Genomic DNA, 57,671 nt, shown 5'->3' on the forward strand with positions numbered 1-57,671 from the left:
GTTGGAGTCGCGGCTCGTACATCAGCACAGAGATCAGCTATGGTCGTGTCAATTTCGTGGCCAATCCCGGTGAGCACAGGAAGGCGGGAGGCATAAATTGCCCTGGCGACGATTTCTTCATTAAAGGCCCAGAGGTCCTCCAGAGAGCCGCCCCCCCGGCAGAGCACAATCATGTCGCAAGGGATTTTCCTGTTAATTACAGATAGTGCACGGGCGATCTCCCCGGCAGCCTTATCACCCTGCACAGCTACAGGATACACTTGAATATGTGCGCTGGTTTTGCGTTGTTTGCAGATTTTAAGAAAATCCTGGATGGCGGCACCGGTAGGGGAGGTAACGACAACGATCTTTTGTGGAAAATCGGGAAGAAGCTTTTTGGAACTCACATCAAATAGCCCTTCCTCAGAGAGTTTTTTCTTCAGTGCTGCAAACTGCATCTGCAATACACCAAGACCGTGATGGTCGATGGTGTCGACAATAAGCTGGTACTCTCCCCTTGGCTCGTACACAGAGATTCTACCCCGGCAAATAACCTGCTGGCCATCACGCAATTTTTCGGCAAGGTATCTCTGCTGCCCTTTAAACATAACCGCACGGATCTGTGCATTTTCATCTTTTAAGGTGAAATAATGGTGACCTGAGAAGGGTGTACGTAGGTTGGAGATTTCTCCGCCAACAGCAATAAATCGGTATTGCCCTTCAAGCATCAGCTTGATTTCAGTTGTAATCTGTGTGACGGTGCGTACTGTAGCGTGAGGTTCAATTTGCATAATATAATGGCTAATTGGGTTATAAGTATAAAGGCTGCTATGTTTACGCATAGACAGTGAATGCAGTATATATTATAATCGCCCTGCCGAAACAATCTTATATCCATATTTGTTGTACAATCATTGGAGACGTATAATGTCTGGTCCGAGCGCTTATGAAAAGAAATATGTAGACCCTAAAGATCAAAGTCAGGTTGAGGGACTGCTTGAACATTTCAATCTTCCTCCGAAAGTGATCCGTTTCCTGCGGGAAAACAAACGTCAGATACAGATCGCCCTTGCTGTAACTCTAATCGCAATTGTTACAGTGTCACTTTATGGGTCTTACAAGGAGAAGCGTGTTGAAAAAGCTGCATCTGCTCTTACGCTTGCCGAGAAAGAAACAGGCGATGCTCAAATCGCAGCATTTGAGAAAGTTGCGTCCGAGTTCGATGATACCGCATCCGGTGTATGGGCCAAGGTCGAATTGGCTCATCTTGAGATGAGAGAAAAAAATTATGATTCTGCCGCCCAGAAATATAGTGATGTCAGCAAAGGGTTGAAAGCAGATAGTCCACTGTATCCGCTTACCTTGGTTGGACTTGCTGAAGCTTACGAGGCTCAGCAGAAATATGACGAGTCCTATGCCGCTTTTGAATCACTCAAAACTGTTAACGGCTATGAGCTGACAGCCTATGCGGGAATGGCACGTATACATGAGACTCGAGGAGAGTTCGACCAGGCTATGGGCATCTATGGCCAATATCTTGCCGTGATAGGCGAGGAACCAGGTCTCGATGCTCAAAGAGCGTATGTAGATGAAAAAATTGCAAGAATCAAGGCACAGCAGTGAGAATTGTTCGCACAACCAAAGAGCTTCAGCAGCAGGCAAACCAATGGCGAAGTAATGGTTTAACGATTGGTTTGGTTCCAACCATGGGCTTTTTCCACGAAGGTCATCTGTCGCTCATGCGTGAGGCGCGAAGAAAGTGTGACCGTGTCATTACTACGCTCTTTGTCAACCCCATGCAGTTTGGTCCGAATGAAGATCTTGACTCATATCCTAGAAGCTTTGAGCGGGATCAGCAAATGGCTGAAGGTGAGGGTGTCGATCTGCTCTTTTGCCCTGATCCGAGCGAAATGTATGGTGAGCAATTCCAGACAAAGATCAGCCTGGACAAGGTTTCGCAAGGACTATGCGGCGCAGATCGTCCAGGGCACTTTGATGGTGTCGCAACAGTTGTCACCAAGCTATTTAATTTGGCCAAGCCGCACAAAGCAGTATTTGGACAGAAAGATTTTCAACAACTTGCCTTGATTCGACAACTGGTAGCTGATTTAAATTTTGATATAGAAATCATTGGTCATCCTATCGTTCGTGAAGAGGATGGCCTGGCAATGAGTTCGAGAAACAAGTATCTGGACGCCAATGAGCGCAAGATCGCTGTGTGTCTGTCCCAGGCGATCGGTCAAGCGAAGAAGATGCTTGCCGATGCAGGTGGAAGTCTGCCGGCTCAGGAAATCATCACTATGGCAGAAAGCATGATAGAGCAACATCCGGAGTGTTCTGTCGAGTATGTCAGCATTGTGCATCAGAGCACCCTGCGTCCGATGGAAATCGCCGATGGTGAAAGCGTTCTCGCTATGGCCATGAAGGTCAATAATAAAGTTCGTCTGATCGATAACTCACCTCTTTGTTGAGCTACTTGATTACGACTACAAGCAAAAGATTGCACTAAAGCATTAAGGAGTACATTATGCCAGGTTTTGAAATATTTGGTGAAGAAGAGAAGAAAGAGATCCTTGAAGTTCTCGATACCGGTGTTCTGTTTCGTTATGAGTTCCCGGAACAGCGTAAAGGTATATACAAGGTAAAGCAGTTTGAGGAAAACTTTGCCAGCTACTGCGGCACCAGCCATGCCCAGGCGGTTACATCCGGCTCCACCGCGCTGAAAGTAGCCCTTACCGCTCTTGGCGTCGGGCCTGGAGATGAGGTTATCACCCAGGGTTTTACCTTTGTAGCAACCTGGGAAGCGATTTTTGAAGTAGGTGCTGTACCGGTATTTACTGAGGTTGACGAGACCATGAATATGGATCCGGAAGACCTGAAAAATAAAATTACCGATAAAACCGCATGTATCATTCCAGTCCATATGCTTGGCGCTCAGGCAAATGTGGAGGAAATCGTCAAGATTGCAGCGGAGCATAATATACCTGTACTTGAAGACACTGCTCAAGCCACTGGCGGACATATTGGCGGCAAGTATCTCGGTACTTTCGGCAGCTGCGGTACCTTCTCATTCGACTCTGTTAAGACCATGACCACCGGTGAAGGTGGAATGATCATTACTGGTGATGAAGAACTTTGGCGTACCATGTCTGAGTACCACGATCATGGCCATGACCACATTCCCAACCCTGGTGCACGTGGCGGTGAGGGACGTCGTTTCATTGGTTTCAATTACCGTATGATGGAAATCCAGGGTGCAATCGGCATTGCTCAGTTGGCAAAATTGCCTTACATGATCGAAGCTCAGAAAAAGACCAAGTCCCGGTTGCTTGAAACAATCGCTGAAATTCCAGGGTCAGGCGTTAGAAAGCTCATGGATCCTGAAGGTGATACAGCAACGTTCTGCTGTTTTACTCTGCAGGATCGTGAACAGTGTTCCAGAGTGAATGAGGTTCTCCGTGCTGAAGGCTTTGGTGCAATCAACTTCGCAGAGAATACCTGGCATTTCTACCCGGCATGGGAACACATTCTGGCAGGTTCCACCCCGATAAAGTCTGGTTGGCCTTTTGCTGAGCCAGGCGGTAAGCGCAGGGTTGTCTATGATCCAACAGCATTGCCGAAATCTGCTGAACTCATTGGCAGAACCCTCGTATATCCGGTTCCTGTCAAGATGCCCGAAGACAGACTCGATGCAATGTGTAATGCGCTGAGAAAAGCGAAAAACGCCTGATGTAACATAGTATATTGATGCAACGAAAAAGGCCTGGTACTCGAAATTGAGTATCAGGCCTTTTTTATTGGATGTGGATCCGGGAACTACTTGTAAAACTTATGCGATCCGAACTGGTCAACATAGGTGTATTGTTTTGCCCAGTAGGGGGTGATGGTATCCAGGTGGTAATGTGTGGCACCATTGGTGATGTCGGCCGTTTGCAGGGCAACATATACAGATTGTAAGCACTGCATGAAAGCCTTGGTGTCGTTAGGTACGTAGGATGCCTTCTGGAATGTCCAGCTAAACTGGTATGGCTGAGTTACCACTGCTTTGATCGGCATGTTTTGCTCTTTGGCCCGGTTCAAGGTTACATGAACTATTGCGACCTGCCCAACCTGTGGCTCTGAGCGAGCTTCATGATAGACGTTAAGGGTCAGCCATAGTAGGCCTTCAAGAATAGACACTTTGTTCCTCCAAATAATTGGTATAGATAATCGTTACCAGATAGTGAAGAATACTATTTCCAGTTATCTTTCTATGTGTTGTAACAATTTGTAATGACTTGGTTTGCTGTTGCGTATGTATTTAAACTACTTCACAAAGGAAAAGCTAATGGTGGCAAGTGATAAGTCTAATATACAGGAATACGGGGCAAGGTCAATAAAATAATCATTTTTTGAATAGAATTTCTTTCAAGAATTTCTGAGGATAACAGTGGCTTGAATTGCTTGTTGCGTGTTACGGCGGATGGTAAGGCAAAGTTCAGATTGCAGTTGTAAAATGATACACCAATTTCAGTGTCAATGCATGGTGTTGATAGGCGGACAGTACTGGATCATGGCGAATTGTGCAGCAATTGGCGTGATCCTTTGAGGCCTAACGGACGTCACATTGCTCTTTACCAGAGAGAAAAGCAATATTGAACGGAGGGTTCAGTGAAATCATATTTTAAGGAGTTGACCTTTAACGTGCCATCGAGGAGAGGTCTTATCAATATTACGCCTGAGGTTGAAGCGTGTTTGGCTGAAAGTGGCATTACCGAAGGTCTGCTGCTTTGCAATGCTATGCACATTACAGCGTCAGTCTTCATTAATGATGATGAGAGTGGACTGCATCATGATTATGAGGTCTGGCTTGAGAAACTTGCACCTCATGCACCTGTTGAACAATATCGACATAATGGCTACGAGGATAATGCCGACGCGCATATGAAGAGACAGATAATGGGTCGCGAGGTTGTGGTAGCTGTTACGGGTGGCAAATTACATTTCGGCACTTGGGAGCAGATATTCTACGGGGAATTTGATGGTAGAAGACCAAAGAGGGTGCTGGTAAAAATAATCGGAGAGTAAGTAACGAGTAGTAAAGGTTCTTCACCCGCCTGTGATCAGGCGGGTGAAGTGGCTGGACTGCCAGCGCTTGCACCGGCGAAAATAGGCATAATGATGTCTTGCGCTGCTTTGGTGCTATGGAAAACATCATTGAACACGGACTGAGTGCCATTGTGGCTGAGTTCTACCAGTTCCCAGCATTCGGGGCTGTCGACAATAGCCTGCATGAGACCCAGGTGCTGGGTGTGACCAGCTTTGTATGCTTCAATATGACCGAGCACAGGGCAACCGAGAAGGGCTATATCACCGACCAGATCCAGAACTTTATGCCTGATAAATTCGTTATCGAAGCGAAGTCCATCTTCGTTGAGGATGGATTTGCGATTCCAGTGAATAGCAATAACGTTATCCAGGGTGCCTCCAAGGGCAAGGCCATTGGCCCAAAGCTCTTCGACCTGTTCGACGTAGCCAAAAGTGCGTGCCCTGACGATTTCTTTGTCAAATCTATCCTTCGTCAGATCAATTGAAAATTTCTGGGTCTGGATAAATTCGTCATCAAACTGAATTTCGCCGGTAATCTTCAGGCCGTTAAACGGGCTGATGGTTAATTTTTTGTCGCCATCTGTATAATGAATAGGGCTGGTTATGCGGAGTATTTTACGAAGACTGCCCTGTCGCTGTTTACCACTGTTTTTGATTATGGCAAAAAATGGTTCCGCGCTGCCATCCATGATAGGTACTTCGCCAGCATCAATTTCGATATCAGCATTATCAATACCGTATCCGTGCAGGGCTGCCATCAAGTGCTCTGTGGTAGAGATGGTGTGGTTCTCTTCGCCAATTGTTGTTGCAAGCCGAGTATCGACTATTTTATCCATGTGTGCTCTGATGGGCTTGCCTGGCGCAAGATCGGAGCGGAAAAAGCGAATACCGTTGTCAGCAGGCGCTGGCTTGATGGTGAGGTTGACAGTCCTTCCGGTATGAAGGCCAACACCACAGCAGCTAACGGTTTTTTTGAGTGTATATTGATATGGATCTAGTGACAACGACATAAAAAATTCCTTAACGATAAATATATTTAAAATCCTTTCATGCAATTCCATGCAAATAAGATGCCAGGCGGTTGATTGGACACTTCTTGTGTGGAGGACTTAAATAAACGACAGAATAGTAGGGATATAGCTGCAAGTGTTAAATATTGTTGAAGAGTGTGTTGTTTATGTATTTTGTGGTGTAAAAGACAACACGTGGCGAAAATAACACTCACTGTGTGTTTTAGTTCTCAATTTTTATAGCGATAAATTCGAATGAAGACGTTACAGATGCACGGCAAAATATGAGGTGAACAGAATTGAAAATATGCAGATATCTCGATGCAGGCTGAACCATTTTGTTTCGCCATAACCGCACATGGGTTCATGGCCCGGCAGGAGAGTACACATCTTGTTGACATGGGGTGAGCGGAGGAGGGTCCGTTCGAGTGTCTTTCAACTGATTTTCATCCTTTACTCAAGGGTAATGAGAGCCTGGTAGCTATATAATCATAAAAACCACCTGATGGCTGTGCAGAAATTTTCAGGCAGTAGAGTGGTAGTCCAGGTGCAAGATTTTCCATCTTTACCAGATCCTTGTGCGTCGTGATGATTCCTTGTGCACCACTGGACAGCGCTTTTTGAGAGATCTTTGCAATGAGTTCGCTATTGTACTCTGTGTGGTCTTTCAGGGCAGTGTGACCTGACAGGCAAATGTCGCTGTTAGTAAGGAGTTGAATGAATCTTTCCGGGTTGGCAATTCCGCTCAAGGCGTAGAGAGGGCTGACTGAGGCGTAATCTGATACATTCAAGACGTTGTTATTCTGGTCATATACGCCATCAACGCTGTTTTGTGTAGTGAATACCGGGGTGTTCGGGAATTCGGCTGTGAGCTTGTGCTTGAATGCCAAAGAATTCTCACGGTTTGCATCTGTTACACCTGTGAGCAGGAAGATATCAGCCCGCTGGAGAGCGGATTTTGGTTCCCTGAGATCACCTGCCGGAAAAACCCGGTTATTGCCAGCCAAGGTGGTTGCGTTAAACAGTACGATGTCAAGATCTCGGTGGACTGCCATGTGCTGAAACCCGTCATCTAATATGAGAACATCGCACTTAAGGTGATCCTGAGCGTATTGCGCTGGGATAGAGCGTTTTTTTCCTGTAACAACCCTCAGACCCGGCACCGATTGAGCGAGCATGAATGGCTCGTCACCGGCTTCTTCGGCGGGCAATAAGATATTGGTACCGTCTGATACGACATTGATGTCTTTATTCGCTTTCCCTCCATACCCTCTACTGATAACTCCAACTGTAAAGCCACTTTTCTGCAGAAAGCGCGATAACATTTGAACAGTTGGTGTTTTGCCGCTGCCACCCATTGTGAGGTTGCCCACAGAAATGACCGGGATGGAAAGTCTGGAAGTTTTCAAAACGTTTTTGCTATACAAGAGAGAGCGAATCTTCATTGCCATCCCGTAAAGCGGGCTGAACGGAATACCAAGAAAGTAAAAAAGCTGAAGAGGCTTCATGTTTAATGCGATGGGGATAAAGTGGTTAAAAAAAATAGGCAAAAAGACTTTTTTTGTTTATTTATTTGCAAATGAAGAATAAATAAGTCTCTACATTCATACGCAGTACTCGCTTTATTTGCAAATTTCTTTTGCGATCCGAGTTAATTGCACCAGGTGCAGTATTGTCAATAACTGAACGAGGGAGGAGAAAGGCATGAAAAAGGTATTTGTAGCTGCAACAGCTATTTGTGTAGCATTATCGGCACCGTTAATGGTGTCTGCCAATGACACCATTAAATTCGGTGTTGCAGGTGCACACAGTGGTGATCTGGCATCTTACGGTTTGCCGTCAGTCAATGCGGCGAAACTGGTCATCGACAAGGTTAATGCCAACGGCGGTATTAACGGCAAGCAAATTGAACTGCTGGTCGAAGATGACGTATGTAAGCCAGAGGTAGCGACCAACACAGCAACCAAGCTTGTTTCTGACGGTGTTGATGTTGTTCTTGGTCATATCTGCTCTGGTGCTACCAAGGCAGCTCTGCCGATTTACAAAGATGCAGGCGTTCTCGTTATGTCTCCATCTGCCACCAATCCTGCTCTCACCCAGAGCGGCGACTATCCGAACTTTGCCCGTACCATCGCCCCTGATGATGCTCAGGCCCAGGTTGATGTCGAGTTTGCTCTGAATACTCTTGGTTACACCAAGATTGCAATCGTTCATGATAAAGGCGATTACGGTAAAGGATTTGCTGAATTTGCCAAGAAATTCCTCGAAGAATCAGGAAAAGCAGAAGTTGTGCTTTTTGAAGGCGTTACCCCCGGCGCAGTTGATTATTCTGCCGTTGTTCAGAAGGTCAAGCGCTCCGGTGCAGAGGCTGTAATGTTTGGTGGTTACCATCCGGAAGCTTCCAAGATTATCAGCATGATGCGTAAAAAGCGTCTCAAGGCCGACTTCATCTCTGATGACGGCGTTAAGGACAACACCTTCATTAAGGTAGCTGGTAAGAATTCTGAGGGTGCGTATGCTTCCGGTCCTAAGGACACCACCTCCAACCCACTGTCCATTCAGGCTGTTAAAGAGCACAAAGAAGCCTTCGGTTCAGATCCCGGCGCATTCTTTGAGAATGCATACTCAGCAACTCTGGCTATGCTGAATGCTATCGAAAAGGCTGGTTCCACCGATCTTGATGCTCTCAAGAAAGCACTGCAGACTGAGAAAGTTGATACTCCGGTTGGTAGCATCTATTTCGATGAGAAAGGTGACGCAATTGGTGTCGGCTTCTCCGTTTACCAGGTACAAAATGGCGAATTTGTAGAATTATAATAGCTGTTTTTTCGTACACTTAAATATCACCTGAAACAGGTTGCGCTCAGTGTTGGCGGCCTGCTTCAGGTTCTTTTTTTTGTGGTATCTTATGGATTATTTTATAGAGCTACTTTTTAGCGGTCTTTCCCGGGGGGCAATCTATGCCCTTATCGCACTGGGATATACGATGGTTTACGGTATTATCGGTCTGATCAATTTCGCCCATGGTGAAATTTACATGATTGGAGCTTTTACCTCATTTATCGTTGCAACCGTTCTTTCCATTTACGGCTTTCCTCTTTTGGCCATAGTTGCACTCGCTGGTGTCGCAGCAGCTATCTGGGCGGCATCATATGGGTTAACTATCGAAAAAATTGCCTATAAGCCTCTCCGGCATGCCCCGAGACTTTCTCCGCTTATCAGCGCGATCGGTATGTCGATCTTTCTGCAGAACTACGTTTTGCTCGCACAGACCTCTGACTTTCTGCCGTTTCCGGAATTGATTCCTGAATTCGCCTTTATGGAGCCGGTTGCCCATATTGTTGGCTCATCCGATCTTGTCATCCTTGTTACAACTGCGGTGGCCATGTTGATTCTCACCTACGTCATCAAGTTTACCCGACTTGGCAAGGCAATGAGAGCGACTGCGCAGGACAGGACCATGGCAATGCTGGTTGGAATCAATGTGAACAATATTATTTCCGCCACCTTTATCATCGGTTCAGCTCTTGCTGCCATAGGCGGGTTGTTGATTGCATCCCACATCGGACAGATCAATTTCTATATTGGATTTCTGGCTGGAATCAAGGCCTTTACCGCTGCAGTTCTTGGTGGAATCGGCTCTATTCCTGGAGCAGTGCTTGGAAGTCTCATTCTTGGGCTGACTGAGAGTTTTGCTACCGGTTACGTATCGAGTGATTATGAAGATGTCTTCGCCTTCTCTTTGCTGGTGTTGATTCTTCTTTTCAAACCGTCCGGTCTTCTCGGTAAGGCTGAAACACAGAAAGTGTAACTTGTAAGGTTGCTATGTTTTCTCTAAATGAACTTAAGAAGGGCGCCCTCATTTCACTCTGGTTCGTTTTTCTGACCTTTCCAATCATGGTGATCAAGGTTGATCCAATTGAGAGGATCGTTCAGTGGCGCTGGACGAATGCGCTTATGGTGGGTATCGGCACATTTATCGTGTACTGCATCATACAGTTCGCCAAATATCGAAAATCTTTAAAAAGCACGGAGGAAAGTGAAGAAGACTCAAAAGAGCAGGCATCTTTCATCCACAAAATATTAGCGAACACAAAACAGCGAAATATGCTTTTTATGGTGCTTGCTGCCATTATTTTGATATTCCCTCATCTGTTTTCAACCTATCAGACCAACATCATGACCACTGCGCTTATGTATGTGGTACTTGGTCTTGGTTTGAACATCGTTGTAGGTATGGCTGGCTTGCTCGATCTGGGTTTTGTTGCCTTCTACGCGGTTGGTGCCTACTCCTACGCATTGCTCAACCACCATTTCGGGCTGGGCTTCTGGGAAGTGCTGCCTATTGGTGGCGGACTTGCAGCAATTGCCGGTATTTTGCTCGGTTATCCTGTATTGAGGCTCAGGGGCGATTATCTTGCCATTGTCACTTTGGGTTTTGGTGAGATTATTCGACTGGTACTGGAGAACTGGAATGAATTTTCCAAGGGGCCAAGTGGTATTTCCAACATCTCCCGGCCTGAGTTTTTCGGTATCGAGATGAGCCTGGAAATGTCAATTCTCTATATTTACTACATAATGGTCGGCTTTATGATATTCACCATTTTTGTAGTGAACAGGTTGCAGGATTCTCGATTAGGCCGCGCCTGGATTGCTTTGCGGGAGGATGAAATTGCCTGCCAGGCCATGGGAATAGACAAGCAGAAGACCAAACTTACAGCCTTTTCTCTGGGGGCGTTCTGGGCTGGTATTGTGGGGGTGATTTTCGCCGCGAAGACCACTTTTATCAATCCTGCGAGTTTCACATTTCTCGAATCCGCTATCATTCTCTCCATTGTAGTGCTTGGTGGAATGGGGTCAATTGTCGGTGTTATTATCGGTGCGCTTGTTCTGATACTCATGCCTGAATATCTGCGTGCCCTGTCAGAGTACAGAATGCTGGCTTTTGGTGCCATTCTGGTAATGATGATGGTATTCAGACCCCAGGGTTTGATCGCCAATGTCAGAAGAACGTACAGATTTGAGAAAAATTCATAAGGCACAGCAGAGATATGACTACCCCAATATTGAAAGTTACCGGCCTTACCATGGATTTCGGCGGTATTCGTGCGCTGAATAAACTGGACCTTGATGTACACTCCGGAGAGATTGTCGCTCTTATCGGTCCCAATGGTGCAGGCAAGACCACATTCTTCAACTGTGTTACCGGTATTTATATGCCCACAGCTGGAGATGTGATGTTGACTCCTCCGGGAGCTGGTAAGAGTACCAGCCTCAAAGGGCTGAAGCCAAACTACGTTACGAAGAAAGGTCTGGCCAGAACATTTCAGAACATCCGGCTTTTTCCTAAAATGACGGTGTTGGAAAATGTTATGATCGGCCGGCATTGCCGAACAAAAGCCTTCATTCTCGGTGCAATTTTCCGCGGCCCTGCTACCCGTAGGGAAGAGCAGGAAATAATGGAGATGAGCTACAGTCTTCTGGAGAAAATCGGCCTTGCAGAATTTGCGAATGAACGAGCCGACAATCTCTCGTATGGCGCGCAGAGAAGATTGGAAATAGCCAGAGCTCTCGCCACGGAACCGCTTCTGCTTCTACTCGATGAACCTGCTGCTGGAATGAATCCCCAGGAGACTCAGGAACTTATTGATCTGATAAGGGAAATATCCTCTGATGGTCAGGCAATTCTACTCATTGAGCATGATATGAAATTGGTTATGACGCTTTCTGACAGAATCTTCGTTATGGATTATGGTAAGAAGATAGCCGAGGGCAAGCCTGAGGAGATCCGTACCAATCCAGATGTTATCAAGGCATACTTAGGTGAGGACGTAGATGCTTAAACTCGAGAATGTACAGGCAGGTTATGGCAACATCCTTGCCTTGAAAGATGTGAGCCTGGAGATTAATGAGGGTGAGATAATTACCCTCATCGGGGCAAACGGCGCAGGCAAAAGTACTACCTTGATGGCGATTTCCGGAGTTGTAGCTTGCAGATCCGGTAAAATTCTGTTTAATGGTGATGAAATTCAGGGCAGGAACTCTGATGAGATCGTCAAGAAAGGGCTTTGTCAGGTGCCTGAAGGAAGGCATATTTTTCCGCAGCTGACTGTGCGGGAAAATCTTGATATGGGTGCGTTTCTAAGGAATGACAAGGCGGAAATCAAGAAAGATATTGAGTATGTTTTCGATCTTTTTCCCATTTTAGCCGAGAGACGAAACCAGGATGGCGGAACCTTGAGTGGTGGTGAACAGCAGATGCTCGCCATGTCACGTGCGCTTATGGCGCGGCCGCAACTGCTGCTTTTGGATGAACCGTCCATGGGGCTTGCCCCGCTGGTGATCAAACAGATTTTTGAAATAATCAAGCAGATAAATTCAGAAAACAATACAACAATTTTTCTTGTCGAGCAGAACGCCAACCAGGCGCTGCACATTGCGGACAGAGGATATGTACTGGAGAACGGAGCCATTACCCTGAGTGGACCGGCCAGTGATCTTCTGGCGAATCAGGATGTGCAGAAAGCCTATCTGGGAATCTGATCGGCAAATTGATCCGGGGCACAGATGAGGTGCCCTGGAGGTGCAAGGAGCAAGCCCTCTATGGGAAAGACTAAAGTCGGTGTAATTGGTGTCGGGTATCTCGGAAGGTTTCACGCGCAGAAATATGCGGCGCTTGAGAATGCTGAACTGGTTGGTGTAGCAGATGTAAGCCTGGAACAGGCCGAAAAGGTGGCCGAAGAGTGTTCATGCAAAGCGTATGCGGATTATAAAGAACTTATCGCGCTGGTTGATGCAGTTTCAATTGTAGTCCCCACCAGTCTCCATCATAAAGTAGCAAGCGATTGTCTGAACGCCGGAGTTGATGTTCTCCTGGAGAAACCAATAACGGTAACTCTGGAAGAAGCAGATGACCTGATACGCATTGCTGAAGAGAAATCTCTGGTCTTTCAGGTTGGTCATCTGGAGAGATTCAATCCTGCGGTTCAGGCGATGGAGCCATTTCTTACCCAGCCTGTGTTCATCGAGAGTAATCGTATTTCTGTATTCAAAAATCGTGGTGTAGACGTTGATGTCGTCCTTGATCTCATGATTCATGACATCGATATTATACTCAATATCGTCAAATCACCTATCAAGCAGATTCACACTGTCGGGGCACCAGTTGCCACGGCGACCACCGATATTGCCAACGCCAGACTTATTTTCGAAAATGGAGCCACTGCAAACGTAACTGTCAGCAGGATATCCCGCACCAATATCAGAAAAATGCGTATCTTCCAGCCAGGTTCATACATTAATGTGGACTTTGCCAATAAGAAGGTAATGACCATTCACCTGAAAAAGGAACTCATGGATTCCGGCATGCCAAAACAGGATGTTGAGATCAATTCCTTTACAGAAGGTGACGCTCTGAGAAGTGAGATAGAGCACTTTGTTTATCACGTAGAGAATAGAACCAGGCCTGCTGTGTCCGGTCACGAGGGCAGAAGGGCTCTGGCGGTTGCTCTGGAAGTGATGGAGCAGATTAAGCAGCATCAGAATCTTGACGTATTCAAAGACTATCTTAACACTAAGTAAAATACTGTGAAGTCTATCATGATAGTCACCGGGGAAGCCTCCGGTGACTTGCATGGCTCGAATCTTGTGAAGGCCATGCGGCAAAAATGCAGCGATCTCTCCTTCGCAGGGATGGGAGGGGAGGAGCTGGAAGCTGCTGGTGTCGAAATTCTCTTCGATGCCAAAAAAGTCTCCGTTGTCGGTGTTTCCGAAGTTGTTTCCCACCTGGCCGATATCTTTGCCGCCCAAAGAATTCTCCGCCGTTTCCTGGCTGAAAAACGCCCCGATTTACTTATCATAATTGATCTGCCTGATTTCAATCTGATGCTTGCCAAGGCTGCAAAAAAGCTTGGTATTCCTGTTTTCTATTATATTTGCCCCCAGGTATGGGCCTGGCGGTCGGGTAGGGTGAAAACCATCGCCGAACGCACAGACAGGGTTGGTGTCATTCTGCCTTTTGAAGAGAAGTATTTAAAAGACAGGGGTGTTGAGGCTGAATATGTCGGTCACCCGCTGCTGGACAGCGTTCATGCTGATCTTTCAAGAGCTGAGTTTTTGAGAAAACATAGCCTCACTCATAAAGAGGGGGAGGATGACGGCTGCAGGCTGATCGGTTTGTTGCCGGGAAGCAGATCAAAAGAAATTGCATTTTTGCTTCCGACGTTTCTTCAAGCCGCAGAACGTTTACAGAAAAATAGCAAACAGCGCCTTATCTTTTTACTCCCGTTGGCTTCTACAATATCTGAAGAAGAACTGAACGCGCAGGGTCTCAGGGAGTATCAGCAAAAACTCGATTTGCATGTAATTCGAGGGGATCGCTATAATCTGATGGCCGCATGCGATGCGGTAGTTGCCGCATCCGGAACGGTTACTCTTGAGCTGGCTCTTCTCAATACGCCTATGGTTGTGACCTATAGGCTGGCCCCGCTGACGTATTTTCTGGGTACGCTGTTGATTGACATTAAATATTTTTCGTTAGTCAATCTCATTGCAGAACGTGAAGTAGTTCCTGAGTTGCTGCAAAAAGAAGTTTGCCCTGAGAATATTGCAGATCAGTTGCAGGGGTTGCTTGAAGATGAGAGCAAGATGCAGGATATGCTGAACGGATTGGCCGGTGTTCGCAATCTCATGGGTGGTCCCGGTGCTTCAGTTAAAGCAGCGGACCTGGCCCTGAAACTCCTGTAAAAGGTCTGGCGATGGATGAATTCCATGAACACGATGAACAGGTTGAGATGCCCATTGACGGCATTCTTGACCTGCATCCATTTTCCCCCAAAGATCTTAAGTATCTGATCCCTGATTACATAGAAGAGTGCAGGCAGAGAAATATCCTTGAAGTTCGGTTTATTCACGGTAAAGGAATAGGCAATATCCGACGCTCTGTGCATGCGCTGTTGGAAAGAAATGAAGCTGTAGCCAGTTTTCGACTGGCGGGCGAAGGCGCAGGTAGCTGGGGAGCAACTATTGCGGTATTAATCCCTCTGAAGTGATTTCGGGCCCTGGCAGCCCGATCTATTTATTTTAAGGTGGCATGTTTGGGTAACGAATGTTTCAGGCTTACTGCAAAGTGTAACTCTTCGCCTGTCCGGTGAGTGGACAGATGAAACTCAGCCTGCACGCCTTGAGGTGGAGTTTTTCACCCTCTGGTCTTCCATACCTGTGATCACCGATAATGGGGTGACCGATCATGCTGAGATGGCGCCGTATCTGGTGATACCTCCCTGTTAGGATCTGTATCAGTAAGTCGCTCCGGTCTCTTTGCTGGTCAATTGCGATTACTTTGACGATGGTTGTTGATGACTTACCGTCAAGCGGCAGTTCGATTCGAAGTTCTTTGCCGTTTTCGCCGAGCACCTTCTGCACAGTTGCCTGATACCACTTTTCAACTGATTTATCTTTATGATGCCCAAAAATTGTAGAAAAGGCAGCTGCTGCCTGACGGTCATGGGCAATTAAGATTAAGCCGGAAGCTTCGCGATCAAGCCTGTGTACTAGAAAAACATCTCTATTTTCAAAATGTTTTTCAACAAGCCGCAAAAGGGAACAGTGGTCCCCATATTTTGTGCCCTGGCTGAGAAGTCCTGCGGGTTTATTCCAAATACTGTATCTGCCTTCATCTGAAATACAAACCGGTTCCGGCGCAGGCTGTGAGAGTATGGATGTATCGTAATACAGCTTGACCGAATCTTTCTTTTTAAGCTGGTATTTGGCCCTTCGAACTCTGATTTCCTTCCTTTTAGGTCTCCTTAACCAAACAGCACCTTTTTTCAGGCAATCCTTGACAATGCTTTTGGAGAGGCCGGTTTCTTCAGAAAGCAAATCAACCAGGAGAATAGGGACCTTAACTTCGGTGTGGTGAGTAAATTTCAAAACTATACGATACCTAACGTGACAGCTATGGGGAATATTATTATCTGATACCCCTTAATCTTCAGCTTGAAAAGGTAAAGGGAGAGGCGTGAGGAGTGGTAGATCTGCAAGTGATCTGCATATTGATTAACTCAATATATCGAAATTTTAGGGGGTAGCTTTAAACCATTGCCCCTATGCTCTTGCTCTTCACGCCCCACTTCCTGAAGCCCGAGTTGTATTATTCAGAGGATGTTTTTATAGACTGTCATCCACCCAGTCGCGCGGATAGAGAGATTTAACATCGAAAATTATTGAACGCTCTTCTTTTCGAAGAGATTGTAGATTGTCACGGCTCATTTGTGCGAATTGCTTATGGCCGACAGCTAAAATGACAGTGTCATAGCTTTTTGGAACAAGGGTATCTACCAATTCAATGCCATACTCCTTAAGTGCTTGCTCCCGATCAACCCAAGGATCGTGTACGTCAACCCCAATTCCATATTCGCGCAATTCGTCAATGATGTCTGTTACCCGGGTGTTGCGAAGGTCTGGACAATTTTCTTTAAAGGTGAGCCCCATGATCAGCACTCGACAATTTATGGTGTCGATCTTCCTTTGCAGCAGCATTTTCACTATTCGTGCGGCAATATGATGGCCCATGGCGTCATTGGTACGCCTGCCAGCGAGTATCATCCTGGGTCTATAGCCTACTTTTTTAGCTTTGTAGGTGAGGTAATACGGGTCGACCCCTATACAGTGACCGCCAACCAATCCCGGGCGGAATGGTAAAAAATTCCATTTGGTACCTGCCGCCTGAAGAACTTCCATGGTGTTGAGGCCAAGCTTATTAAAAATAAGCGAGAGCTCATTGATAAGACCGATATTTACGTCTCTCTGGGTATTTTCTATGACCTTTGCGGCTTCAGCAACCTTAATTGAACTTGCCTTGAATGTACCTGCATCGATTATAGATGAATATAGTTTATCTATCAGTTCAGCTGCTTCCGGGGTAGAGCCAGAGGTAACTTTAACGATAGTTGGTAATCTGTGCTCATGATCCCCGGGATTTATTCGCTCCGGTGAGTAGCCACAACAGAAATCCCTGTTGTAGGTAAGACCCGATATCTCTTCAAGAAGGGGGACACATTCTTCCTCGGTGGCACCCGGGTAAACAGTAGACTCGTAGATCACAATATCGCCCCGTTTCAGACAGCCTGCCACTGTTTCGGTTGCCTTGAGTAGCGGTTTGAGATCCGGCTGCTTGGCATCATCAATAGGTGTTGGGACCGCCACAATAAAGATATTGCATTTGGTCAGTTTCTCCACCCTGTCTGTGTAGCTCAGAAATTCGGCAGCCATAAGCTGATCTTGAGGGACTTCAAGGGTTAAGTCTTTGCCGGACTGTAACTCCTCTATTCTAGCTCTGTTCAGGTCGAAACCTATTGTCGGGTATTTATACCCAAACTCAACCGCCAGGGGCAGACCTACATATCCTAACCCAACCACACATAGTCTGGCTTCTTTAAGAGTAATCATGGAGAAAACCTTTATTTTAGGCAAAAGATGTTAAGGGGCTGCAGTTAATATAAAAAATGTAAAACAACAAATGGGGCAGAAAGTGGTCAGGCGTTTTTGCAGATTAAAACAAAACCGCCCGACTATAACCTGAGTATACAGGGTAAAAAAAGGAAGCACTACTGGTCTGAATTACCGTAGTAAATCAAGCCTTGGTTATCTGTTTCGGAAACAGAAATGCTGTATAGAGAATATCGTTCATGGTCGAGTTTGTCCACGAGATTGTTGTAAATATATTGAGCAATATTTTCAGATGAAGGATTTAATATCCTAAATGCTTCATGCTCATTGAGATCGCAGTGATCAATGGTATCAATAACTTCTTTTACATGCTTTTTCAGGACGGTAAAATCAATACCCATGCCGAGGTTATCAAGGCCGGTGGCACGAACAGTCACTTTAACCTTCCAGTTGTGACCATGAGGGTGTTCGCAGTCACCGGGGTAATCTCGCAGATGGTGCGCTCCGGCAAAATGGGTTTTTACAAAGATATCGTACATACATGACTCCTGAAATTTGATTTAACAAAGAGCGCTTTCGTATCATCTGAAAACTGAGATTTCAGAGTGATTACGAAAGATCACGGTCACCTCTTTATAATATTCCTTGTCACCATATTCCATAAAAAAAGAGGGGCGGCGTGCAGACAATACAAGGTACAAAGCACATGGTGCAAGAACGTGTTATGGTGAAAGGTGCACTATATCAGTAGTATCAGATGTATCTGATTTGTCAGAAACTCTACCTAAAGTGAGAAGAATTCTTACGAAAATATAGGAAATTCCGAGCAGCACATGCAAGCATGAGTCTATATGCTCAGATTCAGAGAAATTGAAAAATAGAAACACAGAGGATTAGAGGTTATAAATCAAAATGGTAGAAGTACCTGAAAACTCACAACAGATGACTGCAGATACACTCTTTGATGGTGAAGTGTATTGTAGTCAATTCAGGAATGGCTATCGGTTTTCGGTGGATGCAGTCCTGGCAGCACACTTTCATACTCCTGCAAAAGGTGAAAAGGTGTTGGATCTCGGTGCGGGGAGCGGTGTCATTGGTTTGATAATGATGCACCGGTGGAAACAGCGAATCGCCACTTTGCGTTCTCTCGAGTTGCAGCAAGAACTCTGTGATTTAACGAACAGGAATTATGCTGAAAACGAATTTGCCGAAAAATGCTCATGTTATCAGGGAAACGTGAAGGAAATATTGAATATATTTAAACCTGAGTCATTTTCCCTGGTGGTTTGTAATCCGCCATTCTACAGACCGGAAACTGGTCGTCAATGCCTTGATACGCAAGCTAAAATAGCCAGGCATCAGATAACAGCCGATATCTTCGGTTTTGCCAAGGGCGCCGCCGCTGTATTAAAAAATGGTGGCTCCGCTGTGTTTATCTATCCGGCTGAGCAGTTTGTAGAGCTTTCCTCAGCTCTTGCTGCTGTGCGGTTGGAGATTAAGGATCTGCAATTTGTTTACAGCTATCCCAATGAGCAGGTCAACGCCAAATTGGTGATGCTCAGGTGCCTTAAAAACGGCGGCCGAGGTGTCCGGATAAAAGAACCCTTTTACATTTACCGGGAGAAAAACGGGGAGTATAGCGATCAGATGAATCGGCTTTTCGCTCCTTAACAGGCGTGACATCTCGTATCCCGCTCAATTTTCAGATCATCAAACCTTTCAACAGATAGTCAACATCATGCTTGCCAAAATCACTAGCTGTACCTCTTATGGAGTTAGCGGTCTACTCATTGATGTCGAAGTGGATGTTGCCCTTGGTTTACCGACCTTTGCCACTGTAGGTCTTCCTGACAGTGCTGTCAGGGAGAATAAGGACAGGGTTAAAGCCGCGATTAAGAACTGCGGTTATGAATTCCCGAACAAGCGAATCACAGTCAATCTGGCACCAGCAGATGTCCGTAAAGAAGGGGCGGGTTTCGATCTGCCCACTGCCATGGGAATTCTTGCGGCTACGGAACTTATACAGCCGAAGCAGCTTGAAGAAACATGCATAGTCGGTGAGCTTTCTCTGGATGGATCCGTACGTCCGGTAAAAGGTGTTCTGGCAATGCTTTTGGCAGCCAGGGAGGCTGGCATTAAGAGATTTATTGTCCCTAAAGAAAATATGGAGGAGGCAGCAATTGCTGCCTCCTCCATTGATGTTTTCCCTGTTGCCAGCCTGCCGGAAGCGGTTGAGTTTATTCATGGCAGACGAGAGCTCAAAGCTGTCCGTGCAGCCATCTCACCGAAAAAACTCATTGAACAGGATTACAGTGCTGACTTTTCAGAAGTAAAAGGCCAGTTGCATGTAAAAAGAGCTCTAGAAATTGCAGCCTCCGGCGGACATAATCTTCTCATGCAAGGTCCACCAGGTTCCGGTAAGACAATGCTTGCCAGGAGAGTGCCGACTATCCTGCCTGAAATGACCTATGAGGAGATCATAGAGACCACAAAAATATATAGTATCAGTCATCTGGGCGAATCGGGGCCAGCCCTGCGAGTTCATAGACCTTTCCGTGCACCGCACCATACTATTTCAGATGCCGGGCTGATTGGCGGCGGTAATACTCCAAAGCCAGGTGAAGTTTCTCTTGCTCATAATGGTGTTTTATTCCTGGACGAGTTGCCTGAATTCAAAAAGCACGTTCTGGAGGTGTTGCGCCAGCCCCTGGAGGATGGACATGTTACCATTACCCGGGCCAACATGTCGTTGCGCTTTCCTTCAACCTTTGTATTGATTGTCGCCATGAATCCATGCCCTTGCGGTTATCTTGGTGATCGAAGAAATTCATGCACCTGTAGTCCGGTTCAAATCCAGCGATACCAGAGTAAAGTATCTGGTCCTTTACTTGATAGAATCGACCTTCATCTCACCGTATCTGCATTGAAATATGACGAGATGAGTGGAAAGGAGTGCGGTGAGACATCGCAAAAAATCCGGGAACGTGTTAATAGAACAAGGAAAATTCAACAAACCCGTTTTACTGGAATTTCCCATGTAGAGTGTAATGGGCAAATGCAGACCCGTGAAATCGAGGAACATTGTTCATTGGATCAGGCTTCATCTACGCTTTTGAAAAGAGGTATGGAGAAGCTTGGATTGTCCGGAAGAGGCTATCACAGGATACTCAAACTGGCCCGCACAATTGCCGACATGGAGCTTTCTGAAAACATTGCGTCCAAACATATTGCAGAGGCAATACAGTTTCGCAGAAACAGTATCTAAATAGAGAGTAATATGCGTATCGTCTTATCCGTTTTGGTCAGTACCTTAATGGTGCTCGGAATATTTCTTGTAAGTCGTATAGAGATTCACGAGCTGGAAACAACCCAATTCCTCCCTGTGGATACCCTCATCTACGCAGAGCAGGTAGATGGTGTTGAGTCAATGAAGAGATTCTTTAACTCACGATTTGGCAAGGCCCTTGACTCCATAGATTACGAAAAAGTGCTCAGTGAGGGTGGTTTCAATAATCAGTATCAGGCTGAGATACGAAAGGTGCTCGAAGGGGTGGACAGATTACGAACTGATCCGCTTGTACAGCATATTCTCGGTGAAAAATGTTCCGTTGCCTTTGTTCCCCAGCGTAACTGGTCCAATCATGATGATTCGCTTGACTTATTTGTTCGTCATCACACCCTGCTGATCAGTAAACCGGATCTGCCTCAACTTAGCCTGGCAAAGTTACTTACCTTCTATGGAGGCACATTCGATAATACCTCTGTAATGTATGGGAAGCACACTATAAACCGAATGGTTCTTGAAAACTATACACTCTATATTTCGGTTGTAGAGGGATACGTTCTTGCCTCTTTTGAGGAACGGATCATACGGGAGTCGTTGGATATCTTTGACGAGCAATCTGTGAATCTTGGAACTGATCCGGATTTCCTTGCTCATCGTACTAAACTCGGCGAGGCAGAGAGATTCCTTTATATTGCAATAGATGGCCTGCAGGAGTTGGCGCAATACGGTGCCAGTCGATCTGCTGACGAAAGGGCGAAAGCGGTACTTCATGAGATGTCCACCCTCAGAGGTATAACCACACTGTCTTACGGTACCTGGCGTGATAAAGATATTTCCAACGATAAAATTCTGGCCAAAATCAACCAGGAAGCAATGGACATACAGGTCAGGGAAATGATCAGCACCCGGCCGTCTATCAATGATACTCTGTCTCTCGTGGGAGATAATGTACTGCTCTATTACTGGTCCAACACTCTGAATCCAAGACTACTGTGGAATATGTTTGTGGCTGAGGCGGGTGAAACAGACGCAGATATTGAATCCATAAGGTTTGAGATCAAAAATTCAACAGGTTACGAGGTTGAACAGATTATAGATATGGCTGATTCAAGTGTCTCCATTCTGCTCAAACCGAGTTTGCGGGCACAGTTTATCCCGATACCAGACACGGCGCTGATGATAAGGCTCCGTGATGAGGAGTCTGTCAACGCGCTGATTCAGGAAAGTTTAAACCAACTCGACATTCATTTGCAGAGCCGGAAATATAAGGACGTTCAATATTATGTCTGGGGCATCTATGACCGCGAAAGCCTGCAACCGGTCTATACAATTTACCGGGGTTACCTTATTATTGCTAATACCATGGATATGCTGCGGGCAATCCTGGATACTCCGTTGACCGAATCTCAACTTGTTGCGGCAGAATCGTTTGAAAGACTGGATCCGGGCTTTCAAAAGCTGAACAATTCTGTATTCTATGTGGATCAGGCTACCCTGGCCCTGCATCTGGAAAAGATTGTTAGCTGGCTCAGTACTATTATAGCGGTACAGGACCGGCAAGCCGCGATCCATGCCAGAGTGATCACGGACAACCTGATTAGCCCCATACTACATGGGCTTGCCATGTATGAAAAATCCGCCACAAGGACTTCGCTTGATGGCGATACCATTATTATAGAGTCAAAAACCAAGATTAGAGAGTGATACTGATTCATGCAGAAAATAGTTAAAGAATTACAGCAACACGTACCATTCAAGGATACTACTGAAATTGGCGACATCGTTCTGATAGCTGCCAAAGAGCCTCAGATGCTCATGTATGCCAAGGTTACCGATATAGAGCGCGACCCAAGCAGGAAAGATGAATGGTGGCATGTACACTTTTCTGTACTCTCGATACCGTTGCAGAATATGGTCTGGACTTTGCGAACATCGCAGATGACAGGGGAGATTTTCACCATGGGCGGAGAGGAACGATTTGTCCAGGCAATTGATTTCCAGGCCGAGCAGGATGTGGAAACACCTGAACCCGATCAGGAGACCGGAACACCCGAAATGAAGAAACCTGCAGGCAAAATTCACTCTTTGAAACGAGTCAAATAGCCTCCGGATGTGTGTACCTTTCCATGATTGAACGCGATCTTATTAAGCACATTGCTGCCAAAGCACATAGGTCTCATCCCAATCTCCTTAAAGGCATAGGGGACGATTGTGCTGTTTTCAGCCAGGAGGCAGATCGGGAGTGGCATATATCGACAGATATGCTGGTGCAGGGTGTCCATTTCGACACAAGCTGGCACCAGCCATACCTGCTGGGACGTAAATCTCTTGCCGTCAATATAAGTGATATTGCTGCGATGGGAGCGAAACCGCAGTTTGCCCTTCTTTCAGTCGGCCTTCCAGGAGATTTGGACAGCAACTGGATTGAGAGTTATGTGGATGGAGTGTTGGCTATTCTCGATGAATACCAATGCGTGCTCGTCGGCGGCGATACCGTATCGGCAAAACAACTCACTATTTCCGTCACCGTCCTGGGGACAGCCCCCCGCGGATGCTCTATACCCAGAGATGGAGCCGCGTCCGGGGATAGTGTCTATGTGTCTGGAAACCTTGGTTCATCAGCTGCCGGTCTTTATCTTTGTCAAATGCGGAAGGCAAGCGATCCGGGTTTACAGGAATTAGCCTGGCAGCAACTGGTCATGGCCCATCTGGACCCAAAGCCTCGAGTTGCGCTCGCTGAAATACTTTTACAAAGCGGGATGGTCACCTCAATGCAGGATATTTCAGACGGAATTGCTACAGATCTCAGCCATCTCTGCACCGCAAGTAAGGTTTCTGCGATCATTGAGGAGAAGAGCTTACCGGCGCATGCTGAACTTATTGAGATGTGTGGTCAACTCAATGTGTCACAGCAAGACTTTCAGCTGAAAGGCGGAGAGGATTATGAGCTCGTCTTTACAGTCAGGAGTGGGGCAGAAGAGATGTTTGAGAACTACTGCAGGGAACAACGCCGAAAAGCTGCAGAAAAAGGGCAACCGGATATTCCTGTTGTTACCAGGATAGGCGTAATTCAGCCGGGTGATGGTGTATGCATGCGCACTCACTCAGGAGAACTGATCGATATCGCATACCAGGGTTACGAGCACTCCTCGTAACCCTGATTCATATTTCGTTCTATGCAGCTTAATTCGACTCTTCCCCTGGCAGCAGGAACGATAGCCTCACCATATCCAGACCCGTCTTCAGCTGGCGATAGCTGATATTGGGGGATTTGTTCAGCATGACCTTGGATGCCTTTACAGCATCTGTATCTTTATATTTGTCTGAAAGATATATAATTTCGCTGATTCCAGCCTGGATGATGACCTTGGTGCACTCATTGCACGGAAACAGGCCGACATAAAGACGACAGCCTCTAAGGTCGGTGGTAATAGCGTTAAGCACCGCATTGAGTTCGGCATGACAGACGTACGGGTATTTGGTATCGAGAAAGGCTCCTTCACGATTCCAGGGCATCTCGTCATCAGAGCAGCCCCAGGGAAATCCGTTGTATCCGACGCCAACGATCTTGTTTTGATCATTGGCGACACATGCTCCGACCTGGGTACTGGGGTCTTTGCTGCGCTGGGCCGAAAGCAGTGCGACCGCCATGAAGTATTCATCCCAGCTTAAATAGTTGGTTCGTTTCATAATTATCCGAAAATTTACAGTAGGTATTATTGGGAATCAGGTCGGTTGTACTTTCGACGCTTGTAGCTCCACTTGGTGATACCGCACGCCTTATCGACAAAGCTTTTGATTACGTCGAAGTATCTATCGCCACCAACCTCAACGATGTTGTTATGGTCAGCACCCGGAACCATGATGAACTGCTTGGCTCTTGCACCGCTGCAGGCCTGAAGTTTTTCTGCTAGCTGTATCGGGATGATGGTATCCCTTGCACCATGAAGAATAAGTGTTGTCAGCTTGATTTCTGCAATTTTTTCGCTGTTACCGAAGCAGTCTTCTTCAGTTAGTTCAGCTTTCTCAGAATCGATACCGAGGTTTTCAGTCAGAGGCAGGGTGTCTGAGAAGCCGCTCTCGATAATCAGACCCTTCAAAACCTTCTGGTGGCGTTGGACAAGGTCGATTGCCGCAGCAGAACCGAGGGAACGTCCCATTGCGAAGATGGAACCGGTAAAGCCTTTTTCCTCAAGCCAGACCTGAGCCTTCTGCAAAATAATATCCGTATCGGCAAGCATACTGGTAACAGTGGGGCTGCCGGTACTCCAGCCATAACCCCGGTAGGTTGTAACAAGAAAGTTCATACCAAATTGATTGTATTTTGCACCTACCTCATCATAATCTGCAACCGTCTCACCGTTACCGTGGAAAAAGATGATTGTTGGAGCTTCTTTGCCGGCGGCATGAAAGCGGCAACCGAGAACGATATTTTCTTCAACTGTACAGTCAAAGTCGCAAGCGTTCTCAGGAAGAGGCGTACGTTCGAGCTGGAGCGGATAGAAGATATGCGAGAGAATTTCAGGGCGATCAAGTTTACTGTAATTAGACATGTTTATAATAGGATATGTATTAAGGGGAAGTTGCCCTGTTTTATATGCTTATATAGCTCAGAGGCAAAAATATTCAGCGTACTCAATGAGGCTGCAGTCTACAGTAGATGAAGGAAAAATTCCATATCTGAAACCTGGGCTATACAGGCGGCCGGAATTATTCGGAAAGTAAAGAAAAGATTAACCAGTTCAAGGCTAATGCCGCCTTGAGCAGATTGGTGATTTTTTATAACAAGATTGGGTGGTCGATAGTATTCCAACCCACGGAAGCTGTGTGAATAACCTCTTAACCTCCATCTCCTTCCATTTACATTCAATCTGATCCCCTTGCAGTTCAGCAGGAACTGGTCGGATATTAAGCCTAAGGTGACAGGCTCAACTCATTCCCTTTTTTCCCCGAATACCGGCTATAGAACCCATAGATCAGCGCCGGTCTGCTCCGCATGCTACCCTTTATGTCTTCCTTGCATACAAATTGCTGATAGGTAGCCAGAGAATTATAAGATATAACGATTTGTGTTATAGGATATGCTTGTGTATATAATGGTTTGTTTTTACCTGGACTAAATATTAACTACCTGACAATACAACAAGTATATCAATTATTATGGACGCCCTAAGCCTCAGGTTACATCCCGGGCAGGATCTCAAAGCAGAACTTGATCGACTGGTCGAAGAACATGAAATTGAAGCGGCCTGTATCCTTACCTGTGTAGGGAGCCTAACCACCGCAGTGTTGCGATTCGCCAACAGAAATAGTCTGGAAAAACTCGCTGGACATTTCGAGATAGTTTCATTGACAGGGGTCCTGTCCAAGCATGGCTCGCACTATCATATTGCCATTGCTGATGAACGCGGCACAACGTACGGCGCCCATTTGATGGATGGCTGCACAATCTATACTACAGCAGAAATCGTTATTGGCATCATTCCGAATATTTCATTTTTACGGGAATTTGACGTGCATACAGGATACCCGGAACTGGAAATCGTTTCCCTACCACAAGAAAGGAGCAAAGAGCATGAGCCTCAGTAAACAATTCAAAGAAGATTTTACCACCACGACCATAGTACTGATGTCAATTGCAATTGTTATCAATATCGTCGCCGGGCAATTGGTATCGATGCTCAAGCTTCCGATATTTCTTGACTCAATAGGTACAGTTCTGGTCGGTCTGCTCGCCGGTCCCTGGGCAGGCGGCCTTACCGGGCTGCTAACCAACCTGATCTGGGGCATGATCAGTTCTCCTGTCGCCGCAGCTTTTTCACCCGTGGCAATGGTCATTGGTATTGCAGCAGGTCTGTGTGCAAAATACGGGCTGTTCAGGAGCTTGTGGCTGGCTATAATCAGCGGTGTGATCATTACAGTGTGCAACGCTGTTGTTGCCGTGCCAATCAGGCTCTACATGTTTGGTGGTATCACCGGATCCGGTGCCGATTTCATGACTTCCTACATGTTGGCACTCGGTAAGGATCTGTTCGGTTCTGTAGTTGTTACTGTCTTTACTTCAAATCTGCTCGACAAGGTTGCCACTGCAGTACTTGCCTGGGGTATCGTACAGGCCCTGCCGGAAAGAACAATTGGGCGACTGAACAGGGCCAAATGCGTAGTTATAACCGGGTAAGGCGCTCTAGTTTAAAACTGGCTCTGCCGGATAATCCATAATTACCAGTGAGAGGCAGAGCCAGAGAGAAAATGCAGCCAAAGAGCACGACTACGACCCTCTTTATTGATAATAATTCGTGGGTTCAGCGCTTACATCCATTCACGAAGTTGTGTTATGTCCTGTTTGCTGGAGTGGGCGTCTACGCCGGACCTTCCGGGTTTGCGTATGACGCTCTGCTGCTTCTGGTCAATGTGGCTGTTGCAGGAAGTGCAGGGGTGCTGAAAGGGGCCTGGCGGACTTTCGTGCGGATTTTCCTGCCCTTGTTGCTGTTCATGATTCCCATCCATAGTGTGCTTTATCCCGGCAATCAGACCATTCTTCTTCATTTTTATGGGTTGAACATCTACCAGGAAGGTTTGATGTATGCCTTCAATACCCTGCTGCAGCTGGCAGCGGTGCTAACTGCATCTCTGCTCTTTGTCTTTACTACCCATCCGGCAGATCTCATTACGGCCATATCCCATTCCGGTAAATCACCAACCCTGGCATACCTGCTGGGCAGCCCCCTGTTGATGATGTCGGCTATGCAGGAGAGGGTGGCAACCATTCAGGCGGCCCAGCGTGCAAGAGGGTTGAACACCGGGGGGAATTTTATCCGGCGTATCTATAGCCTCGCCCCGCTCGTTGTTCCTCTGGTTGTGGGAGCCATCGTCGAAATAGAACAACGTGCTATCGCTCTGGAGGTCCGAGGCTTTAAGGCGACCACGCCCAGAACTTCAATTCGGATCCTGGATGATTCTTCATTTCAACGTATGACCAGATGGCTGATGGTAGCGACTGCCGCAGTTCTTGTTTTTCTCAGATTGTTAAGGTGAAGTATGCCCCAGCTTGAAACAGATAAACTCACGTATCATTATCCCGGATCTTCGCAGCCATCCCTCAAAGCTGTTTCGGTCAAGATCTCCGAGGGAGAATTCGTAGCGGTCATAGGTGCAAACAATAGTGGCAAATCTACCTTATGTTATGCCTTCACCGGTGTGGTTCCCCAGCTTTACCGTGGAAAGATGACGGGCAGGGTCCTCATCAACGGGACAGACAGCAGAGAAAAAACGGTGAGCGAGATTGCCCAGCACGTCGGGCTCGTGTTGCAGGTTCCCTGCAATCAGATGTCCGGGGTACGTTATACCGTTTTCGAAGAGGTCGCTTTCGGCCTTGAGAATCAGGGGATAGCAAGGGGAGAGATGACCAGGCAGGTTGAAAAAGTCCTGGCTATCATGGGCCTGGAGAAGTATTCGGCCTGTTCGCCGTACCATTTGTCCGGTGGGCAACAGCAGCGACTTGCACTGGCGACCGTATTGGCTGTGGATCCTGCCATCCTGGTCCTTGATGAGCCAACCACATTTCTAGACCCCCAGGGCGCAAAACTGACTTTTGACATCCTGCGTCGCTTGCAGCAACAAGGCAAGACCGTAGTGATAGCAGAACAGAAGCTCGACCTTATTGCAGAATATGCTGATCGTGTGCTTGCATTTGATAAGGGACGACTGGTGATGGATGGCCCACCGGGTGATGTACTCACCTCGCCCATGATAAAGAGTATCAGACTTGATTGGAACAGATATACGCAGGTAGCTGATCTGGCACGCCGGCAGGGGTTATGGCCGAAAGGGCTTCCATTGTCCACGTCGCTTTCCGGTACAATTGACGGACTTTTACAGGGCAGGGGTATTCATGGACATTCGCATTGATCACCTGTCATTTGACTATCCAGGTTCCATCCGTGCATTACAGGATGTGTCTCTTGAAATTCAATCTGGAGAACGTGTGGTGCTCATGGGGCACAACGGATCGGGAAAATCGACCCTTGCAAAGCATCTGAACGGTCTGTTCAGGCCCTTGACAGGTACGGTGTGGCTAGGTGGCAAAAATAGCGCAACGGCCGAAGTAGGTCAGTTGGCGGGTCAGGTGGCCCTGCTGTTTCAAAATCCGGACGACCAGATTTGCAAAAGAACTATATGGAATGAAGTCGCCTTTGGGCCGCGAAATCTCGGTTATCCTGCAGAGCGGATAGAAGCTTTGGTAGAGGAGGCTCTGGCCCTATTTGAGCTGACGACTTTCAAGAATAAAAATCCACATGATTTTGGTTATAGCGAACGCAAAAGAATCGCCATGGCGTCCATTGTGGCGATGGACACACCAATACTCGTTTTCGATGAGCCGACAGCAGGATTGGATTATTACGAAATTACCCTTTTCAGCAATGCATTGCTAAAGTTGCAAAATGAAGGAAAAACAGTCATTGTTATCGCCCACGATATGGATTTTGTGGCTGAAAATTGTTCCCGCGCGATATCTCTCACTGATGGCAAGGTGGTATTTGACGGCAACGTCAGGGAATTGTTCAAGCACCTTGAACTCATGACTGACTGTGGTATCCTGCAGCCCCAGGTCGTTCAGCTCAGTAACGCTTGTGGCCTGAGTTTACCTGCATTGTCCCCCCGTGAATTTATTGCGGAACTTGAAAAACAATTGACTTGAGAACATGGAACTCTATTTCACTTGCCCAAATAAACAGACTGTTTTTGGCACATCTGATTATTTTCTTCAGGATGGTTATGAAATAGTGGTGTCCGATTCCGGTGAAAAGAAACTTATCGGGAACGTTTCCTTGAGTTCAGAATGTCCTTTATGCGGTGAATATCACACCTACAGGGCTGAAGAGGTTATTTGTACATATGGCTGATAAGAAAGATGCAATACGACTTACCAAATGTGTGAAAGGCGGCGGTTGAGCTTCCAAACTTGCTCCAGCGGATCTGGAGCGTGCCTTGACCCAGTTACAATTTCCAACAGATGCAAATGTGCTCGTGGGAACAGCGACAGCAGACGATGCCGGAGTGTACAGGGTATCTGAAGAGTTGGCCCTGATACAGACGGTCGATTTCTTCACCCCTGTCGTTGACGATCCATATCAGTTTGGCCGCATTGCTGCAGCAAACAGTCTCTCGGATGTCTATGCCATGGGTGGTATTCCGAAGACGGCGATGAATATTGTCGCCTATCCGATGGACGTGATGGGCCCTGAGCCGTTAAGAGAGATACTTGCTGGTGGAGCTGATACCCTGAAAGAGGCGGAAACGGTTCTGCTGGGTGGCCACAGCGTTGAGGATAGCGAACTCAAATATGGGCTGTCGGTCACCGGCTTTATCCATCCTGATCGTGTTTTGAAAAACCAGGGACTTCGGGAAGGGGATAGTCTGATTCTTACCAAACCGCTCGGAACCGGCATAATCAATACGGCAATGAAGGGTGGGCTCGCATCTGACCAGACCATTGCCGCCGTCACGGAGTTTATGGCCAGTCTTAACAAAACAGCGGCTGAAGTAATGGAGCGCTTTTCAATTTCTGCCTGTACCGATGTTACCGGTTTCGGCCTGCTTGGGCACCTGGCAGAAATGCTAACAGGAACCGGCACCAAGGTCACCATAGATTCAGGTAAAATGCCCATAATGGCTATGGCGTATGAATTTGCGGCAATGGGGTTAGTGCCGGTTGGTGCTCACAGAAACAGGGAACACATACAGGATAGAGTTTCCATGCCGGCTGAATTTGACCCTGTCTTACGAGACATTCTCTTTGATCCACAAACCTCAGGGGGCTTGCTTATCGGTTGTCCTGAAAAAGAGAGTGACAGGCTCGTTCGGCAGCTTGCAGATAATGGTGTCGAAGCTGCCGCTGTTATTGGTGAAGTGGAGAGTGCAGCTGAAAATAGGATAATTCTCAAATAATAAGGATAGAGAGATGGCGAAAGAAATCGATGCGTGTGGATTAACCTGTCCTGCGCCAGTTTTGCTGGTAAAAGATGTCGTGGAAAAAGAAGAACTGAGCGAGTTACGCGTTATTGTAGATAATGCCGCTTCGTCGGAAAATGTAACACGTTTTCTCAATTCCAGAGGATATTCTGTTACTTCTGTTGCTGACAAAGGAAACAGTATACTCACTGCCAGCTTCGATGGTCAGCAGCGGGCAGAAAAAGTGCAACAAGCTGCTACCGATGTGACTCAGGAGACCCGAAAAAATGTGGTTTTAATAATGACGGACCGCATGGGGCAGGGAGATGACGAACTCGGTAAGAAATTGATGATCAATTATATCAAAACGCTGAAAGAGATGGGGCCTGAGTTGTGGCAGATAATTTTTGTGAACAGCGGAGTGAAACTGACCGTTAAATCGTCTCCTGTGGTTGAAGAATTACGAAACTACCAGAGTGAAGGGGTAACTATTCTGGCTTGCGGAACCTGTCTGGAACATTATGACTTACTTGCCCAGAAAGAGGTTGGCGATACAACCAATATGCTGGACATCGTAATGGCCACCCAATTGGCTGACAAGGTAATTACTCTGAGCTAACCCAATCGGCCGATAGGCCGATATGAATCGAAATTTGATCAGTTACTCTTTCCCCTGATTCCTTCTGGTCATTGCGATGAGGACGGTTGAAGTGTTTGCTTAGAGGGGAGTAGATAGGGAGCTGGCAATCTGGTCAGGATGTTTTCTATCAATCTTTGATAACTGATTTTAAAAAATTTCAGAACGTGAGTGTCAGTTCGAATCTCGATTTCTAAAGTTCAGACTAGATAAAAAAAAGGCCCCGGTCATCATTATGATGCCGGGGCCTTTCTTATTTCTGATTCTATACTTCAGGCTGCTCAACAGTTTGAAGTTAAAATAGCCTCATGTATTGAAATTCCATGCAATAGATGGGGTGGGCTATGGGACTCGAACTCACAAAAAATGTTTGCTCCCTGATAGCATGTCCAAAAAATGCTAATGAACAACGCTTGCAGCAAAAAAACGGCCATGAAATGGTGGTGACATGCGGGAGGCGATTAAACGTATAGTATTGAGGATGTTTCCGGAGCTGGCCGGTGGCTATCACCTGGACCGCTTTGCCCGAATAGTGAAAATTTCGGATTCGCCAGCCGGTGGTGAGACAAGCGACAGATTCAAACCGAAATTTGCTGCAGATATTGAAATCCTCACACCGGATGGAAACCCGGCTGAAGGTTTCCCGTTATATGAGGCGGTACCGCTGCAGGTCCCGGCTGCCGGAGAAAATGCCGGGATGTTTCACTGGCCGAGCCCCGGCACAATCGTAACCGTGAGGTGGATAGAGGGCAGGGCGGACCATCCTGTTATCCAGCACATCTATGCCATTGGCAGATCATTGCCAGCGGTACCAGATAAAATGGGCCGGTGGCAGCAGGCCGATGGTGTGTACCAGGTTGTGGACCCTGCAGGCAATTGGGAAAGAAAAACCGGTGGTTCGATTACCGACAGTGCCGCAACCATCACCGAAAACGCAACCGGCAACCGGACCGAAACCGTGGGCGGGAGCTCAACAGAGAATGTTTCAGGATCCAAAACCACCACTGCCGGTGGTGGCTATCATGTTTCAGCACCTAAAATTTCGATCAGCGCACCAGGAGGACCAAGCCTATTGCCAGAACTTACTGGCGCCCTGGATGCTTTGGCAACGCACACCCACCCGGGTGATGGTCAAGTGAGCTCTGTTTCATCCTCTGTTCTCTCAGATTCTACCAGCGCCGGATCCGCTAGCACCAACTTGCAAAAACTCCAGTAGCACTAATATGTTCACAGCACATTAGATGGAAAAGAAATTCTTAAATGTGTCGTGAAATGTACTTTTTGATAAGCAATAATCCTACCTGAAGTTTTTCCCATCTAGCCCAAGGCACTACAATCACTACATTTCACAGCAAGTTCTCTTTCAATGGGCAGATATACGCATTGACAACTTTCATGTTTTTGGGTCATGTTGTTTGACACATATGTATCTGCTATTGCTTGTTTTTTACACATATGAAGTTTGGTGAGTGGCGGTCCAATCATTCTGTATAACACTCATTTTTTGATGTTATACAGATCTGTATAATTACTTGTTATGCAAACGAAAATGAGATGTATATGAAGAAGTACTTAGCAATCTCTATAGTTGTGCTTGTTTTAACAAATGTCTTTTGGTTCTATAAAATTATCGACATTGGAATAACACACACTTATTTTAAAGTAAGTTATGAAGAAAAAGTACGGGGCTTAGAAATACTAACGAATCTAGTATTAAAAGGTGCGCAGAAATATTCTAAAAAAGACTTGCTTGTTACTATTAGAGAACAAAATCCTAATGCATTCATAGTTGAAGATGACGAGCGAATTAGCATAGATGGCGTATCCTTCATATATGAAAATGAGAAAATGATTCAGATAAGATATTAAACTTAAAGCATAACAAGTCATTAGAGAGGGTCGCGTAAAAGGCACGCGCCCCTCAATTCCACGTTACACTTTTTAAACACGAACATATGAATTCTAAAACTACTAAATTTCTTGATGAAATGGCAGGAACCTTCTTAGAACGATTTAAAGATGTAGAAAATTTCGTGCAATATAATGAGAAGGCTTGGCATGAAGCCGAATCCGAGGGGAACTACAAAAAAATTGGGTATCTACATGTAAACAATAAGGCCAAGTGCATAATCCAGCTTTGGTATGATAAAAATAGTACAAAAAAAAGGTGGTGGTTTGGGTTCTGTTTTAGTGATCTAGAAACATTTGAATTATTTGTAAAGATAGCAAATTTAAAAAATATAATAGAATTTAGCGAATCAGGGTTTAATCCAAATTGGGTAGATAACTTAGTTCAAGAAAAGTGGAAGGATGAAACGGAATATTATTTGGGCATATATTCGTCCAAAAACAACGAAGAGAACGCTCAAACCAAAATCGTAAATATTTCAAACAACCTATACAATCGCGCTTGGACAATACAAGAGCTAGAAGCAACTGTTTCTAAATACATAGAGATGCGAGAAAAAGAAGAAAATGGAGAGAAATTTATAAAAAAATCATATTACGAATCTCTCTCAAATGAATTTGGCCGAACTACAAAGTCATTTGAATATCGAATGCAGAACATATCATACGTTTACGCTCTTATGGGACGCAAATGGATAACAGGTTTAAAGCCTGCAAGTCACATAGGTAGTAAAACAGTTGAAGAAATAGAGAATATAATAAATAGAATTGAGGGTCAAATCTCATATCCAGCAGCAAAATTTGCATCAGCAGTTAACGAGCTAAAAAAAAATAAAAATATTCCTCCTCCACGTGGAAGTAAAAGACCTAAAAAAACAACAAGTGAGTCAACACAATACAATAGAGATCCAGCAATCGTTGCCTGGGTACTCAACAACGCTAGAGGGATATGTGAAAGTTGTTCCAAGCCAGCACCATTCACGAAGGAAGATGGCACATTTTTCTTAGAAGTCCATCATATGAAAAATTTAGCTGACAAAGGCTCAGACACCATTACTAATGCTATAGCTCTCTGTCCTAATTGCCACAGAATGTTACATTACGGAGAGGACAAGGCAAGGAAAATTGAGAGCCTCTATTCACAAATGGATAGATTGGTTCGAGAATAGAATTGTATAACGAATAAGGATAGATTGTGATCGCAAAGCGATCCACAATCTTATCCGTGGTTGAACAAGCCCGGCTTTTCTCCTAAGGAAATATCTTTTGAAAGTAATTACCCTGGAAGGGGGCCTTGAATTCTAGCTGTAATTATAGAGCATAGTTATCCCTTCACCTGACAAGGTGTGAAAGAAACAGATTGTTTTCATAGACTGCATTACCTCCTGCTGAATTTATGTGAGAGCAGCGTCCAGGCTAATCATTATCCTGATCTGCCGTAGTCGAATCGAAAGCGTATCACCAGCATAGCCGCCTTGCATTTTGGGCAGGAATACTTTGGCCTTTGCCGCTGTTTTGGCACTATTGGGGTAAAGACATGCAGTATAAGCTGAATGAGGGTTCTGATTTTTCTGGCATTGGCGTGCAGAAAACCGTAATCCCGCACGCGTCTGAAGCCTCTCGGCAGGACATGCTTGACCAGGATGTTCAGGAAATCCTCTGCTTTTACTGTGGAATATCTTAGCTCATCAGTCCTACTGTCACGGTACTTGAAAGTGACATTTCCGTTGTGACTTGCCACAATATTTTTCTCGCTGATGACGCCTCGATAGAGATATCTGGCCAGATATTTCAGGGCCGGGAAGCCATTGCCCACGCATTCACAATGGGCAACCCACTTTTCAGGCAGATTTTGAGGCAGGGACAGGCCTGTTGATTTCAGCATGTCGAGGAATTTGCCGCGGAAGGTTTTGGCCAGGGCAAATCCATTGAAGAGATAGTCATTTTTCACCTTTCTCCACTTGCCGAATCGTTTATCTATACCGCCGCCAGGGATGAGTACATGAATGTGGGGGTGAAACGAGAGGTCTCGCGCGTGGGTGTGCAGGATCATGGTCATGCCGATCTCCGCTCCAAGATGTTTTGGGTTCGCAGCAAAGGATCTAAGGACTTCAGCGACGCATTTGAACATCAGGGAATAGACAGTTTTCTGGTGCCCGTATGCCAGGTATCGCAGTTCATATGGTAAGGTAAAGGTGGCCAGGAAGTAGGGGACCGGCATGAGCTTCGCCTGCTGTTTATCAAGCCAGGAACTGGTCTGGTGATTGAGGCAGGTTGGGCAGTGGCGGTTGCCGCACGAGAGGGGGCGCCATTCTCCATGCTGGCAATCAGGGCATCGTGCATAGAGTTCGCCAGATTGAGGGGTTCGACACTGCTGTATGTCCCTCAAAGCCCTCAGTTGCTCTGGGATGGCATTGCCGCCATGACGAATCATGTACAGGTCGAAGTATTTGTTGATGAGTGATTTAATGTCCATGTTGCTTCCTCGTTGGGTTCAGCTCCATGGAATTGATCAGCTCGTTTATGGTGGCAATGCTATCCTTTTCCGCGGTGTAGGTGAGCTGGGCGTAACGGGCAGTGGTTGTGGGGCTTGAATGCCCGAGAAGTTCCTGGATGTGGCGAAGGCTTAAACCCGCTTCGAGGAGGTGGGTGGCAAAGCTGTGTCTGAGGGAGTGGATGGAGACTTTTTTTTAATGTTACAGGCTGCAACCACCGCTTTCATGGCCTGCTGGGTGGAACCGATGTTCATGTGAGAGGTTGCCCTGATGATGGTTTCAGCAGAGCCTCTATAGTTTGGGAAAAGCAGCTTGGGATGGCGATGATCCTGCCAGAGAATGCGTAATGCCTTCAGGGTTCGATCAGGCAGTGGAACCAGACGATCTTTATGTCCTTTGCCTCTGCGGATATGTACCCGTCTGCGATTGGCATCGATATCTCCGATCTGTAAAGAAAGTGCTTCCTGTAAACGCAACCCCATGGAGTAAGTAGTAAAGAGAAAGACCCGGTAACGGAGTTTGCGCGTGTTGTGAACAAGTAAGGCAACTTCTTCTCTAGTAAGGATATCCGGGATTGTTTTCACAGTTGGTGGCTTGACGATATTGAGCCATTGCCAGTCCTGCTCCAGGACGTGCTTCCAGAAGAACATCAGGCCGAGCCTGTCGAGCTTTACCGTACTCCAGGAATAGTTTTCTACCAGACGGGTAAAATAATCTTCGAGCTGCTCCACCGACAGTTGATCTGGGCAACAATCAAAATGTTCGGTAAGACGACGAACAGCCCGGGCATAGGCGCTGATAGTTGCCTGACTCTTGCCTTGAAGCGTAAGCTTTTTCAGGTGCCGATCGTAAAGGATTTCAAAACGTTTGGAATCTTTTGCCTTCATGGTATACTCCTTTTTCTGTAAGTGTCCGGAATTGGACTCTTTACTGAAGTATACTCAAGACCTCTGCCGCGTAGCGGCTTCGTTCAACAACCCAATAAACACGGGCCCGGAAACAACGCGCAGGCCGGTCATTGCAACGTTGAGCAATCTAACAAAGAACAATTATGTATATTCACAAAATAATAAGTTATAAAAATTCTTGGGAATTAATGACACAAAACCATTCGACTGAGTTGAGTGAAGCGCTCGGAGCTTTAGATGACTTCATTGGTGGTAGAATCGTAGTGGACCCTAATGCAGGGTTTAGATCAGCTCGTGAAGACTGGAATAAGGCTCTTTATGATAAGGGATGGGAGTTAAAAGAAAATACGCTCTACACTCCTGACGGTAGGAGAGTGTTTATGGGTAGAATGGGTGCAATTAAAAATGAAGTCAGTGCATCAATACCCATCGGTAGGATCGAACATATTAGTCGCTGGTTATTTCAACAAAGTGCATTAGCAGTAAAGTTAGGAATTATCAAATTGCCTGTAATGTTTATGCCAATGCGCAGCTATGCGAGCAGCATTGACCAATCTTGGCTATCAAGTAGAACCTTCGAGGCTGATTATTCACAGATTGAACTCTTATCCCCTCTAAGTCACCAATTTCCTTTTCTGATTATTGGATACTCAAATCAAGCACTACTTATAGAACCTGAATTAATCGAAATTGAATCAGATTCTTATGTAGAGCCAAGTAATAGCATCGTAGATCGTTGCATTGAATTTCCTCCAGAATATCATCAGGCCGGATTAGATATACTCAATTATTTTGGGACCTACATTAGAGAGCAATACCCAGAAGAGAACGCATCCGTAAAAATCGAACAGCAAGGGTTGAATGTAAGATTACTTATTGAAACTGAAAGCGGTAAATCTGAAATTGTTGAGAAAGCTCTGCATGAGTACGAACTCATTGTAACCGGAGTTGAACCACCGGAGAAATTCGCTAAAAGTGATAAGCTGGTTTTGGAGTTACGTAACGAACTTAGGATAGCTCAATTCAGGCTCCAATCTCAGCAAGATATGATAGGCCTACAAAACAATCGTATTGATAAGTTGCTAGATTTAGTAGGTGTTGGATTATCCAGTAAAAATAATATTTGTGTCGATATCAGCCCGCAAGTATCAATGACAAACAATCTTCAAGTTAACCACAATGTTATTTCGGCCCTTGGAAGTTTAGGAGAGCTTATTGAATTGGTTCCTCCATCAAGTAATTTTGGGTTAGCTCTTAAAGAGCTTGAAGGATCCCTTGAGTCGATTGAAAAAAATCAGACCCCGATTCAGTAAAAAAATCACCTGCCTTAAGAAAATTTAAAAGAATAATTGATAAAGTCTCTGAGGGTAACAATGAACTAAGTACTGCAATTGAGAAAGTTGAATCAGGAGTAGAAATATTTAAAGAACTTGCCGGAAAATATAACAAAATTGCAGAGTGGTGTGGTTTGCCACAAGTTCCAACGATATTTACAAAACAATAATACAGGAATACAAAAGAATAACTGGCAACCACCGTTTAATAATACTACCATGCCGATCAATCAACTTTAACAGTGGTCTGTCCCGAATGGCGCTAGTTTAAGCGTGTTTTATAGGTGAAAAGCAACTGAATATATTGGCAAAAATTGGTATAATTTGCTATGCGAAACCAACACCAAATCATGCCAATGTTGCCCGGTTTTCACCTTCCCAAACGAGGTAGAAAACCTCATAGCCAACAACAAAAATTTGCTCGAAAAATCACTTCCCTCAGACAGAACTCTTTTAAACAGATAGGAGAGATTTTTGGGCAATTCATTCCCACGAAATTGCTCAAACAGGATCCTTCGGGAAAGATGAGCAGACGACGTTTGTTTACCAAGGAAAACACTTTTTGGTCCTTCTTAGGCCAAGTCCTTGATGCAGACGGTGGATGTAGAGAAGCTGTAAAAAAGTTGCAATCATATGCATCTAACCACGGCCTTCGGCTTCCATCATCATCTACCGCTTCATATTGCTGTGCACGTAAGAAATTAGATGAAAATCTGCTTGTTGAGGTGTTTCAACATACTGCTAAATGGTCCGGAGCACGACGTGCATCTCATTCATTAAATGATCGCCAGGTAATTGTTGTTGATGGGACAGGTGTTACAATGGCGGATACAGCAGAAAATCAAGAGCTTTGGCCACAGTCATCGAACCAGAAACCAGGATGCGGCTTCCCCTCAGCACGAATATGCGCATACTTTTCATTGCAAACCGGAACAATGCTCAGCTATGCCATCGGTAATAAAAAGAGTAACGAACTTCCATTGTTCCGTAAGCAGTGGTCCACCTTTGAGGCTGGTGATATCTTTCTTGGTGATAAAGGTTTTTGTAGTTACTTCGATTTAGCCGAGCTGAAAAAACGCTGTGTTGATAGTGTGATAACACTTGCTCGTAGAAAACCAGTCGGTAGGAAAAACTGCATTAAAGAATTCGCTCCTGATGATCTACTGATTGAATGGAAAAAACCAGTATACAGGGAAATGGTGTCGTATTCGCGGAAAACCTGGGAGGACCTTCCCGACAAACTCGTTATGAGACAAATCAAAGTAAAGGTGACTCAATCAGGGTTTAGAACAAAAGAATTTCATATTGTTACCACGCTAATCGATCAAGATCAGTACCTGAAAGACGAAATTGCAGCGTTATACCTTAAGCGTTGGGATGTCGAACTTTTCTTTCGTGATATCAAGACAACGATGGGATTTGATATCCTCCGGTGCCAATCGCCTGAAATGATAAAGAAAGAAATTTTAATGTACTTCATAGCGTACAACTGCATCCGGCGCATAATGTTACAAGCGACACAGCTGGTAGACATTGATATCCGGTCTATCAGTTTCAAAGGAAGTCTACAGGCTATTAGAAGTTGGGAACCACGGTTGGGGTCCTCTAGGTTGAGCACAAATGAAAGACAAAACATGCTCTCAGATTTATCCTTTGTCGTGGCTCGTTGCAAAGTTTTCGACAGGCCTGGACGAAGCGATCCGCGGTGTCTTAAGCGAAGACCAAAACCTTATCAGTTACTCAACAAACCTAGGAGTGAAATGGTCGAAATACAGCATCGGAGCAGATATGAAAAAAAGGCTTAAACTAGCGCCATTCTGGTCTGTCCCCGATTGTTTGCAAGGGACGTGCAAAAGGCGCGCGGCCCTGAACTCCACGTTAGGGATTTAAAATGAATAAGATAGAGCAATCTGAGAAGCTAATCCAGTGGACAGACGAAAAGATAAATGGATTAGAGTTTAAAGCTGATGGCCGCAAGGAAATTGTTGCTGCAAGTTTAGATGTAGCAATGGAACATCAGAAAGCAATAATAACCCTTATTGCACGTGAATTTTATGGTTCAGCTTTTTCACTTATTCGTGTGCTGTTCGAAACATATATAAGAAGTTTGTGGCTGAACTATTGTGCAAGCGATAAAGAACTAGAAAAGTTTAAGAAAAATAAATTGGACAAACAATTCCAAGAGTTAATAAACGATATCGAGCAAATTAAAGGTTATAGTGGTGGCACTTTATCAAAAGCAAAAAAGGCTGGTTGGAAAGCAATGAATAGCTTTACCCACAGTGGCTTTACGCAAATAGAAAGAAGGTACAGTCAAGATAGTATTTCACCGAATTACGATCAAGTGGAAATAGATGAAGCAATAGACTTCTCAAACGCTACAGGTTTACTGTGTTGTCTGGAAATTTCCTTCTTAACAGACAACGAAAAAATATCACAAGAACTTCTTGAAAAAATAAAAGAAATTTAGCCCTAACCAGGCGCTCAATAAGGACTGCTGTCAGGCGGCTAATCCGTTCTTAAAATCCTTCGTGCTCTATCAAAAGGATCAAAATTCATTGAAACCCCAACGGTGCCAGCGGCCTGTTAGCTCAACGTTATGAAAAGAATATGACCATCAAACCTCCAGAGACTGTTGTCGAAATTGAACACCAGTTATTGCCAAAATATGTTACCGCATCAAATAGATTTTTTGAATTTACAACCGATTATGCATTTGTAACAATATTTTGCATATCTACCCCTCTTATCTTTTACTGTTTTGATAGTGCTAGTGGTAAGAGTTTCTATTTAGAGAAGCTTGGAATAATTTTCCCCATTATTGGGTTGTTAATGACAATTAAACATAGGTTTGTCAAAAATGGCAAAACCTTCAAGGATTATAATAGATCCTATTCAGGAGTAGGGACTTTTGATGAGTACTATCTGAGCAAGTCACAAGCAGAAAAAGTAAAGGGTATCGCTAAAGAAGAAACAACCGGTTTTTGGATTATTATTTTAGGAACAATATTAGGTTTATTCGCTCAATACATTCCTTTAATAACATAAATGTATAACAACTCGTTACAATGGACGCGACGCGATAAAGCCTCGCCCCTGAATTCAACGTTATCTATTAAGGAAATATATGGAAGTCATAAGTATTGCCCTGGACAAATTATCTAACTCAATGCGTTTGTATACAGAAGAATGTTCAAAATTCCATAAACTCAAGCTCATAGATATGGAAGAAGCTATAGATAATTTGGACCGAACATTTGAAGCAAAACTTGAAGCATTCCATAGTCTATACGATGTGTCAAAAGACAATTTCCCTTATTTTGAAAATGCTGACACTGCCTTCTTGATTATGCTTAGGAATGCCATTCACCACAGAGATCACCTCTTATTCAGCAGTTGGAATTCAGAGATGCTATTAAATGACGGTCTGGAAAAGAATTATGGTGCTGCATTTTTAATGGCCAGTCATATTGTAAATGAAGACGATTTCACTTCCCAATATTATTACAAATTAGATGATATCTATGCTCGAATTGACCCTTCTTTAGATTCACCTTATCTAGAAAAGAAAATGAGTAGAAGCAAGAAGCTGAAATTATTGAAACAGTTGAAAGATGAACTCTGTTTTGAATTAGTAACTGAGCAGGCGAAAAAAGAAAGATATCCCAACAAACAGATATACATTAATATTGTTCCGATATTCATCTCAGCTATGGCTAAAATCTTCACTTGCTTTCAGAATGAAGGTTTAGAATTTAAAAGATTCGACACAGACGTTTATGGGAAACACTTCACATCTGGTATCAAAGTTGATTTCACAAAAATTAAATACAAACAAGTTCGTATTCAATAAAAATATCAGTAAGTATTAAGAAAAGATAACAAACCAATAAAAACGGCCCCGCAAACAGCGCGCGTGCCGGTTATCTTAACGTTGTATAAAAAATGTTAACATACGATACTTGTTCTTAAACTATAAATAGCTGAAATGGATAAGCCATCATTATTATATAAATACACATCAGTTCGCAATATTTAACACTTGCTAGATGTGGTAATCGAAAACAAGTTATATTTTTCAAGCCCTTTCGGTTTTAATCAAAACAATAGGGGACAGACCAGAATGGCGCTAGTTTAAGCGTGTTTTATAGGTGAAAAGCAACTGAATATATTGGCAAAAATTGGTATAATTTGCTATGCGAAACCAACACCAAATCATGCCAATGTTGCCCGGTTTTCACCTTCCCAAACGAGGTAGAAAACCTCATAGCCAACAACAAAAATTTGCTCGAAAAATCACTTCCCTCAGACAGAACTCTTTTAAACAGATAGGAGAGATTTTTGGGCAATTCATTCCCACGAAATTGCTCAAACAGGATCCTTCGGGAAAGATGAGCAGACGACGTTTGTTTACCAAGGAAAACACTTTTTGGTCCTTCTTAGGCCAAGTCCTTGATGCAGACGGTGGATGTAGAGAAGCTGTAAAAAAGTTGCAATCATATGCATCTAACCACGGCCTTCGGCTTCCATCATCATCTACCGCTTCATATTGCTGTGCACGTAAGAAATTAGATGAAAATCTGCTTGTTGAGGTGTTTCAACATACTGCTAAATGGTCCGGAGCACGACGTGCATCTCATTCATTAAATGATCGCCAGGTAATTGTTGTTGATGGGACAGGTGTTACAATGGCGGATACAGCAGAAAATCAAGAGCTTTGGCCACAGTCATCGAACCAGAAACCAGGATGCGGCTTCCCCTCAGCACGAATATGCGCATACTTTTCATTGCAAACCGGAACAATGCTCAGCTATGCCATCGGTAATAAAAAGAGTAACGAACTTCCATTGTTCCGTAAGCAGTGGTCCACCTTTGAGGCTGGTGATATCTTTCTTGGTGATAAAGGTTTTTGTAGTTACTTCGATTTAGCCGAGCTGAAAAAACGCTGTGTTGATAGTGTGATAACACTTGCTCGTAGAAAACCAGTCGGTAGGAAAAACTGCATTAAAGAATTCGCTCCTGATGATCTACTGATTGAATGGAAAAAACCAGTATACAGGGAAATGGTGTCGTATTCGCGGAAAACCTGGGAGGACCTTCCCGACAAACTCGTTATGAGACAAATCAAAGTAAAGGTGACTCAATCAGGGTTTAGAACAAAAGAATTTCATATTGTTACCACGCTAATCGATCAAGATCAGTACCTGAAAGACGAAATTGCAGCGTTATACCTTAAGCGTTGGGATGTCGAACTTTTCTTTCGTGATATCAAGACAACGATGGGATTTGATATCCTCCGGTGCCAATCGCCTGAAATGATAAAGAAAGAAATTTTAATGTACTTCATAGCGTACAACTGCATCCGGCGCATAATGTTACAAGCGACACAGCTGGTAGACATTGATATCCGGTCTATCAGTTTCAAAGGAAGTCTACAGGCTATTAGAAGTTGGGAACCACGGTTGGGGTCCTCTAGGTTGAGCACAAATGAAAGACAAAACATGCTCTCAGATTTATCCTTTGTCGTGGCTCGTTGCAAAGTTTTCGACAGGCCTGGACGAAGCGATCCGCGGTGTCTTAAGCGAAGACCAAAACCTTATCAGTTACTCAACAAACCTAGGAGTGAAATGGTCGAAATACAGCATCGGAGCAGATATGAAAAAAAGGCTTAAACTAGCGCCATTCGGGACAGACCAGAATGGCGCTAGTTTAAGCGTGTTTTATAGGTGAAAAGCAACTGAATATATTGGCAAAAATTGGTATAATTTGCTATGCGAAACCAACACCAAATCATGCCAATGTTGCCCGGTTTTCACCTTCCCAAACGAGGTAGAAAACCTCATAGCCAACAACAAAAATTTGCTCGAAAAATCACTTCCCTCAGACAGAACTCTTTTAAACAGATAGGAGAGATTTTTGGGCAATTCATTCCCACGAAATTGCTCAAACAGGATCCTTCGGGAAAGATGAGCAGACGACGTTTGTTTACCAAGGAAAACACTTTTTGGTCCTTCTTAGGCCAAGTCCTTGATGCAGACGGTGGATGTAGAGAAGCTGTAAAAAAGTTGCAATCATATGCATCTAACCACGGCCTTCGGCTTCCATCATCATCTACCGCTTCATATTGCTGTGCACGTAAGAAATTAGATGAAAATCTGCTTGTTGAGGTGTTTCAACATACTGCTAAATGGTCCGGAGCACGACGTGCATCTCATTCATTAAATGATCGCCAGGTAATTGTTGTTGATGGGACAGGTGTTACAATGGCGGATACAGCAGAAAATCAAGAGCTTTGGCCACAGTCATCGAACCAGAAACCAGGATGCGGCTTCCCCTCAGCACGAATATGCGCATACTTTTCATTGCAAACCGGAACAATGCTCAGCTATGCCATCGGTAATAAAAAGAGTAACGAACTTCCATTGTTCCGTAAGCAGTGGTCCACCTTTGAGGCTGGTGATATCTTTCTTGGTGATAAAGGTTTTTGTAGTTACTTCGATTTAGCCGAGCTGAAAAAACGCTGTGTTGATAGTGTGATAACACTTGCTCGTAGAAAACCAGTCGGTAGGAAAAACTGCATTAAAGAATTCGCTCCTGATGATCTACTGATTGAATGGAAAAAACCAGTATACAGGGAAATGGTGTCGTATTCGCGGAAAACCTGGGAGGACCTTCCCGACAAACTCGTTATGAGACAAATCAAAGTAAAGGTGACTCAATCAGGGTTTAGAACAAAAGAATTTCATATTGTTACCACGCTAATCGATCAAGATCAGTACCTGAAAGACGAAATTGCAGCGTTATACCTTAAGCGTTGGGATGTCGAACTTTTCTTTCGTGATATCAAGACAACGATGGGATTTGATATCCTCCGGTGCCAATCGCCTGAAATGATAAAGAAAGAAATTTTAATGTACTTCATAGCGTACAACTGCATCCGGCGCATAATGTTACAAGCGACACAGCTGGTAGACATTGATATCCGGTCTATCAGTTTCAAAGGAAGTCTACAGGCTATTAGAAGTTGGGAACCACGGTTGGGGTCCTCTAGGTTGAGCACAAATGAAAGACAAAACATGCTCTCAGATTTATCCTTTGTCGTGGCTCGTTGCAAAGTTTTCGACAGGCCTGGACGAAGCGATCCGCGGTGTCTTAAGCGAAGACCAAAACCTTATCAGTTACTCAACAAACCTAGAAGTGAAATGGTCGAAATACAGCATCGGAGCAGATATGAAAAAAAGGCTTAAACTAGCGCCATTCGGGACAGACCACGATTTAAGTACTGCAGAAAATGACTGGCGCCTTATATACCATAAAAAGTTCCCTGGATGCTTTGGCAACTCACATCCATCCTGGAAACGGTCAAGTTATGCGATGTTTCATCTTCTTCTCTTTCAGCGCTGGATCTGCAAGCACCAACTTGTTAAAACTCCAATTATTCAGTTCGACTTCTATAACTTTTCCTCTTTGTTTTAGCGGACAGAGGAAAACAACGGTAAATCTGAGATATAACCCAATTGATTCAATTAATTATTTTAGGATAAAATGAAAAATATTGGGCGATACTTGCTGTCGCAGCAGTTTTTGAAAGATGTTATTTTTTGGATGTTCACATTCGACGCTTTGCTTCAAACTAAATTTAAGGTCAGAGACTTAATACCAATATTAACGGGTGTTTTGATGTGGGCTGGGATCTATTATTTGATTTATGAATTTCTAGTTTGCATCCTTCTGGATTAATAGGGTGGAATAATAGGGGGCGGATCACGATTTAAGTATTGCCGCAAATAACTGGCGCCTTGGATACCAACCATAAATAGTTCTCTGGATGCTTTGGCAACACCCACCCTGGAACCAGTCAAGCTAAGCGACGTTTCATCTTCTGTATTTCAGCGCCGGATCCGCAAGCTCCAGCTTGCAAGAACTCCAATAGTTCCATTTGCCTTTCACAACATTTCCTCTTTATTCTAGTTAACTGATAAAAAAAAAGTCCCCAAAGCATTAATTCTTTGTAAATTCAGCGGTATTACACAAAATAGGCGAGGATCCGTTTTTTTACGAAACTCTGCAAACTATTGCTAACCATGCAATGGGCTTTTTCTCAAGCACTCCAGCCAATGGCCAAGGCCCACAGACCGATTGCCAACACCACCTTAATTGCCAATAAACGTATCAAATATCGCTAAGGAGAGGTGTGGAGGAGCGCTTTTTTTTCGGCTTTCCTATTTTTGGCGAGAGCCTAAGAAAAGAATAGACTCACCATGCTCCTGCCAGGGCTTTCAGAGCTTATTGGCGAAATGGAAGGGTAGTTGCATGGATGTTAGGCCGGCTAGCTCGTCAAAGTGCCTTCCCTGTGATTTTTATAAGTCGCTCTTGTATAGTCTGGAGTGTAGCAACCCTATACGAAAGCTCTTTCGCGTCTATCATGCTTCTGGTTCTTTTAAAAGGTACTTTCTGCCGGATCAAAGCGAAAAGACCGCAGCCACCATGCAGGTTGTGGAAATGCAGAAAAAGAGTAGGGGAGTGGTAAAGAAACTAAAGAATCTAGGCTGAAAGGGGAGTTCAGACTGTAAAGACAGAAAAAGCCCTGGTCATCAATGTGATGACCAGGGCTTTTTTTATTTCTGAACGACCAGGCTGAATTCGTACCGAACAACCGAGTTGAACAGTGTAATTTACAAAACTTTAAGCTGAACAACTACTGAACAACATTATTTCAGTCTTAAATCTGCTCAAAAAATTGAAATTACAAGAAATAGATGGGGTGGGCGATGGGACTCGAACCCACGGCCTCTTGGGCCACAACCAAGTGCTCTAACCAACTGAGCTACGCCCACCATCTATCATCTTTTCATGTGCGTCTTAAGCGAGCAACTATATACAAATTAAATGAATCTTTTGCAACCAGTTAACCCGGAAATACGATAAAAAAGTCAAAGAAGCAGAAAACACTATAATCGATATGTCTATTCTAGCATTCATGACCCCATGCTTTCCAGACCGTCGATGAAAAACAGGGCATTTTGTACAATCCCACGCAATGTGGTCGTGCAGGTGGGATCCAATAAAAAAAGGCGGATAGCATGTCGCTATCCGCCTTATACAAATCAGATGGGGTGGGCGATGGGACTCGAACCCACGGCCTCTTGGGCCACAACCAAGTGCTCTAACCAACTGAGCTACGCCCACCATCTGTTATGTGCTGCTCAAGAGACGTCCTTTATACTCGCTCGATTTCCCTTTTGCAACAATATTTTTTACATATCTGCTTTACAGTGCATACACTTAGCAGCCTGTGCCTTAATAATCTCAGAACAATAGGGACATTCTTTTTTGAAATTATTCTGCAGCAGTTGGGATATCACCATGTTGATATCCTGCTCAAAAGAGGTATCGCGAAAGGTGTGGTTGCGAAGCGGGTCTATACAGGCAAGATCATTGAGAGGTAGCAGCAGGCTGATCGCTTTTTTACGCTGCTCTCTGTTTGCCGCCTCATCCAGGATGAGCGTCAGGACCGGTCCAAGGTCCTTTTTGGCCACACAGCTATCAAGTGCCTCGGTTGCTTCTTTTTCCTTATTGTATCTGGTATTTTGCTGCAAGATAGCTTCCGGGTCAATGATACTTCCCTTGAAAGCCATGGCATTACCGACCATCATCACGTTGCCTTCCTTGCTGCCAGGGAGTTCCATATAGCGATAGGAAGATCTGTGACCGTACTGTTCTTCAATTCGTTTCCAGCCGTTTTTAAAGAGAGAGCACTCATCATTAAGGCAGATGAAAAGTACATCAGAACCCCAACCGAGGCCGTCCCCAACGTGGAATTGCGGTGCTTCACAACATTCCAATTTCTGCTTGCAGTGAGGACAGACGTGCTCTTCCTCAAGAAAACTGTAATCTGTGTTAAACATGCGCCAACGCTCCTGTAAAAAATGAAATACATCTGCATGTATTGCAGATGTTTAAGTTTTTAAGAAATTCTACAAATCAAATTTTAAGCCACCATCGCTCAGAACCGAATCCACCGCTTTTGCCTGTTTCATCCTGCTCTGCAGGAACTGCGGGGTCATAAACTTTCTGTTATCTTCCATCATTTCAGAAATTTCATGAATTTTTCCCTGCTCGGCCATTTCGACTATCTGTAGCAGATTTTTGGCAAAACTCTCAACAATCTTTCGCCCGTCACCCTTGGTGGCCATGATTTCGGCATAGGTTCTCGGGTTCTGATTGTGAACCCGTGCCATCGAAAGAATACCGTAGAGAGAGGTGAGGGTGGAATGACTTCCGATATCCTCGCAGGATATTTCATGCTCCGCCAAAGTTCGTGCGAGGGCAACAGAGATCGTGGTCGGCAACTTCTGGCCGACACCCATTAACAGGTCGTGCTGGCGTGCATTGTCATGGAAAATCTCAGCACCATGTTTGTACATGAATGCTTCAAACTCGCTGCAGAAGCTTCCGCTTCTTGGTGTGCGCACGACGATGGCGTTTTTATCCTTCATGCTCACAGCCTGCGGCCCCCAGAGATTATGTACAAACATAATTTCAACAGAGGGGTCGGTGGAGTCCATGGCTGTCTGCAAGGTGTTTTCAGATTCCCCGGCAAGTATGATAAGGGCTTGATCACCTTTAAGCAACGGGCCATATTGCGCGATTGTATCAGCTGTTACTGAGATTGGCACACATACTACAATCACATCCGCCATATTTATCATCTGTTCAGGGCGAAGTTCGGTAGACCTGCCGGTAACATAGGTGGTGTAACCTTCACTCTGCAGACGATCAGCAAACCAGGTAGACATGGCGCCGGAGCCTATAAAACCAAATGACTTGATCTTTTTCACTCGCATATCCACACGAGGAAAGGAACCGAGCAGCTTAAGTGAATCTTCCTCCTGGATGATTACATTCTCAAGACGGTTTACGGCATCCTGCATGTTCTGGTTTTCGACGTGCCCCTCAACCTCAATATAGATTCTGAGCTTCTGTGTCTGGATATCATTTTCTGATTGCAGATCGAGAATGTTGATACCCCGCCTGGTAAACTCACCGAGAATATCTGCCAACATACCGACCCTGTCTCTCAAAGGGCGAGTGATTATGGCGGTTGCATCGTAACCGGTGGTAGGGGCAAGCTCGCGACTTATCACAGCAAAGCGGGTCCGGTTGTGTGAGACAACTTCACGCTCGATGAGCTCAAAGCCGAATTCCTTAACCAGCTCTTCTGATTCAATAATGGCGTAGTTGGTACGTATGTTATCTTCTATATCCTTAAAAGCGGTTTCGATATCCTGAACCGCCATAAGAGTTGCATCAGGGAAGTGTGTATCTATATATTCCTCACACTGTCTGAATACAGAGCTGCGCCCGATCAACACTTTTACAGGGAAGCCAATTTTCTGACTGCCGGGAAGACGTGAAAGACTGAGATGTATAGGTAAAACAACATTATCTACCCAATAGCCATCATCAAGCTGGGAAACAAGGCGGAAATATTCTTTTACCTCGCCTTCCCTGGTGTTATAGACAGGGACTACGACGCTATCAACCTTACCAGCTGAGAAGGACTCGAAAACTTTTGAGATCCTGTTAAAGAGGACTATTTCTGCATCCGGATCGTACTGGAGTACGGCATGGTACCCATCCGAACCTTTCGGACCAAGCGTTGCAATACGTGCCATTGTATCGTAAGTGTATCGTTAGTTATTAGATTGTGTTAAGCCAACTGCAACTTCACTGAAAAAGCAGACAGATGGGGACGTTGCAAGCATTCTGTAATTTAATTTGCAAGGTCTGACAATAGCCCCTCTGCCCTGTTAACGCAAGTGAATATGGTGATTTGGGAGGACAGGGGTTTGCTGCAGGTTTTTTTATGATAGTGAAAATCTGGTTGCATGGGCAGCAATCTTGTATCATTGCCAGGATGTTTGACAGACACCCTGATATTTCACAAATGATACCGTAATTATCCGATCTCCAGCCCCAAAAAAATATATACACATAATCTGTACCCGGTTTTCATAATTTATCCAAAACAGGCGCAGCAGAACAACGGTAAAAAAAATGTCAAAAGTGCAGGAATATATAGCAGCTTTGAAGGCATCCAGAAAATTTGGGCCTCAAGTCGTCTCCCATAAAACCGTTTCGGCAAAAGCGCTCTCGTCCAGACAGTTCCCGACTACGCTTCACCCGAAGCTCTGTGAGTTTTTAAATACGCGTGGGATAACTGAACTTTACAGCCATCAGCAACAGGCTCTTTCTTATGTTTTTGCAGGCGAAGATGTAATTGCAGCTACTCCGACCGCTTCCGGAAAAAGCATGATCTACAATTTACCAGTCATAGACATGCTGCTTCGTAATCAATCCGGTACAGCCCTATATCTTTTTCCGCTCAAGGCGCTGGCTCAGGATCAACTCAGGGTTTTCAGTGAATTTAACGAAGTGTTGCCGGAACAAAAGAAGCGCTATGCAGCGATTTACGATGGTGATACATCGAGCTACCAGCGTCGGAGAATCAGGGAAGAGGGTGTTCCGATTCTTATGACCAACCCTGAAATGCTGCATTTATCACTTCTTGCCTACCATGGCAACTGGGTACATTTCTTTAACAATTTGAAATATATAGTCATTGATGAAGTGCACACGTACCGGGGGGTGCTCGGTGGGCATATGGCATGGATACTCAGGAGACTGCAGAGGATAGCACGTTATTACGGCGCAACCCCTCAATTTATTATGCTTTCAGCAACCATTGGTAACCCTGCCGAACTTGCCGAAAAACTAACGGGCAGACCAAGTGAACTGATCAGCAGCAGTGGTGCTCCAACCGCTGAAAAACATATGGTGCTCTTGAACCCTTGGGACAGTGCAGCATATACCGCAAGTCAGTTGCTTGAGGCTGCGGTAAAACGGGAATTACGAACCATTGTCTATACTCAGTCGCGGAAGATGACTGAACTCATTAATATATGGACTAGCCCGAAACTCGGTAAACTCAGTGATAAACTCAGCTCATACAGAGCGGGATTTCTCCCTGAAGAGCGGCGAGAGATTGAACAGAAATTAGCCAGTGGCGAACTCTATGGGGTTATCTCTACCTCGGCTCTGGAACTTGGGATTGATATTGGTGATCTCGATATCTGTATCCTGGTCGGTTATCCGGGTTCCATTATGGCAACCTGGCAAAGGGGAGGCCGGGTAGGAAGAGCGTTCAGGGACTCAGCTATCGTTCTGGTCGCCCAGGAGGATGCACTTGATCAATACTACATGAGAAACCCTGATGATTTCTTTCGACGTGGTGTTGAATCGGCAGTTTTAAATCCGGACAACAAGGCGATTATGGAGCAGCACCTGCATTGTGCTGCTGCGGAGTTGCCATTGGAAAGGGATGAAAGTCTTCTTACTGCCCAGGAGGTTGCCGATTCCGTTGATTCGCTCGCCAACCAGGCAGTATTGCTTCAGTCTGCCGATGGCAATATCTGGTTCTCTACGCGGAAGTACCCTCAAAGACTTGTAAGTCTTCGTGGTGGCGGCACTCAACTCTCGATTATAAACAGCGAATCCGGAGAGATTATCGGGGAAGTGGATAGCGGCCGGGCAATGAAAGAATGTCACCAGGGTGCTGTCTACATTCACAGGGCGAGAATCTGGGTGGTACAGAGCCTTGATTTTGAAGCGAGAGAGGTTGTGGTAACCGGGATGAAACCGAGCTTTTTTACTCGGCCAATGTCTAACAAAAACACAGAAATTCTCGACACCCGGAAAACCATAATGAGTTTCAGGGGCAGGGTGAGTTTTGGCAAACTCAAGGTAACGGAGCAGGTTACCGGTTACCAGAAAAGAAATAATTCAACCCAGAAGCTGATTGCCACTGTGCCGCTGGAACTACCGGAACAGATTATTGAGACAGAAGGTATCTGGCTTGATATCCCACCCGCTATAAAAGAGACGCTGGAAAAGGAAAAATATCATTTCATGGGAGCAATTCATGCCCTTGAGCATGCGATGATTGCGTTGTTTCCATTGCTGGTGTTGTGTGATCGTAATGATATAGGCGGTATATCATGTCCACTTCACGAACAGACTGAAGAGGCGACGGTTTTCATTTATGACGGTCATTCAGGTGGCGTTGGTCTTGCCGAAGAATCTTTTGATCGTATTGATGAGCTGCTGCAGCAAACACAAAAAATGATTTCTTCATGCAGCTGCGAAAATGGCTGTCCGTCTTGTGTCCATTCCCCTAAATGCGGTTCTGGCAACAGGCCGATCGATAAAGTGGCCTGTCTGAAGCTGATTGATTTGCTCCTTTCGAAAAATTCTTCTGATCAGTCTGAATTCAGCGCAACAGACAATGCACGTGTTCTTCCTGATCCAACCCCTCAAGGTTCTTCATCGTTGCGGGTACAAAAACAGCAGCGGCTTGGATTAGAAGCTTTGCCTGGTCGATATGGTGTGTTTGATCTGGAAACGATACGATCAGCAGAAGAGGTCGGAGGCTGGCATCGGGCTGAAAATATGGGGATTTCTGTCGGCGTAGTCTACGACTCTGAGCTTGATGGTTGTGTCACCTATCTCGAAGACGAAATCGATGAGCTTATTCATCATCTGCAACAACTTGATCTCGTTGTTGGTTTTAATAACAAGCGATTTGATAACAGGGTGCTTTCTGGCTACAGCAGCTATGATTTCCAGCAAATGCCGAACCTTGATCTGCTTGAGGAGATCAGCAATCATCTCGGCTACCGGCTGAGCCTGGACAGGCTGGCGGAACATACTCTTGGTGAAAAAAAGTCAGCAGACGGACTTCAGGCGTTGCAGTGGTATAAGGAGGGAAGAATCGACTTGATTCAAAAGTATTGCAGAAAAGATGTCGAAATTACAAGGGATCTATTTCTTTATGGTCTTGAGAACGGCTTTTTCCTGTTCCAGAATAAAGCAGGTAAAACAGTTCGACTTCCCATGAATCTGGAGCCTTCAATTGAAAAAGCACTTGCCCATGCAAAGTAGATGAATACTTCGTGCGACAAGTGCTTATCAAATCATAAAGGCTGCTGGATAGAGCTGGTTATGCCTTGCTCTATGAGTTGGGCCACAGCAGCGGGGAGTAAATCCAACCCACAGTGCCGGAACTGTGTTTGAGCTTGATCCATTTGCCATCCTGGCCAATTTTGGTCATGATAACCCCACGCTCCACGTCAGCAACAATCGCTGCGTCTGTGGATGGGCCTGAACGCATGTTGACACTTTTTTTGGCATTAATAATGACAGTGTCATTTTTACCAACCAGTGTGTTGTGGATCCAGCCAGAATCTCCCTCATAGTCACGGATCTGACTCCACTCTCCCTGCTTTTTCAACACCTCGAGAGGATATCCCTGGAACAACTCCATATATACAGAGCTTCCGGTGTCCGGCTCTTGGCGTACATTTACCTTGTCCTTGGAAACAGAGACGTATTCTGCAGCGAGAGCGGGAGAAGTCAGAGCAAGGCATGTTGCTCCGGCTACGATAAGAGTACGTGTGTGCGATCGTAAATATTTATAGAATGACATGAATTTTCTTTTGTATGGAAATTTGAAATTATCTTATGGATGCGATGTGCTAAAACCAGACTCTTCTATAGCATTATTGCCCTTTGAAGTCAAATATCATATCTCGTTAATGGAACATGTTTTTAGTAAATCCTGTCACGCAAAACTAAACATACTACTCGAATCTCAATTCACCGCTACCACAATCCATGATCGCAGTCGCTCCCAAGGGAAGGGTGAGATTGTCCGGACAATGCCCTGAAGGAAAATTGGCCCATACAGTGGCCTGGCTGGTACGAGTCAGTTCCTTGATACGAGTCCATATATATTCGAGGTTCCGAATTTTTTCAAGGAAATCGAGGTTTTGGCCAAAGTTGAAGTCACCGAGAATAATGCCCTTTACCTTGTCGAATTTTCCAGCCAGACTGAGTTGAGTCAGCATCCTGTCAAGCCGGTAGAGTGGTTCACTTACGTCTTCGAGGAGAACTATTTTATCCTCCCAGCTGAAATCAAACGGGGTTGCAAGAACTGTCATGAGAGTACTCAGATTGCCACCGACAAGCATTCCTTTTGCTTCACCTTCACCACGTATGATTTCAAGATTTTTAGGAGTAATTCCTTTACCCCAGTTACCGGTTATGCAGTGATAAAATCTTTCCAGGGCCGGTGGAGTACAATCGCAGAGGGAGGTTATAACCGGGCCATGCAGGCAGAGAAGCCCAGCTTGATGAACGACCTGATTCAACAATAATGATATGTCCGAAAAACCCACCATCATTTTTCGCTCTCTCCTGATCAGCTGCATATCGACGTCGCCGGCCAGGCGAAGACAGCCGTAGCCGCCCCGTGCAGCAATGAGCCCTTTAATTTCCTGATCGGCAAAATTCTTATGGAGCTCTGCAAGGCGGTTGGTATCAGAGTCGGCCAGGTAGCCGTAGCCTGGCCACATAGTTCTTGGGAATCTAGGTTCAAACCCCATCTCGGAGAGGATTCTGATACCAGTCTCAAAGCGGCTGATATTCGGTAATTGACCGGCTGGAGCAACGAGCCCGATAGAGTCTTTCCTGGCAAGTGCTGTGGGATGAAGCATTGTTTCAATCATGGTTTATGCGGTTTGTTTTCGGTTATAAATAATACGCAATCCGTCGAGAGTCAGGAGAGGGTCTACATAGTCAATACAATTAGAATAAGGGGAAATGAGCCGTGCCATTCCACCGGTGGCAATAACCTTGAACTCCTGATCGTCTGATTCGGTCATTTCCTTTCTGATACCGGCTATCATTCCGTCGAGCATCGCACCGTAACCATAGAGGATACCACTCTGCATGGCTTCAACGGTATTCGTGCCGATCATTTTACCTGCTGGTTTGGACACATCTACGTGTGGTAATTTAGCAGTCCTGGTCGAGAGAGCCTCAAGGGATATGGCCACCCCGGGGAGGATCGCTCCACCGAGATATTCGTTTTTGTCATTTACACAGTCGAAGGTAATTGCGGTGCCGAAATCAACGACCACCAGGTTGCACCTATGGCGTTCAAATGCTGCAATGGAATTCACCAGCCTGTCTGCGCCAACCTCAGAAGGGTTTGGGAGCTTAATGGAGATCATATCGTTGACATTTGTATCCGAAATAGCCAATATAGGTTCCGCCAAATGACTGAAAAAATGTTTTTTGCAGCAGGATATCCAGGCACTCTCAAGAGCTGGAACCACACTGGCCAGTACAACCCCATTGATTTTTCCGGTGTCTATTCCCTCCATTGCAAAAAGCGAATGGTAGCGAATTGCCAGTTCATCGTCGGTTCTTTTGCGATCAGATTTGAGTCGCCATCTGCCGATCAGTGAATCTCCGTCGTAGAGCCCTGTGACGGTGTGTGAATTACCGACATCAATGACAAAAAGCATAGTATCTCCTTTAAGAGCTTGCTGAGTGAGAATTTTGTATTTGAACAAATCCCTGCTAGAATATTCAATCGAGGCCAAAAAGAAAAGGGAGATGGTGACGGTGAAGATCGGTCACAATCACTGTAAATCAAAAAAATCCTTAAATATAAATAATATATGGCATGAAGATGGCAGAAGCGCTTATAGTTACGACAACTCTTGAAAGACAGGAACATGCCGAAAAGCTTGCACGAGCGTTACTCGACAATCGTCTGGTCGCTTGTGCGCAGATTCACGGACCAGTGAAAAGCCTTTACCATTGGCAGAATGATATCGCTGAGTCTATTGAGTTTGTTCTCTCTGTAAAAACCCTGGAGTCATTGTATCCTGAGGTAGAGGCACTACTTTTAGAACAACACCCATACGATGTGCCCGAAATAGTAGCAGATCAACTTGTAAAAGTGAATGATAAGTATCTTGCTTGGATGTATCAGGAATTGAAGAAATGAGTGAACGTGTTAAAAAGGCCGGGTACCGCCTCAGAAAGCTTGGCGAATATCGGTGTCATTGCTGTAATGAGAAAAAAGAATTTTGCTGGAGTTGCCCATGTGGTTTCCAGATCTGTAAGGAATGTTTTGAGGAAAACAAATGGGGAATTTCCAATGGCCCGACCTGGATCTGTCCTGACTGCGAGCGCATCCGCATGATGTAGTTCGTCACGCACTGAGAGCCTTCGGTCCTCTCGTCCTGCGACCCCTCAACGCATCTATTACTGGATTCTTATTTAACATCAACTTGAAGTTTAGTGGAATGGTGCGACTTGACTGGCCTTATCAGGGAGTTGGGTACGCTTGGTTTCTGGCTGTTGCCAATTACTATAAAATACAATACTATGTCGGCAATTCGATAAAGCTCAACCTCTCGCATTATATAGAATATGAACGCATCCACTCACAATTATGACGAAAGTAAGATAAAGACCCTCAGTTCCCTCGAACATATCCGAAAACGTCCGGGCATGTACATTGGGCGCCTGGGTGATGGTTCGAACCAGGATGATGGTATTTATATTCTGCTTAAAGAGGTGGTGGACAACTCTGTCGACGAGTTCATCATGGGGGCGGGAAAGCGCATTGACATTACCCTGGAAGACGACGGCACAGTGAAGGTCAGGGATTTTGGCCGTGGTATTCCTTTGGGGAAAATTGTCGATTGTGTTTCGGTGATCAATACCGGTGCAAAGTATAATACTGATGTTTTTCAGTTTTCCGTCGGCTTGAATGGTGTAGGCACCAAAGCTGTCAATGCCTTGTCGAGTTTCTTTAAGGTTACCGCCTATCGTGACGGGCAGTTCGCTACAGCCCAATTCAAAAATGGTGAACTTGTCTCGCAGGATGCAGGAGAGACCAAGCAAAAGAATGGTACCAGTATTGAGTTTTTTGCAGACCCGGAAATGTTTCCTGATTTTGCGTATGACCTCAAATTTGTTGAAAAACGAATGTGGCGCTACGCGTATCTCAATGCCGGATTAAAGCTTTACCTGAACAAGGCCCTGTACTACTCGGCTAACGGTCTGCTCGATCTGCTTGATAAAGAGTTGGACGAAAATAATATCTATACACCGATTTATTACAAAGACTCTGTGTGTGAGTTTGCATTCTCCCATGTCGATTCCTACGGTGAGAATTATTTTACCTTTGTAAATGGTACCTATACCAGTGAGGGCGGCACCCATCTTTCTGCATTCCGTGAAGGAATCCTGAAAGGGATTAATGAATTTTCAGGTAAAAAATTCATTAACACCGATGTGCGGGATGGAATAGTCGGTACTCTGGCGATTAAGATTAAGGAGCCTGTTTTCGAGTCGCAGACGAAAAATAAGCTCGGCAATACTGAGGTACGTTCCTGGATAGTCAATAAGGTCCGGGAGGCAGTCTCCTCCACCCTCTATAAAAATACAGAAATGGCCGAATTGCTGCTGGACAAGATCCAGCGCAATGAAAAGGTGCGCAAGGAATTGCAGACCGTGCGCAAGGAGGCCAGGGCAAAAGCCCGGAAGGTCGCCTTTAAAATACCAAATCTGAAAGACTGCAAATATCATCCGGGAAGGGGTAAGCCGTCTAAAGAGGGCAGGGATAACATGATCTTCATAACAGAGGGTCAATCTGCTGCCGGTTCCATTGTTTCTTCCCGCGATCCGCTGGTTCAGGCTGTTT

Annotated in this window: 53 protein-coding genes, 2 tRNA genes and 1 pseudogene (2 of these 56 running past the window's edge); 38 read left to right on the forward strand and 18 right to left on the reverse strand. The window is 45.2% G+C overall.

Translation table 11 applies throughout. The features are described 5' to 3' along the window. Nucleotides 1-770 carry the 5' portion of an exodeoxyribonuclease VII large subunit gene (xseA, locus tag FCL45_RS14595; protein WP_167495876.1) on the reverse strand. It extends 586 nt beyond the left edge of the window, so the window shows 770 of its 1,356 coding nt (coding positions 1-770); the start codon lies at nucleotides 768-770; the stop codon falls past the left edge of the window. Between the two features lie 136 nt (nucleotides 771-906). On the opposite strand from xseA, the gene FCL45_RS14600 reads away from it, so the two are divergent. From FCL45_RS14600 to FCL45_RS14610, 3 genes are read left to right on the forward strand one after another with little or no spacing between them, the layout of a single operon-like run. Beyond that, the gene (locus tag FCL45_RS14600) at nucleotides 907-1,602 is read left to right on the forward strand and encodes a YfgM family protein (protein ID WP_136799272.1); all 696 of its coding nucleotides are present in this window, start codon (nucleotides 907-909) and stop codon (nucleotides 1,600-1,602) included. Then, a complete protein-coding gene (gene panC / locus FCL45_RS14605) occupies nucleotides 1,599-2,450 on the forward strand; it encodes a pantoate--beta-alanine ligase (RefSeq protein ID WP_136799271.1) in 852 nt (283 codons plus the stop codon). The genes FCL45_RS14600 and panC overlap by 4 nt, the downstream gene beginning before the upstream one ends. Nucleotides 2,451-2,506: 56 nt before the next feature. Then, nucleotides 2,507-3,709, forward strand: a complete 1,203-nt coding sequence (locus FCL45_RS14610; RefSeq protein ID WP_136799270.1) for a DegT/DnrJ/EryC1/StrS family aminotransferase — start codon at nucleotides 2,507-2,509, stop codon at nucleotides 3,707-3,709. A gap of 86 nt (nucleotides 3,710-3,795) precedes the next feature. On the opposite strand, the gene FCL45_RS14615 is transcribed toward FCL45_RS14610, so the two are convergent. Further along, a complete protein-coding gene (locus FCL45_RS14615; RefSeq protein WP_136799269.1) occupies nucleotides 3,796-4,158 on the reverse strand; it encodes a cell wall hydrolase in 363 nt (120 codons plus the stop codon). Between the two features lie 471 nt (nucleotides 4,159-4,629). On the opposite strand from FCL45_RS14615, the gene FCL45_RS14620 reads away from it, so the two are divergent. Next, the gene (locus tag FCL45_RS14620) at nucleotides 4,630-5,046 is read left to right on the forward strand and encodes a secondary thiamine-phosphate synthase enzyme YjbQ (protein ID WP_136799268.1); all 417 of its coding nucleotides are present in this window, start codon (nucleotides 4,630-4,632) and stop codon (nucleotides 5,044-5,046) included. 35 nt (nucleotides 5,047-5,081) lie between these two features. Here FCL45_RS14620 and lpxC read toward each other — a convergent pair whose 3' ends face one another. Beyond that, on the reverse strand, nucleotides 5,082-6,077 hold the full coding sequence (gene lpxC, locus FCL45_RS14625) for a UDP-3-O-acyl-N-acetylglucosamine deacetylase (RefSeq protein ID WP_136799267.1): 996 nt from the start codon (nucleotides 6,075-6,077) through the stop codon (nucleotides 5,082-5,084). 446 nt (nucleotides 6,078-6,523) lie between these two features. Further along, entirely contained in the window at nucleotides 6,524-7,585 is a 1,062-nt protein-coding gene (gene lpxK, locus FCL45_RS14630; RefSeq protein WP_136799266.1) for a tetraacyldisaccharide 4'-kinase, read from the reverse strand. 196 nt (nucleotides 7,586-7,781) lie between these two features. On the opposite strand from lpxK, the gene FCL45_RS14635 reads away from it, so the two are divergent. The 8 genes from FCL45_RS14635 (at nucleotide 7,782) to FCL45_RS14670 (ending at nucleotide 15,127) form a co-directional block, all read left to right on the forward strand. Then, on the forward strand, nucleotides 7,782-8,894 hold the full coding sequence (locus FCL45_RS14635; RefSeq protein ID WP_136799265.1) for a branched-chain amino acid ABC transporter substrate-binding protein: 1,113 nt from the start codon (nucleotides 7,782-7,784) through the stop codon (nucleotides 8,892-8,894). 91 nt (nucleotides 8,895-8,985) lie between these two features. Next, nucleotides 8,986-9,888 carry a branched-chain amino acid ABC transporter permease gene (locus FCL45_RS14640; RefSeq protein WP_136799264.1) on the forward strand — a complete coding sequence of 301 codons (903 nt, stop codon included), beginning with the start codon at nucleotides 8,986-8,988 and terminating at the stop codon, nucleotides 9,886-9,888. Nucleotides 9,889-9,902: 14 nt separating this feature from the next. Beyond that, nucleotides 9,903-11,114 carry an ABC transporter permease subunit gene (locus FCL45_RS14645; protein ID WP_136799263.1) on the forward strand — a complete coding sequence of 404 codons (1,212 nt, stop codon included), beginning with the start codon at nucleotides 9,903-9,905 and terminating at the stop codon, nucleotides 11,112-11,114. Between the two features lie 14 nt (nucleotides 11,115-11,128). Next, on the forward strand, nucleotides 11,129-11,920 hold the full coding sequence (locus tag FCL45_RS14650) for an ABC transporter ATP-binding protein (RefSeq protein WP_136799262.1): 792 nt from the start codon (nucleotides 11,129-11,131) through the stop codon (nucleotides 11,918-11,920). Further along, nucleotides 11,913-12,620 carry an ABC transporter ATP-binding protein gene (locus tag FCL45_RS14655; RefSeq protein ID WP_136799261.1) on the forward strand — a complete coding sequence of 236 codons (708 nt, stop codon included), beginning with the start codon at nucleotides 11,913-11,915 and terminating at the stop codon, nucleotides 12,618-12,620. The genes FCL45_RS14650 and FCL45_RS14655 overlap by 8 nt, the downstream gene beginning before the upstream one ends. Before the next feature lie 60 nt (nucleotides 12,621-12,680). Beyond that, nucleotides 12,681-13,658, forward strand: a complete 978-nt coding sequence (locus tag FCL45_RS14660; RefSeq protein ID WP_136799260.1) for a Gfo/Idh/MocA family protein — start codon at nucleotides 12,681-12,683, stop codon at nucleotides 13,656-13,658. Nucleotides 13,659-13,676: 18 nt separating this feature from the next. Then, a complete protein-coding gene (lpxB, locus tag FCL45_RS14665; protein ID WP_136799259.1) occupies nucleotides 13,677-14,822 on the forward strand; it encodes a lipid-A-disaccharide synthase in 1,146 nt (381 codons plus the stop codon). Nucleotides 14,823-14,833: 11 nt separating this feature from the next. Then, nucleotides 14,834-15,127, forward strand: coding sequence for a Smr/MutS family protein (locus FCL45_RS14670; RefSeq protein WP_136799258.1), 294 nt, complete (start codon nucleotides 14,834-14,836; stop codon nucleotides 15,125-15,127). A gap of 67 nt (nucleotides 15,128-15,194) precedes the next feature. On the opposite strand, the gene FCL45_RS14675 is transcribed toward FCL45_RS14670, so the two are convergent. The 3 genes from FCL45_RS14675 to queD all read right to left on the reverse strand — a co-directional run bounded on the left by FCL45_RS14675 (nucleotide 15,195) and on the right by queD (nucleotide 18,064). Next, the gene (locus FCL45_RS14675) at nucleotides 15,195-16,007 is read right to left on the reverse strand and encodes an RluA family pseudouridine synthase (RefSeq protein WP_167495875.1); all 813 of its coding nucleotides are present in this window, start codon (nucleotides 16,005-16,007) and stop codon (nucleotides 15,195-15,197) included. A 237-nt stretch (nucleotides 16,008-16,244) separates the two neighbouring features. Further along, nucleotides 16,245-17,525: a nucleotide sugar dehydrogenase gene (locus FCL45_RS14680; protein WP_167495874.1), complete on the reverse strand. Its 1,281-nt coding sequence runs from the start codon at nucleotides 17,523-17,525 to the stop codon at nucleotides 16,245-16,247. Between the two features lie 158 nt (nucleotides 17,526-17,683). After that, the gene (gene queD / locus FCL45_RS14685; RefSeq protein ID WP_136799256.1) at nucleotides 17,684-18,064 is read right to left on the reverse strand and encodes a 6-carboxytetrahydropterin synthase QueD; all 381 of its coding nucleotides are present in this window, start codon (nucleotides 18,062-18,064) and stop codon (nucleotides 17,684-17,686) included. 373 nt (nucleotides 18,065-18,437) lie between these two features. On the opposite strand from queD, the gene FCL45_RS14690 reads away from it, so the two are divergent. From FCL45_RS14690 to thiL, 5 genes are all read left to right on the forward strand, one after another. Next, complete coding sequence (locus FCL45_RS14690) at nucleotides 18,438-19,196, forward strand: tRNA1(Val) (adenine(37)-N6)-methyltransferase (RefSeq protein ID WP_136799255.1); 759 nt, start codon at nucleotides 18,438-18,440, stop codon at nucleotides 19,194-19,196. A gap of 67 nt (nucleotides 19,197-19,263) precedes the next feature. Beyond that, nucleotides 19,264-20,790 (forward strand): YifB family Mg chelatase-like AAA ATPase, encoded by a 1,527-nt coding sequence (locus FCL45_RS14695; RefSeq protein WP_136799254.1) that lies wholly within the window; start codon nucleotides 19,264-19,266, stop codon nucleotides 20,788-20,790. A gap of 12 nt (nucleotides 20,791-20,802) precedes the next feature. Next, nucleotides 20,803-22,515 (forward strand): DUF3352 domain-containing protein, encoded by a 1,713-nt coding sequence (locus tag FCL45_RS14700; RefSeq protein WP_136799253.1) that lies wholly within the window; start codon nucleotides 20,803-20,805, stop codon nucleotides 22,513-22,515. 9 nt (nucleotides 22,516-22,524) lie between these two features. Next, entirely contained in the window at nucleotides 22,525-22,914 is a 390-nt protein-coding gene (locus FCL45_RS14705; RefSeq protein WP_136799252.1) for a hypothetical protein, read from the forward strand. Nucleotides 22,915-22,937: 23 nt separating this feature from the next. Next, on the forward strand, nucleotides 22,938-23,966 hold the full coding sequence (gene thiL, locus FCL45_RS14710; RefSeq protein ID WP_136799251.1) for a thiamine-phosphate kinase: 1,029 nt from the start codon (nucleotides 22,938-22,940) through the stop codon (nucleotides 23,964-23,966). Nucleotides 23,967-23,994: 28 nt separating this feature from the next. Here the strand turns inward: thiL and FCL45_RS14715 are convergent, their stop codons facing one another. Together FCL45_RS14715 and FCL45_RS14720 are read right to left on the reverse strand one after the other, a co-directional pair. Continuing rightward, nucleotides 23,995-24,501 carry a deoxycytidylate deaminase gene (locus FCL45_RS14715; protein ID WP_136799250.1) on the reverse strand — a complete coding sequence of 169 codons (507 nt, stop codon included), beginning with the start codon at nucleotides 24,499-24,501 and terminating at the stop codon, nucleotides 23,995-23,997. A 26-nt stretch (nucleotides 24,502-24,527) separates the two neighbouring features. Next, nucleotides 24,528-25,364, reverse strand: a complete 837-nt coding sequence (locus FCL45_RS14720; RefSeq protein WP_136799249.1) for an alpha/beta hydrolase — start codon at nucleotides 25,362-25,364, stop codon at nucleotides 24,528-24,530. Between the two features lie 607 nt (nucleotides 25,365-25,971). Here FCL45_RS14720 and FCL45_RS14725 point away from each other — a divergent pair. From FCL45_RS14725 to FCL45_RS24380, 10 genes are all read left to right on the forward strand, one after another. Then, on the forward strand, nucleotides 25,972-26,400 hold the full coding sequence (locus FCL45_RS14725; protein ID WP_136799248.1) for a PPC domain-containing DNA-binding protein: 429 nt from the start codon (nucleotides 25,972-25,974) through the stop codon (nucleotides 26,398-26,400). Then, nucleotides 26,387-26,989: an ECF transporter S component gene (locus tag FCL45_RS14730; protein WP_136799247.1), complete on the forward strand. Its 603-nt coding sequence runs from the start codon at nucleotides 26,387-26,389 to the stop codon at nucleotides 26,987-26,989. Before FCL45_RS14725 ends, FCL45_RS14730 begins: the two co-directional genes overlap by 14 nt. 71 nt (nucleotides 26,990-27,060) lie before the next feature. Beyond that, a complete protein-coding gene (locus tag FCL45_RS14735) occupies nucleotides 27,061-27,846 on the forward strand; it encodes an energy-coupling factor transporter transmembrane component T family protein (RefSeq protein ID WP_136799246.1) in 786 nt (261 codons plus the stop codon). 3 nt (nucleotides 27,847-27,849) lie between these two features. Then, nucleotides 27,850-28,719, forward strand: coding sequence for an energy-coupling factor ABC transporter ATP-binding protein (locus tag FCL45_RS14740; RefSeq protein WP_136799245.1), 870 nt, complete (start codon nucleotides 27,850-27,852; stop codon nucleotides 28,717-28,719). After that, nucleotides 28,703-29,509 (forward strand): energy-coupling factor ABC transporter ATP-binding protein, encoded by an 807-nt coding sequence (locus FCL45_RS14745; protein ID WP_136799244.1) that lies wholly within the window; start codon nucleotides 28,703-28,705, stop codon nucleotides 29,507-29,509. Before FCL45_RS14740 ends, FCL45_RS14745 begins: the two co-directional genes overlap by 17 nt. Before the next feature lie 197 nt (nucleotides 29,510-29,706). Further along, entirely contained in the window at nucleotides 29,707-30,759 is a 1,053-nt protein-coding gene (gene selD, locus FCL45_RS14750; protein ID WP_136799243.1) for a selenide, water dikinase SelD, read from the forward strand. A gap of 13 nt (nucleotides 30,760-30,772) precedes the next feature. Then, nucleotides 30,773-31,381: a sulfurtransferase-like selenium metabolism protein YedF gene (yedF, locus tag FCL45_RS14755; RefSeq protein WP_136799242.1), complete on the forward strand. Its 609-nt coding sequence runs from the start codon at nucleotides 30,773-30,775 to the stop codon at nucleotides 31,379-31,381. A 466-nt stretch (nucleotides 31,382-31,847) separates the two neighbouring features. Then, the gene (locus tag FCL45_RS14760) at nucleotides 31,848-32,615 is read left to right on the forward strand and encodes a hypothetical protein (RefSeq protein WP_136799241.1); all 768 of its coding nucleotides are present in this window, start codon (nucleotides 31,848-31,850) and stop codon (nucleotides 32,613-32,615) included. 344 nt (nucleotides 32,616-32,959) lie between these two features. Next, nucleotides 32,960-33,268, forward strand: a complete 309-nt coding sequence (locus FCL45_RS14765) for an Imm58 family immunity protein (RefSeq protein WP_136799240.1) — start codon at nucleotides 32,960-32,962, stop codon at nucleotides 33,266-33,268. Between the two features lie 86 nt (nucleotides 33,269-33,354). Then, complete coding sequence (locus tag FCL45_RS24380; RefSeq protein ID WP_217907583.1) at nucleotides 33,355-34,476, forward strand: HNH endonuclease; 1,122 nt, start codon at nucleotides 33,355-33,357, stop codon at nucleotides 34,474-34,476. A gap of 254 nt (nucleotides 34,477-34,730) precedes the next feature. On the opposite strand, the gene FCL45_RS14775 is transcribed toward FCL45_RS24380, so the two are convergent. Continuing rightward, nucleotides 34,731-35,783 carry an IS91 family transposase gene (locus FCL45_RS14775; protein WP_176360015.1) on the reverse strand — a complete coding sequence of 351 codons (1,053 nt, stop codon included), beginning with the start codon at nucleotides 35,781-35,783 and terminating at the stop codon, nucleotides 34,731-34,733. Beyond that, nucleotides 35,773-36,689 (reverse strand): annotated as a pseudogene (locus FCL45_RS25105) (tyrosine-type recombinase/integrase). The gene FCL45_RS14775 and the pseudogene FCL45_RS25105 overlap by 11 nt, the downstream one beginning before the upstream one ends. A gap of 164 nt (nucleotides 36,690-36,853) precedes the next feature. On the opposite strand from FCL45_RS25105, the gene FCL45_RS14790 reads away from it, so the two are divergent. From FCL45_RS14790 to FCL45_RS14820, 7 genes are all read left to right on the forward strand, one after another. Beyond that, a complete protein-coding gene (locus FCL45_RS14790; protein WP_217907584.1) occupies nucleotides 36,854-38,023 on the forward strand; it encodes a hypothetical protein in 1,170 nt (389 codons plus the stop codon). 371 nt (nucleotides 38,024-38,394) lie between these two features. Then, a complete protein-coding gene (locus tag FCL45_RS14795; RefSeq protein WP_217907577.1) occupies nucleotides 38,395-39,849 on the forward strand; it encodes an IS4 family transposase in 1,455 nt (484 codons plus the stop codon). Nucleotides 39,850-39,935: 86 nt separating this feature from the next. Further along, a complete protein-coding gene (locus FCL45_RS14800; protein WP_136800030.1) occupies nucleotides 39,936-40,514 on the forward strand; it encodes a DUF6988 family protein in 579 nt (192 codons plus the stop codon). Between the two features lie 140 nt (nucleotides 40,515-40,654). Beyond that, on the forward strand, nucleotides 40,655-41,092 hold the full coding sequence (locus FCL45_RS14805) for a hypothetical protein (protein ID WP_136800031.1): 438 nt from the start codon (nucleotides 40,655-40,657) through the stop codon (nucleotides 41,090-41,092). A 79-nt stretch (nucleotides 41,093-41,171) separates the two neighbouring features. Further along, the gene (locus FCL45_RS14810) at nucleotides 41,172-41,897 is read left to right on the forward strand and encodes a hypothetical protein (RefSeq protein ID WP_136800032.1); all 726 of its coding nucleotides are present in this window, start codon (nucleotides 41,172-41,174) and stop codon (nucleotides 41,895-41,897) included. Between the two features lie 364 nt (nucleotides 41,898-42,261). Further along, nucleotides 42,262-43,716: an IS4 family transposase gene (locus tag FCL45_RS14815; protein ID WP_217907577.1), complete on the forward strand. Its 1,455-nt coding sequence runs from the start codon at nucleotides 42,262-42,264 to the stop codon at nucleotides 43,714-43,716. A gap of 120 nt (nucleotides 43,717-43,836) precedes the next feature. Continuing rightward, nucleotides 43,837-45,291: an IS4 family transposase gene (locus FCL45_RS14820; RefSeq protein WP_217907577.1), complete on the forward strand. Its 1,455-nt coding sequence runs from the start codon at nucleotides 43,837-43,839 to the stop codon at nucleotides 45,289-45,291. Nucleotides 45,292-46,804: 1,513 nt separating this feature from the next. Here the strand turns inward: FCL45_RS14820 and FCL45_RS14825 are convergent. The 4 genes from FCL45_RS14825 to FCL45_RS14840 form a co-directional block, all read right to left on the reverse strand. Then, nucleotides 46,805-46,881: transfer RNA gene (locus FCL45_RS14825), tRNA-His, on the reverse strand. 275 nt (nucleotides 46,882-47,156) lie between these two features. Next, nucleotides 47,157-47,233 (reverse strand) — tRNA-His (locus FCL45_RS14830). 68 nt (nucleotides 47,234-47,301) lie between these two features. Next, nucleotides 47,302-47,952 carry a zinc ribbon domain-containing protein gene (locus FCL45_RS14835; RefSeq protein WP_136796751.1) on the reverse strand — a complete coding sequence of 217 codons (651 nt, stop codon included), beginning with the start codon at nucleotides 47,950-47,952 and terminating at the stop codon, nucleotides 47,302-47,304. Nucleotides 47,953-48,021: 69 nt separating this feature from the next. Next, the gene (locus tag FCL45_RS14840; protein ID WP_136796750.1) at nucleotides 48,022-49,722 is read right to left on the reverse strand and encodes a prephenate dehydratase domain-containing protein; all 1,701 of its coding nucleotides are present in this window, start codon (nucleotides 49,720-49,722) and stop codon (nucleotides 48,022-48,024) included. Nucleotides 49,723-50,104: 382 nt separating this feature from the next. On the opposite strand from FCL45_RS14840, the gene FCL45_RS14845 reads away from it, so the two are divergent. Beyond that, nucleotides 50,105-53,047: a DEAD/DEAH box helicase gene (locus tag FCL45_RS14845; RefSeq protein WP_136796749.1), complete on the forward strand. Its 2,943-nt coding sequence runs from the start codon at nucleotides 50,105-50,107 to the stop codon at nucleotides 53,045-53,047. A gap of 70 nt (nucleotides 53,048-53,117) precedes the next feature. On the opposite strand, the gene FCL45_RS14850 is transcribed toward FCL45_RS14845, so the two are convergent. From FCL45_RS14850 to FCL45_RS14860, 3 genes are all read right to left on the reverse strand, one after another. Further along, complete coding sequence (locus tag FCL45_RS14850; protein WP_136796748.1) at nucleotides 53,118-53,591, reverse strand: SH3 domain-containing protein; 474 nt, start codon at nucleotides 53,589-53,591, stop codon at nucleotides 53,118-53,120. Nucleotides 53,592-53,745: 154 nt separating this feature from the next. Next, complete coding sequence (locus tag FCL45_RS14855) at nucleotides 53,746-54,672, reverse strand: S66 peptidase family protein (RefSeq protein ID WP_136796747.1); 927 nt, start codon at nucleotides 54,670-54,672, stop codon at nucleotides 53,746-53,748. 3 nt (nucleotides 54,673-54,675) lie between these two features. After that, a complete protein-coding gene (locus FCL45_RS14860) occupies nucleotides 54,676-55,476 on the reverse strand; it encodes a type III pantothenate kinase (protein WP_136796746.1) in 801 nt (266 codons plus the stop codon). 167 nt (nucleotides 55,477-55,643) lie between these two features. Here FCL45_RS14860 and cutA point away from each other — a divergent pair, with 167 nt between their 5' ends. From cutA to FCL45_RS14875, 3 genes are all read left to right on the forward strand, one after another. After that, on the forward strand, nucleotides 55,644-55,964 hold the full coding sequence (gene cutA / locus FCL45_RS14865) for a divalent-cation tolerance protein CutA (RefSeq protein ID WP_176360052.1): 321 nt from the start codon (nucleotides 55,644-55,646) through the stop codon (nucleotides 55,962-55,964). Next, nucleotides 55,961-56,167 carry a hypothetical protein gene (locus tag FCL45_RS14870; RefSeq protein ID WP_136796744.1) on the forward strand — a complete coding sequence of 69 codons (207 nt, stop codon included), beginning with the start codon at nucleotides 55,961-55,963 and terminating at the stop codon, nucleotides 56,165-56,167. The genes cutA and FCL45_RS14870 overlap by 4 nt, the downstream gene beginning before the upstream one ends. Nucleotides 56,168-56,392: 225 nt before the next feature. Further along, nucleotides 56,393-57,671, forward strand: partial view of a DNA topoisomerase IV subunit B gene (locus FCL45_RS14875; RefSeq protein WP_136796743.1) — the 5' portion only. 566 nt of this gene lie beyond the right edge of the window; the window shows 1,279 of its 1,845 coding nt (coding positions 1-1,279); the start codon lies at nucleotides 56,393-56,395; the stop codon falls past the right edge of the window.

The sequence above is a fragment of the Desulfosediminicola ganghwensis genome (assembly GCF_005116675.2).
GTDB lineage: Bacteria > Desulfobacterota > Desulfobulbia > Desulfobulbales > Desulfocapsaceae > Desulfopila > Desulfopila ganghwensis.

Bases quoted from the DNA above. Each gene is read 5' to 3' on its own strand.
- FCL45_RS14705 (WP_136799252.1), top strand. From the start codon at position 22,525: ATGCAGAAAATAGTTAAAGAATTACAGCAACACGTACCATTCAAGGAT.
- FCL45_RS14730 (WP_136799247.1), top strand. From the start codon at position 26,387: ATGAGCCTCAGTAAACAATTCAAAGAAGATTTTACCACCACGACCATA.
- thiL (WP_136799251.1), top strand. From the start codon at position 22,938: ATGATTGAACGCGATCTTATTAAGCACATTGCTGCCAAAGCACATAGG.
- FCL45_RS14800 (WP_136800030.1), top strand. From the start codon at position 39,936: ATGAATAAGATAGAGCAATCTGAGAAGCTAATCCAGTGGACAGACGAA.
- yedF (WP_136799242.1), top strand. From the start codon at position 30,773: ATGGCGAAAGAAATCGATGCGTGTGGATTAACCTGTCCTGCGCCAGTT.
- FCL45_RS14765 (WP_136799240.1), top strand. From the start codon at position 32,960: ATGAAGAAGTACTTAGCAATCTCTATAGTTGTGCTTGTTTTAACAAAT.
- FCL45_RS14690 (WP_136799255.1), top strand. From the start codon at position 18,438: ATGGTAGAAGTACCTGAAAACTCACAACAGATGACTGCAGATACACTC.
- FCL45_RS14650 (WP_136799262.1), top strand. From the start codon at position 11,129: ATGACTACCCCAATATTGAAAGTTACCGGCCTTACCATGGATTTCGGC.
- FCL45_RS14805 (WP_136800031.1), top strand. From the start codon at position 40,655: ATGACCATCAAACCTCCAGAGACTGTTGTCGAAATTGAACACCAGTTA.
- FCL45_RS14870 (WP_136796744.1), top strand. From the start codon at position 55,961: ATGAGTGAACGTGTTAAAAAGGCCGGGTACCGCCTCAGAAAGCTTGGC.
- FCL45_RS24380 (WP_217907583.1), top strand. From the start codon at position 33,355: ATGAATTCTAAAACTACTAAATTTCTTGATGAAATGGCAGGAACCTTC.
- FCL45_RS14810 (WP_136800032.1), top strand. From the start codon at position 41,172: ATGGAAGTCATAAGTATTGCCCTGGACAAATTATCTAACTCAATGCGT.
- FCL45_RS14850 (WP_136796748.1), bottom strand. From the start codon at position 53,591: ATGTCATTCTATAAATATTTACGATCGCACACACGTACTCTTATCGTA.
- FCL45_RS14660 (WP_136799260.1), top strand. From the start codon at position 12,681: ATGGGAAAGACTAAAGTCGGTGTAATTGGTGTCGGGTATCTCGGAAGG.
- FCL45_RS14760 (WP_136799241.1), top strand. From the start codon at position 31,848: ATGCGGGAGGCGATTAAACGTATAGTATTGAGGATGTTTCCGGAGCTG.
- FCL45_RS14855 (WP_136796747.1), bottom strand. From the start codon at position 54,672: ATGATTGAAACAATGCTTCATCCCACAGCACTTGCCAGGAAAGACTCT.
- FCL45_RS14745 (WP_136799244.1), top strand. From the start codon at position 28,703: ATGGACATTCGCATTGATCACCTGTCATTTGACTATCCAGGTTCCATC.
- FCL45_RS14670 (WP_136799258.1), top strand. From the start codon at position 14,834: ATGGATGAATTCCATGAACACGATGAACAGGTTGAGATGCCCATTGAC.
- FCL45_RS14640 (WP_136799264.1), top strand. From the start codon at position 8,986: ATGGATTATTTTATAGAGCTACTTTTTAGCGGTCTTTCCCGGGGGGCA.
- FCL45_RS14775 (WP_176360015.1), bottom strand. From the start codon at position 35,783: ATGGACATTAAATCACTCATCAACAAATACTTCGACCTGTACATGATT.
- lpxC (WP_136799267.1), bottom strand. From the start codon at position 6,077: ATGTCGTTGTCACTAGATCCATATCAATATACACTCAAAAAAACCGTT.
- FCL45_RS14655 (WP_136799261.1), top strand. From the start codon at position 11,913: ATGCTTAAACTCGAGAATGTACAGGCAGGTTATGGCAACATCCTTGCC.
- FCL45_RS14715 (WP_136799250.1), bottom strand. From the start codon at position 24,501: ATGAAACGAACCAACTATTTAAGCTGGGATGAATACTTCATGGCGGTC.
- FCL45_RS14790 (WP_217907584.1), top strand. From the start codon at position 36,854: ATGTATATTCACAAAATAATAAGTTATAAAAATTCTTGGGAATTAATG.
- FCL45_RS14695 (WP_136799254.1), top strand. From the start codon at position 19,264: ATGCTTGCCAAAATCACTAGCTGTACCTCTTATGGAGTTAGCGGTCTA.
- FCL45_RS14740 (WP_136799245.1), top strand. From the start codon at position 27,850: ATGCCCCAGCTTGAAACAGATAAACTCACGTATCATTATCCCGGATCT.
- FCL45_RS14820 (WP_217907577.1), top strand. From the start codon at position 43,837: ATGCCAATGTTGCCCGGTTTTCACCTTCCCAAACGAGGTAGAAAACCT.
- FCL45_RS14840 (WP_136796750.1), bottom strand. From the start codon at position 49,722: ATGGCACGTATTGCAACGCTTGGTCCGAAAGGTTCGGATGGGTACCAT.
- FCL45_RS14680 (WP_167495874.1), bottom strand. From the start codon at position 17,525: ATGATTACTCTTAAAGAAGCCAGACTATGTGTGGTTGGGTTAGGATAT.
- lpxB (WP_136799259.1), top strand. From the start codon at position 13,677: ATGATAGTCACCGGGGAAGCCTCCGGTGACTTGCATGGCTCGAATCTT.
- FCL45_RS14635 (WP_136799265.1), top strand. From the start codon at position 7,782: ATGAAAAAGGTATTTGTAGCTGCAACAGCTATTTGTGTAGCATTATCG.
- FCL45_RS14795 (WP_217907577.1), top strand. From the start codon at position 38,395: ATGCCAATGTTGCCCGGTTTTCACCTTCCCAAACGAGGTAGAAAACCT.
- FCL45_RS14600 (WP_136799272.1), top strand. From the start codon at position 907: ATGTCTGGTCCGAGCGCTTATGAAAAGAAATATGTAGACCCTAAAGAT.
- cutA (WP_176360052.1), top strand. From the start codon at position 55,644: ATGGCAGAAGCGCTTATAGTTACGACAACTCTTGAAAGACAGGAACAT.
- FCL45_RS14835 (WP_136796751.1), bottom strand. From the start codon at position 47,952: ATGTTTAACACAGATTACAGTTTTCTTGAGGAAGAGCACGTCTGTCCT.
- FCL45_RS14725 (WP_136799248.1), top strand. From the start codon at position 25,972: ATGGACGCCCTAAGCCTCAGGTTACATCCCGGGCAGGATCTCAAAGCA.
- FCL45_RS14815 (WP_217907577.1), top strand. From the start codon at position 42,262: ATGCCAATGTTGCCCGGTTTTCACCTTCCCAAACGAGGTAGAAAACCT.
- FCL45_RS14645 (WP_136799263.1), top strand. From the start codon at position 9,903: ATGTTTTCTCTAAATGAACTTAAGAAGGGCGCCCTCATTTCACTCTGG.
- FCL45_RS14735 (WP_136799246.1), top strand. From the start codon at position 27,061: ATGCAGCCAAAGAGCACGACTACGACCCTCTTTATTGATAATAATTCG.
- FCL45_RS14610 (WP_136799270.1), top strand. From the start codon at position 2,507: ATGCCAGGTTTTGAAATATTTGGTGAAGAAGAGAAGAAAGAGATCCTT.
- FCL45_RS14845 (WP_136796749.1), top strand. From the start codon at position 50,105: ATGTCAAAAGTGCAGGAATATATAGCAGCTTTGAAGGCATCCAGAAAA.
- lpxK (WP_136799266.1), bottom strand. From the start codon at position 7,585: ATGAAGCCTCTTCAGCTTTTTTACTTTCTTGGTATTCCGTTCAGCCCG.
- FCL45_RS14700 (WP_136799253.1), top strand. From the start codon at position 20,803: ATGCGTATCGTCTTATCCGTTTTGGTCAGTACCTTAATGGTGCTCGGA.
- FCL45_RS14860 (WP_136796746.1), bottom strand. From the start codon at position 55,476: ATGCTTTTTGTCATTGATGTCGGTAATTCACACACCGTCACAGGGCTC.
- queD (WP_136799256.1), bottom strand. From the start codon at position 18,064: ATGTACGATATCTTTGTAAAAACCCATTTTGCCGGAGCGCACCATCTG.
- FCL45_RS14720 (WP_136799249.1), bottom strand. From the start codon at position 25,364: ATGTCTAATTACAGTAAACTTGATCGCCCTGAAATTCTCTCGCATATC.